Below are 57,186 nucleotides of genomic sequence, written 5' to 3'. Positions count from 1 at the left end.
CACCGAATACGCCCTCCAGGTTCAGCGTTGCGGTCAGCAGGTTTGCCAGCACCGCCGCCGGGATAGCCAGCGCCATCACCCGCGTCACCCAGATCGCCAGCGCGCGGGTTTCAGACGCCATCGCACCGCCCAACGCGTCGATCACGGGTGGCGCGATGAACCAGATCACCGCGAACAGCGCCACGCCCACGGCCAGCGCCCGCCCCCCCTGCATCGCCAGCCCGCGCCGCCGCGTGCCCGCGGCGAAAAGCCCCGCCGCCATTGCCGGAATAAAGATCATCAGCATTGCCCGGTGCATCAGCTCGGTCAGTCCGGTGATCAGCCTGCGCGCCATGATAAAGGCGTCCGACTCAAAGGTGGCGCCCAGGCGATAGGTGATCAGCAGGGTGATACCGACAGCCAGCACGAGCCCCAGCATGTTGCTGGAGAAAAGTTTCGCGACGTTGAATATGGTCGTGACTCCGTTCCGCTCGGGCGCTGGCGGCAAACCTATGCCAATTCCGGCAACCGTCCAATACGTCAATTGCGATCAAGCATTGCCACGGTTCAGCCCGGCTGCTGCGGCTCCTGCCAGTGTGACAGGTCGCGTCCGGTCACCCGCTGCAACAGCGCGATGTCTTCGGCGAATGCTGCGCGCAGTTCCGCCTCGAACCCCGGGGGCAACGGTTTACGCGCCACCTTACGGCGGTTGATCTGTCTCAGCCTGCGCAGGAATCCCTTGCCGGTTCGCAGGCCCAGGCCGCGTTGAATTATTCCACCCAGCCCGATCAACGCCGAAATTGCACGCGACTTCGGCGCATGGGCCGTGTTCACCGCCTCCAGCAAAACATCGCCGGGGTTCTCGGACAGCCCCAGAAAGCGCAGCACCGCGCGATAGCTGCCTTGCGGATCGCCGGCCATATCCTCGGTGAAGACGAAATGCACGCGTTCGCGCGGCACGCGTTGCAACAGGCGCTGACACATCCACCCCAGGGAACAGGCGTTCTTGTATTGCAGGTGCACGGGCGCCTTGATGCCCGCCGGCAGGTCATCGCCTTTGGCGCGTGCCTCCTGCATTGCCCAGGCCCGGCGGATATCCTGTTCGGTTTCGGTGCCGCTGAACAGCAACTGTCGGTGTAGTGCGGGCATCATGGTGACGGGATCGCGCAGGCAGACGATATATCGTGCCGTTTGGCCGGTATATTCCTCGATATTCGGCACGGCGGTGTCCGAGAGCAGGTACCAGGTCGACGCCTCGCCCGCCGCCATGTGTTCGGGGCCCGCGCCGGCGAACAGCTCCTCATAGGCCGGACGAGCTCGGAATTGCCGGAATTCGCTGTCGTCGTTGAAAAAATGCGGCTCCTTGATCCTGCTGAACCAGACCTGCGGATGCTGGGACAGCCACCATGCCAGGGAACTGGTTCCGCATTTCGGCGCGCCGATGATAAAGAAATCTGGGCTCTTCATGTATATGCCGCTCGCACCGTTTCTTCCTTCTTAGCGGTCTGGCCGATGACGTCCAGTCCCGACCTCAGGATAGTTGCCATTCTGCCCACTTCGGTTAGTTTGCGCGGTGGCGTGGTCGGTCTCTTTCCGGTCCGGGCGCAGGGAAATCAGCATGGCTGTCTGGAAACAGTTTCTTCTGCTCTGTCTTCTGGGGGCGCTGGCCTATGGCGGGCAGGCGCTCTATTCCGAATATGGCCCCGCACCGCAGGTCACGGCAACCGCGCCGCAGGCCCGCCCCGCCGCGGTCGAACTGGAGCCGGCAACGACCCGCACGCTCTCGCGCACGGTCGAGGCGGTGGGCACCACCCGCGCGCGCCTGTCCGTCGACATCGTGCCTCAGGCTGACGGGCGGCTGGTCGAGATCGCCATCACCCCCGGCGCGCAGGTGGAAAAGGGCCAGGTCCTGGCCCGGCTCGACGACGTTATTGAGCGCGCCGACCTGGCCGAGGCCGAAGCCCGCGAAAACGAAACCGCGCGCGCGCTGGAACGGGCGCGCCAGTTGCTGGGGTCGAACGCCATCTCGCAGGCCACGCTGGAGGATTCCATCGCCCGCCTGGCCGAGGCGCGCGCCCAGCTTGACCGCGCCCGTCAGCGGCTGCAGGATCGGACCATAACCGCGCCTTTCGCCGGCGTCGTCGGCCTGGCCGAAATCGACCCCGGCGCGCGGGTCAGCGCCGGCGATGTCCTGGCCCGGCTGGACGATCTGGACGACGTGATCGTCGAATTCGCCCTGCCCGAGACACTGTTCGCCGAGGCCCGCGTCGGGCTGCGCATCAGCGCCGCCAGCGCCGCCTTTCCGGGCCGCAGCTTTGACGGCCACATCGCGGCGGTCGATACCCATATCGACCAGGTCAGCCGCGCCTTTCGCGCCCGCGCTGTCATTCCCAACCCCGACCGGGCGCTGCCGGCGGGGATGTTCATGTCGTTGACGCTGACCCTGTCAGAGGCGGAAAAGCTGGTCGTGCCCGAGGCGGCGATCCTGTTCCAGGCGGCCGAAACCTATGTCTTCACGGTCGAGGACGGTATCGCCCGACGCATGCCGGTGACAACCGGCCTGCGCAAAAACGGCGTCGTCGCCATCGAGTCGGGGATCGAACCCGGCACACCGGTCATCGTGCGCGGGCTGCAACGGGTGCGCGACGGCCAGCCGGTCACCGTGCTGGGCGACAGCGCACTGACCGAGGGCGACTCGTGACCCTGCCCGGCATCGCCGTGCGCCGCCCGGTGCTGGCGGCGGTGGCCAGCCTGCTGTTGCTGGTTTTCGGCCTGGCGGCGCTGCGCGACATTCCCGTGCGCGAATTGCCGGACGTGGACAACGCCGTCATCTCGATCGACACCGACTATCCCGGCGCCGCACCCTCGGTCATGGATACCGACGTTACCGAACCGATCGAGGGCGCGGTCGCCGCCATCGCGGGTCTGCGCACGATCAGTTCCGAAAGCCGCCAGGGCCGCAGCCGGATCACGCTGGAATTCGAGATCGGCCGCAGCATCGAAGAGGCCGCCAACGACGTGCGCGACGCGGTTGGCCGCATCAGTGGGCAATTGCCAGACGACGCCGAGACCCCTGTTATCGTCAAAAGCGATTCAGACGCTGACCCGGTGATGCGGCTGGCTGTCACCTCGACCCGGATGACCACGCCCGAGATCACCGACTATATCGACCGCTACATCGCCGACCGGCTGGCCACCATCGACGGGGTGGCGCAGTTGCAGATCCGTGGCCATCGTCCCTTTGCGGTGCGCATCTGGCTGGACCGCCGGGCCCTGGCGGCGCGGCAGCTGACCGTGGCCGATGTCGAGGCCGCGCTTGTGCGCAACAATGTCGAGCGCCCCGCCGGCGAGGTGATTTCCGACACCCGCCAGTTGTCGGTGCGGCTCAACAGCCGGTTGACCAGCATCGAGGATTTCCGCGACGTGGTGCTGGGGCGCGTGGCCGGTTACCCGGTGCGGCTGGGTGATGTGGCCCGGGTCGAGCCCGGCGTGGCCGATGACAGCACCATCGCGCGCAGCGACGGCGCCGACGCGGTCAGTATTTCGGTCCTGCGGCAAAGCCAGTCGAACACGCTGGTAATATCAAAAGCCGTGCGCAAGGAAATCGAGGCGCTGCGCCCCACCCTGCCCGAAGGGATGGAGGTCAGCATCGGTTCCGACGATGCGCTCTTTGTCGGCGCCTCGATCCGCGAGGTGCTGATCGCGCTGTCGATCTCGCTGGTGTTGGTGGTGCTGGTGATCCTGGCCTTTCTGCGCTCGCCGCGCGCGACACTAGTGCCGGTCGTCGCCATCCCGGTGTCGCTGATCGGGTCGTTCATCCTGATCGGGGCGTGGGGTTTTTCGCTCAACACGCTGACGCTATTGGCGATGCTGCTGGCCATCGGGCTGGTGGTCGATGACGCCATCGTGGTGCTGGAAAACATCCAGCGCCGGGTCGAGGCCGGCGAAAGCCCGCTGGTGGCCAGCCTGCGCGGGGCCGAGCAGGTGACATTCGCGGTGATCGCCACCTCGCTGACGCTGATCGCCGTGTTCGTGCCGCTGTCGTTCATGCCCGGCCAGGTCGGGCGGTTGTTCGTCGAATTCGGCTGGGTCATGGCCGGGACGGTGGCGATATCGACCTATGTGGCACTGACGGCCTGCCCGGCGCTGGCTTCGCGGGTGCTGCGCGCCCACAAGGGGCGTGCCCGGACCGTTTCGGAAACCGAGGGCGGCACCGAGGCGGCCATCGCCCGGCTGACCGGCATCCAGCGCGCCTATCGCCGGCTGTTGTCGGGCGCGCTGCAAATGCCGCTGGTGGTGCTGGTGCTGGCGGGCATCGCGACCGGGGGTGCTGCGCTGTTCTATGACGGGCTGCCGCACGAACTGGCCCCGAGCGAGGACCGCGGCGTCGGCTTCGTGCCGCTGACCGCGCCGCAGGGCAGCACCGTTGAGAACACCGACCGCGCCGCGCGTCAGGTCGAGGACATCCTCGCCCCCCTGCGCGACGAAGGCATCATCGACACCGTTTCCACCTTTACCGGCTGGGGCGGACGCGCGTTCCGGTCCTTCGTCGTCTTCAGGCTGGTCCCGTGGGAAGAACGCAGCGCGACCGTCTTTGACGTGGTGCGCCGGATTGCCCCCCTGATGAATGACGTGACCATCGCCCGCGGCGTTCCCATCGCGCCCGCCGGGCTGGGGTTGCGCGGCAATTCATCGCCCCTGCGTGTAATCGTGGGCGGGCCCGATTTCGACAGTGTCAAGGAATGGGCCAACACCCTGCTGGCGCGCGCCGAAACCATGCCCGGCATCGTCAACGCCGAAATCAACTATGAGGAAAACCTGCCCCAGCTCGACGTTCATATCGACCGCAACCGTGCCGACGACCTGGGGATTTCCGCTGAAGCCATTGCCGCCACGCTGCAAACGATGCTGGCCTCGCGCGAGGTGACAACATTCGTCAGCCGTGGCCGGGAATACCCGGTGATCATGCAGGCCGAGGCGAGCGACCGCGAAAGCCCTGCCGACATCTCGAACCTGTTCATCCGCGCCGCCGACGGGCAGACGCTGGTGCCGCTGGGCGCGCTCGTCCGGCTGGAGGAAAATGCCGCTGCGCCGTCGCTCAGGCGGTTCGACCGGCTGCCGTCGATCCGGCTGTCGGGCACGGTTGCGCCGGGCCATAACCTGGGCGGCGTCCTGACCGAGATCGAGGCGGCGGCGGCCGAGCTGCTGCCGGCCGAGGCAAACCTGGGCTACGAAGGGCAGTCGCGCACCTTCAAGGACACCGAACAGGGCATGGGGCTGGTGCTGGGGCTGGCGCTGCTGATCGTTTTCCTGGTGCTGGCGGCGCAGTTCGAAAGCTTTGTTCACCCGCTCACCATCATGCTGACGGTTCCCGCGGGGCTGGCTGGCGCAATCTACGCAATGGCGCTGGGGGGGCTGTCGATCAACGTCTATTCGCAGATCGGGATCATCCTGCTGGTCGGGCTGGTGGCCAAGAACGGTATTCTGATCGTCGAGTTCGCCAACCAATTGCGCGACGAGGGCCTCAAGCGGCGCGAGGCGGTGTTGCTGGCCTCTGCCCTGCGGCTGCGTCCCATCGTGATGACCGTTGTTTCGACCATCCTGGGCGCGGTGCCGCTGGTGCTGGCCTCCGGCGCGGGATCAGAGGCGCGCGCCGCCATCGGCACGGTGATCATCGCCGGGCTGGCGATGGCCAGCGTGCTGATGCTGGTGGTCACGCCGGTACTGTATGACCTGCTGGCGCGGTTTACCAAGCCGCGTGGCGTGTTCGAACGCCTGATCGGGCGCGAGCTGGGGCGCCGCCCGGGCAAGGCGGTCTGATGGTTCGCCGGAGTTGCGGTTGATCCATGTCAAGGTGCCCGCGCGCAGGATTTCTAGTGTGCCCGGGCATCCGCAAACACAGCCACAACGGAATCCGGAACGCCCGCGACCATGTCCTTCGATCTGCCTGTCACCCGATCCTGCATCGACTGTCAGTATGGAAAGCATACTCCGTGGCATGGCGTTCCGGCCCGACGGATACAGGCGCTCGACCGTCTGCGCCGCCGCCGCGGCCTGAACGAAGGTAACACGCTTTTCCGTCAGGACGCCCCCAACGAGGGGCTGCATTGCATCAGCCAGGGCGTGTTCAGCCTGTCCATCACCCATGAGAACGGCACCGACGTGCTGCTTCGTCTGGCCTATCCCGGCGATACGCTGGGCGTGCGGGCCTTTCTGCGCGGCACACCGCACCAGACCACGGCCGTGGCGCTGACCGAGGCGGCGGTTTGTACCATCGCGCGGCGTGACGCGCTCAAGCTCACGCAGGATGCGCCGGGGGTGTACAAGGAACTGGTCGACCGTTGCCTGGCAGAGATGGACCGCGCCGAGACCAGCATCGTCGAACAGGCCTGCCTGTCGAACCGGGCGCGGCTGTGCCGGTTGCTGAGCGACCTGCTGGAGCGGCACGGAAAACCTGTCGGCACGCGGCTGGTCGCGCGCCTGCCGATCAGCCGCGGCACCATGGCCGGAATGCTGGGCATCCAGCCCGAAAGCCTGTCACGGCTGTTTTCACGGCTAAAGGCAGACAGGCTGATCGCGCTTTCGGGGCGCAATGTCTCGACCGGGTCTTTGGCCGCGCTGAGAGCGGAAGCCACGCGCGCCGCCGACGGTTGAGGCCGGGTGCGGCCCCGATTGGGGGCCGCGCGGATCGCATCAGACGGTGGCCTGCTCGAACTGCGGGAAAAGCACTTCGTTTTCCAGGCGGATATGCTCGGTCAGGTCAGCGATGAACTCTTCGACCCCGGCATAAAGACGGGTCCATGACCGGCAGGCTCCCTCTGGCAGGGTCGGACCACCGGTGATTGCGCGAATGCGTTCGACATCCGTTTCGTGGTTGTCGTGATCGGCCCGCATCGCCGTGATGGGATGCTCCAGCCCCGGATGGCCGCCGGCGCGAATCGCGGGAAACAGGATCAGCTCCTCTTTCTTCATGTGCACCTCCATCTCGCCAATCAGGCGCGACAGGACTTCCGCCAGCCCTGCGGGCACCCCCTCGGCGCCGGCATGCACCATCTCGACCTTGGCCGAAAGCTCGGCCAGTTCGGGCAGTTGTTCGCGGTGGCGGGCGTGATAACGGGTCTCGATATACCGGGTCAGTTCCGCGGCGTCGTGAATCGGGGCGTCCTCGGCCATTTCTGCTGTCCTTTTTTTCTGCGCGAATTCGCCGCACCCGGCCCGAGACATTCCGTGAATTGGTGACCGGTATGGGCCGGGCGCGGCTGTGACAAGACCCGATTTTAGCCTTCGTAATAGGTATTGTAAATGCGCATTTCGGCAATCCAGCCGGTGCCAGACGGCCCTGCCCGGCCCTTCTGAAGGGTCTTGTATTCGCGCGTGAACGAAGAAGCGACCGATCGTATTTGACTTATATCAAATAGGTATTCGTTCTGCCGATATATCGTGATGATAGGAAGAGTTCGCCGCGGGCACCCTGCTCGCCCCCAGCCGACTGGGCGCGACATGGGCCGGCCAGACCGTCCGGCGGGGCGCCCGCGAACTTTTCCGAACGAGGTGTGTGGCACGCCTGACGTTCTTTCCGCGGTCTGAGCGGAAAGAGCGGAGGGCAGTTACGCACAGGACAAGATAATCGGCAAAAGCCGGAGCGCGCGAAGGCAAGACTTCAGGACCACCAGCACGATCCGACGGCTTCGCACCTCTTGCGGCGCTGTGAATCAGAGGATCAAGCGCCCGCTACGGACAGGCCATCGGACGGTGAGGGAGAAAGCCACATGACCGACCAAGAGACTGACACAAAGCGCGAAAGCGCAGCACCACCGGAACGCATCCCGGCGATGCAGCAGATACTCGACAACCCGTTTCTGCTGCTCTTCCTGGGCGTCACGATTCCCACAGTTCTCTACATCGTCTGGGGCGTGATGGAGATCGCCTCGATTCCGGTCGCGAACTGACCGGACACAGCAGGAGAGACCGACATGGCCATCACACCGCCGTCAAACCGTCTTTGGTGGAAGGAACCGATCCACGGCATCGAACTGAGCTGGATCATCATCGCCTTTCTCTGGGGGCTTTTCATGTTCTTCTTCATGATTGCCTGGCACTTCATCGGCAATCAGAACCTTTCGACCGAAACCTACAAGGTCAAACCCGAGCGATACGTCGAGAGGGTCGAAGCCTTCGCCGAGGAATACCAGGCCGTCGATGATAACGGCGACCCGATCGAGGAAGACGGCGTTCCCGTCGTGCGCCCGCCGGTCGGAGGGGATGCCTATATCCTGGCCCGCCTGTGGGAATTCTGGCCGATCCTCGAGCTGAAAAAAGGGGAAAGCTATCGCATTCACCTGTCTTCGGCAGACTGGCAGCACGGCTTTTCACTGCAGCCGACCAACATCAACATCTCGGTGCACCCCGAATATGAACACGTTCTGACACTGACGCCTACAGAGGCGGGTGTTTTCGGGATCGTCTGCAACGAGTTCTGCGGGATCGGCCATCACACGATGACCGGCCGTATCCACGTCGTGGAATAAGGGAGGGACACCCATGACCACCATTGATCACGGCGCAGTCGCCGGTCCGGCCATAGCGGCCAATTACCGGACGTGCCGTTTCTCGGGCCTCAAGATCGAGGCCAACGCCGAAACCCTAATCAAGGTCAACGCCGTCGCGGCCGTCATCTTTCTGCTGCTCGGCGGGTTGATGGGGCTTGGCGTCGCATTGACGCGCTGGCCAGCGGTTCAGCTGTTGCCAGCGGAATGGTTCTATCTCGTGCTCACCGGGCACGGGGCCAACGTTCTGCTGTTCTGGATCATCTTTTTCGAGATTGCGGTGCTCTACTTCGCCTCGGCGGTGATCCTGGGCGCGCGGCTGGCGACGCCACGCTTTGCCTGGCTGGCCTTCGTGCTGATGATCGTCGGCGCAGTGATGGCCAACTATGCCGTCCTGAGCGGCGACAGCTCGGTGATGTTCACCTCGTACCCGCCGATGCAGGCGTCGCAGTGGTTCTACCTGTCGCTGATCATCTTTGCGGTGGGGGCGCTGATTGGGGTGTTCGTGTTCTTCGGCACGCTGGTCGTCGCCAAGGCCGAGAACACCTATGACGGTTCGGTACCACTGGTCACCTTCGGGGCGATCACGGCGGGGATCATCGCTGTTTTCACCCTGGCTGCGGGCGCGATCATCCTGATCCCGACCTGGTTTTGGTCGCTCGGCCTGATCTCGAACATCGACTCGCTGATGTACAAGGTGATCTGGTGGGGCATGGGCCATTCCACCCAGCAGATCAACGTCGCTGCGCATGTGTCGATCTGGTACGCCATCGGCGCGATGGTCGTGGGTGCCAAGCCGCTGTCTGAAAAGGTCAGCCGCATGGCGTTCTTCATGTACATTCTCTTCCTTCAGCTCGCTTCGGCCCACCACATTCTGGCCGAACCGGGGATGAGCGCGACGTGGAAGATCGTGAACACCTCGTACATGATGTATCTGGCCGTGATGGGCTCGATGATCCACGGGCTGACCGTGCCTGGCGCCATCGAGGCGGCGCAGCGGCGCAACGGCTATACCCGCGGCGCATTCGAATGGCTGCGCAAGGCGCCCTGGGGCAATCCGGCGTTTTCGGGCCTTTTCCTCAGCCTGGTGATGTTCGGCTTTATCGGCGGGATCACCGGCGTCATCCTGGGCACCGAACAGCTGAACGTGCTGATGCACAACACGCTGTATGTGCCGGGTCACTTCCACGGGACCGTGGTTGCGGGGACGACACTGGCGTTCATGGCGATGACCTATCTGGTGGTGCCGCTGATCTTTCAGCGCGACATCATCATGCCGGGCTTGGCCAAGCTGCAGCCGTTCCTGTTCGGCATCGGCGCCGGCGGCATCTCGATGTTCATGATGGGCGCGGGCACGCTGGGTGTTCCCCGGCGTCACTGGGACATGTCCCTGACCGACGCCGCGCACGGCCACGAATTCCCGGCTGCGGCCTATCTGATGATGGGTCTGAACGGGCTTTCGGCAATCTTGGCGGCGTTGGGCGGTTTCCTGTTCATCATCATCGTCGTGGGCTCGATCCTTGCCGGACCGAAACTGACCGTGCCCGGCGCCAAGATGCGGTTCCCGCTGCATGACAAGAGCCGAGAAGCGGTGTCGGAATACGGCAGCGAAGGCACGTTGAAACTGCCCGGAACGATAATCCTGGTGGGAATCTTCTTTGCCTGCTTCGTGCTCTATTACTTCGTCAACTGGAAGTATCTGTCCGAACTGTGGCTGTTCAACTGACCGGACGAAGTTAGGAGACCTCGCATGCACGCCGTCCTCTCTACCACGGCCTCGATCCTCAAGCTTCGGATCGGCCTCTTCATCGCCCTTGCGGCCCTCGTCGGCATTCTGACCGGCGACGGCGGCATGGGCTGGGGGGCGGCGGCGGCCTTTACCCTCGCCGTGCTCGGTGCCTCAGGCGCGGCGGGGGCCTTCAACCAGTATTTCGAGCGCGACCTCGACCGCCTGATGGCGCGCACCCATACCCGCCCCTTTGCCAGCGGCCGGCTGAAGGAGGGCCCGATCTGGCCCGCGACCTTTACCGCGCTGCTGATGGTTTCGCTGCTGCTGGGCTGGGCCACCGGCGGCACCCTGGCGGCGGTGCTGGTCTTTGCCGGCGCGGCCACCTACGGGCTGCTCTATACGCTCGTGCTCAAGCAGCGCACGGTCTGGAACGTGGTGATCGGCGGCGCGGCGGGCAGCTTTGCACTGCTGGCGGGCGCCGTGGCCGCGCGGCCCGAATTCGGGCCGGTGATCGGCCCGGTGCCGATCTTGCTGTCGGTGGTGCTGTTCTTGTGGACGCCGCCGCATTTCTGGGCGCTCGCGGCGGTACGCGGCGAGGATTATCGCCGCGCCGGCATCCCGATGCTGCCCGTCACCCACGGGTCCGAGGTCTGGGCGCCGGTGATCTTTGCCCATGTCGTGGCGCTGTCGGCGCTGTCGATGGGGCCGCTTTTCTATGGCTACGGCGTGATCTACGGCCTCTTTGCCGGGGTCAGCGGCGCGGTGTTCCTGGTCGCGTCCTGGCGGCTGATGCGCGCCCCGTCGCGCGGGCACGCCAAGACGACATTCCACGCCTCGCTGCTGCATTTCGCGCTGTTGTCGCTGGGGGTCATCCTCGACCGGGGAGCGGCGGCATGGCTCGGCTGATGCGGACACTTGTGGCCCTGCTCTGCATGGTCCTGCCCTCGTTCGCGGCGGCGCAGAAGCTCGACGTGGAAATCGCATTCGACGAAAGCCAGGGCGCCATCGGCGGACTGACCGGCGATCACATCCTGACCGACCAGACCGGCGCACCGCTGGCGCTGGCCGATCTGCGCGGCCGGCCGCTGGTGGTGTCGCTGGTCTTTACCTCCTGCGCCACGGTCTGCCCGCTGACCACGGAAAACCTGCGCAAACAGATCCTGCGCGCGCGCCAAACCCTGGGCGACGATGCGTTCGCGGTGCTGACCTTCGGTTTCGACGCCAGCGGCGACACGCCCGAGCAACTGGCGGGGTTTGCCGGCACCCACAAGCTGAAGGGTGTGCCGGACTGGTACGTTGCCAGTGCCGACGCCGACACCACCGCCACGTTCCTGAACGATCTCGGCTTTTCCTTCCGCGCCGCGGCGGGCGGGTTCGATCACGTCACCCAGACCACCGTGCTGGACGCCGAGGGTCGCGTCTATCGCCAGATCTATGGCGAGAACTTTCCACTGCCGGTCCTTGTGCAACCGCTGAAAGAGCTGGTCCTGGGGACAGAGACCATGTCGATCGGCGCCAAGGATCTGTGGAACCGCATCAGTTTTCTCTGCACTGTATATAACCCGCTCACCGGAGCATATCGTTTTGATTACGGAATATTTTTCGGGATCTTCTTTGGCGGCCTGTCGCTGATCATCACCGGGACGATCATTCTGCGGCTCTGGCTACAGCGTCGCCGGGCGATCCGCAACCAGACACGCCACCCAAGAGCCAGCGAGGCAACATGAAGACCACAGGACTGCGCGCCACGATCCGGCGCGGCTTTGACCGGGCGGAACGCGGGCTCGACCGGCTGTTCGGCGCCGACTGGAACCCAATGGGACAGCTTGGCCCGCTGGGATGGCTGCTGTTCTGGGTGGTCGCCGTCAGCGGCATCTACCTGTTCATCTTTTTCGATACCGGGGTGACGGCGGCCTATTCCTCGATCGAATGGCTGACCAACGATCACTGGTGGCATGCGGGGCTGGCACGCAGCCTGCACCGCTATGCGTCGGACCTGATGGTGCTGGTGATGTTCGTCCACCTGATCCGGGAATGGTCCTTTGACCGCTATCGCGGGCGGCGCTGGTTTTCCTGGATCACCGGCATTCCGGTGATCTGGTTCGTCTATCTGTCGGGGATCACCGGCTATTGGCTGGTCTGGGACAAGCTGGCGCAATACGTCGCCACCGTATCGACCGAGCTGCTGGACACGCTGGGCATCTTCGGCGAACCGATTGCGCGCAACTTTCTCGCGCCCGAACTGCTGTCGTCGCGCTTCTTCACCTTGATGGTGTTCCTGCACATCGCCATCCCGCTGTTGCTGCTGCTGTTGATGTGGATTCATATTCAGCGCATCACCGATGCCCGCACCAACCCGCCGCGGGGCCTGACCGTGATCACGCTGGGCGCGCTGGTGGTTGGCTCCTACGCCATTCCAGCCACGTCGCAGGGACCGGCCGACCTGGCCACGGTGCCGCAATCGCTGGGCATGGACTGGTTCCTGCTGTCGCTCTATCCGGTGATCGAAAGCGTTCCCTCGGGCGTGATCTGGGCCGGGGTGGTGATCTTTACCGTGGTTCTTGTCGGCATGCCCTGGATGCCGCCCCGGCGCGAGGGCGGCGCGGCAGAGGTGTTCCTGGATCACTGCAACGGCTGTTCGCGCTGTGTCGCTGACTGCCCCTATGCCGCCATCACCCTGGTGCCGCGCACCGACGGGCTGCCATTTTCCCACCAGGTCGAGGTCAACCCCGCCCGCTGCGTGGCCTGCGGTATCTGCATGGGCGCCTGCCCGTCCTCGTCGCCGTTCCGCCGCTCCGGCGACCTGGTTACCGGCATCGACCTGCCCGACCGCCCGCTGGCCGATCTGCGCGCCGAGGTGATCGAGGCCGCCCAACAGCTGACGGGCAAGGGCCGCGTGCTGACGCTGGCCTGTGGCCACGGCGCCGCCGCCGCGCCGGAAAAGGGCCGCGTGGTCATGCCCTGCGTGGCGATGGCGCCGCCGTCGCTGATCGACTTCATCATCAGCCGCGGGCTGGCTGACGGGGTCGCCGTCGCCGGCTGTGCTGAGCGCGATTGCTTCAACCGCTATGGGCATGAGTGGACCGAGGCGCGCTTTGCCCGCGAACGCGACCCGTTCCTGCGCCAGCGCGTCCCGCGCGAGCGGGTACGCACGATCTGGGCCGGCATGAGCGAGCGAAAGCGCCTGGCGACCGAGATGAGTGCCTTTTCCGAGGAACTGGCGCAGTTGCCGGAATTCGAGAATGTCCGCCCGCTTGAAGAAGAGGAAAAGGCCGAGATGAGCGCCTCTGCCGAAATCCGGAGGGCCAGCGCATGAACAATGCTAACGACTGGCTGAAACGCCCCCGGCACCTGATCACCGGCGGGGTGCTGACGCTGGCACTGGTCCTGGGCACCGCTGTGCTGTCAGCCCGACCGGAATGGCAAAGCGTGCCCGATGATCACGGCGCCCTGCGGCTGAGCTTTGCCCATTCGGGGGTGCGCAACTGCCGCGACCGCACCGAAGAGGAACTCGCCGCCCTGCCCCGCAACATGCGCAACGCCCAGCTTTGCGACCGCCGCCGCGCGCCGGTGCGCATCGAGATGGATATCGACGGCGACACCGTCTATGCCACCGACGTGTTCCCGACAGGGCTGGCCGGCAGCGGCCCGTCGCGGGTTTATGAACGTTTTGAACTGCCCGCGGGCGACCGCAGGCTGGCGCTGCGCCTGCAGGACGACCCCGCCAATTCCGGTTTTGCCTTCGAGGCGGAATTTGACATATCGTTGAGTGCCGGCGAAAGCATTGCGGTAGATTTCGATGCTTCGAGCGGCGGCTTCTACATTCACTGAAGGACGGACCGATGGCACCGATCTCCTGGAAACCAGAATTTAGCGTCGGCGACGAAGCGGTCGACCACGAACACCGCGAACTGATCGACCTGGTGAACACCGCCGCCGCCGCCATCCTTGATGGGCACGCCGGCGCCGACGTCGACAAGTGTCTGGGCGATCTCTACCAGTCGATCTCGGCGCATTTCGCGCATGAGGAACGGCAGATGAAAAGGGCCGATTACGATCAGTTCAAGGCTCACAAGGGCAGCCATGAATATCTGCTGGACGAGCTGCGCGACATCATGGACGGTGCCATGCCAAGCGAGGATCAGACAGCCGAGCGCCTGACCCAGGTGCTGGAGGCATGGTTCACCGACCATTTCCGTGATCACGACGCGCGGTTGCATAACCGTCTTGGTCCACACCACCACTAGGCCGGGCCGCGTCGCGCCGGCCGGGACCGGAGCCGGCAGGCACGGTCGGGCGGCAACCCCGGGGGATACCGCCCATGAAGACAGCCAGATTATTGCGGATCGTGCCACCGGTCGCCATCGGCATCGCGCTGTCGGTGTGGCTGGTGTGGCAGGCGGAACCGCCCGCGCGCGTCGAACAGGCCGAACGCAGCGTCGCCGCCCGCACCCTGATCGCCGAGGCCGTGCCGGTACGCCCGGTGGTGCGCGGCTATGGCACCGTCAGCGCCGCGCAAAGCTGGCAGGCAGTGGCAGAGGTCGCGGGCGCGGTGACCTATCGCCACCCCGAGCTGGAGACCGGCAACCTGATCGTCGCCGGCACCAGGGTGCTGGAAATCGACCGCAGCCGCTATGAGACCGCTCTGCACCAGGTTCAGGCCGATCTTGCGGCCCTGCACGCCGAGGGCAGGCAGATCGACGTCGAGGCCGAGAACACCGCCCGCCTGCTGGAGATCGAGAAAAGCCGCCGGACCCTGGCCGAGAGCGATCTTGCCCGCGTGCGCGAACTGGTGGCGCAGGGCGCCGCGCCGCAGGCACGGCTGGATGAACAGGAGCGCGCCACGCTGCAGATCCGCCGCGGCGTGCAAGAACTGGAAAATACCCTGGCGCTGGTGCCGGTGCGCAAGGCGCGGCTGGCCGCCCAGGCCGCGCGCGCCGAGGCCGCGCTGGCCAGCGCCCGGCGCGACCTTGCCATGACGCGGATCGAAACGCCGTTCGACCTGCGCGTGGGCGAGGTGCATGTCGAACGCCACCAGTTCGTGACCGCCGGGCAAAGGCTGGTCACCGCCGATGGCGTCGCGCGCGCCGAGATCACCGTGCACCTGCCGGTCGAGGGGTTTCCGCGCCTGATGGGGGCCGCGGTTTCCGACAGCGGGGTGAGCTTTGAAACCGGCATCCGCGAAACCGTGCTCGACCGGATCGAGGCGGAACTGCGGCTGGTTTCCGGGACCGGGCAGGTCTGGCAGGGCCGGGTGATCCGCGTCGGCAACGCGCTTGACCCGCAGGCGCGCTCGGTGCCGGTGGTGATCGCCGTCGACAACCCGTATGCGGGCATCGCCCCGCCACTGCGCCTGCCACTGGTGCCCAACATGTATGTCGAGGCGGTGCTGACCGGGCCCGAACTGGCGCCGCGCATCACCCTGCCCGCCAGCGCCGTGCATCAGGGCGACACCGTCTATCTGCGCGACGCCGATGGCCGGCTGGCGCTGCGCGAGGTATCGCTTGGCTGGCGGCAGGGGGACATCTCGGTGATCGAGGCCGGCATCGAGCCTGGCGAAGAGGTCATCATCGACGACATCGTGCCGGCCTTACCGGGCACTATCGTGACCCCGGCGGAGAGCGGCGAATGATCGCCTGGTTCGCGCGCCATCCCACGGCGGCCAACCTGTTGCTGGTGCTGATCGCCGCGGCCGGGATCTTTGCCGCGCCGATGCTCAAGCGTGAAACATTCCCCGATTTCCGCCCCACCGAGGCCGAGATTTCGGTGGTCTATCGCGGCGCCACCGCGGCCGAGGTCGAGGATGCGATCTGCCGTCGCATCTGGGACGCGGTCGAGCCGGTCGAAAACCTGGACGAACTGACCTGCACCGCCCAGGAAAACGCCGCCCGCGCGGTGGCGACGCTGACGCCGGGGGGCGATGTGGGGCGTTTCGTCAACGATCTGCGTACCGAGGTGACAGCGATCGACGATTTCCCCGATGATGCCGATCCCGCGCTGGTGCGTCAGTTGAACCGAACCGACATGGTCGCCTCGGTCGCGGTTGCGGGCGACATGCCCGCGCCGCAGCTTGAACGCTATGGCGACGCACTAAAGGACCGGCTGTCGGCCCTGCCCGGCGTGGCAAAGGTCACGCTGACCGGTTTTGGCACTCGGCAGTTCCTGATCACCGTGTCGCGCGCGGTCCTGCTGGAACACGGGCTCAGCGCCGCCGCCCTGGCCGCGACCATCGGCGCGCAAAGCATCGACAGCCCGCTGGGCCGCCTGGAAACGCCGCAGCAGGACATCGCCCTGCGTTTCGCCGACGAGCGCCGCAGCGCCGAGGCGCTGGCGCGGCTGGTGGTGCTGTCCAAGCCCGACGGTGCAAAGCTGACCCTGGGCCAGATCGCGCAGATCGAGCAAAGCTACAGCCCGCCCGAAAACCGCGCCTTTCTGGATGGCACGCGCGCGGTCTACCTGCAGGTTGACAAGGCACTGGGCGCGGATGCGCTGCGCGTCTTCGACGCCGTCAGCGACCTGATCGAAACCGAGCGCGCGCAGGTGCCGCCCTCGCTGCGCCTCGAGGTGGTGCAGGACATGACCACCATCGTGCGCGACCGCCTGCAAATGCTGGTTTCGAACGGCGTTCTGGGGCTGGTGCTGGTAGTGGCGGTGATGAGCCTCTTTTTCAGGCCCCGCTACGCCATCTGGGCGGCGCTGGGGCTGCCGGTGGCGTTTCTGGGCGCCTTCGTGGCGATGGCGCTGACGGGGCTGTCGCTGAACATGATCACGCTGGTGGCGCTGTTGATGGCGATCGGCATCGTGATGGACGATTCCATCGTCATATCCGACGCCATCGCCGAAGAGGCCGCGCGCGGGGCCTCGCGCCTCGATGCCGTGATCACCGGCACCAGGCAGGTGCTGCCCGGGGTGGTTTCGTCCTTCGTCACCACGGTGGCGATCTTTGCGCCGCTGTCGTTTCTCTCGGGCGAGCTGGGCGCGGTGCTGGAGGTGCTGCCGATCGTGCTGATCGCCGCGCTTGCCGCCAGCCTGATGGAGGCCTTTCTGGTCCTGCCGCATCACCTGTCGCACGGGCTCAAGGCGGCCGAGGCGCCCGCCTCGCGCCTGCGCGCCGGGTTCGAGCGCGGCTTTGCCTGGACCCGCGACAGGGCGCTGGGGCGGCTGGTCGATGGCGCGATATCCTGGCGCTACATGGTGACCGGGCTGATCATTGCCGTGCTGATCGTCACCGTGGCGCTGATGCGGGCAGGCTATGTCAAGCGCGACGCCCTGCCCGAGATCGACGGCGACGTGCTTGAGGCCCGCATCCTGATGCCGCAGGGCACCCCGCTGGCCCCGACCGAAGCCGTTGCCGAACATGTGCGCGCGGCGCTGCTGGCGGTCGATGCGCGGTTTTCACCCGACCAGCCCGGCGGCGCGGCGCTGGTCCGGACGGTGCAGACCCATTTCAACCGCAACCTCAGCGCCGGCGAAACCGGCCCCCATGTCGCCACCGTCACAGCCGACCTGCTGGGCGCCGAGACCCGCACCACCTCGCTGGACGACCTGATCGCTGCTTGGCGCAAAGAGATCGGCGCCGTGCCCGGCGCCATCGCCATAACCCTGACCGAGCCGGGAATAGGCCCCCAGGGCCGGGCGGTGGAAATTCGCCTGTCCGGCCCCGATCTCGATGTGCTTGACACCGCCGCTGCGCGGCTGCTGGCAGAACTGGAAACCTATGTCGGCATCTACAACGCCATGTCCGACCTGCGCCCCGGCCGGCCCGAGCTGCGCCTGACGCTGGCCGAGGGCGCAACCGGGCTGGGGCTGACCGCATCGGACGTGGCGGCGCAGCTTGGCAGCGCGTTCCTGGGCCGGATCGTGACCACCGTGCAAGAGGGCGACATCAGCCACGAGATCGAGATCGAACAGACCGGGGCCGACCGCGACGCGCATGACGACCTGGCGGCCTTTGAGGTGGTTCTGCCCGGCGGCACGCGCATCCCGCTCAGTACCGTCGTCCGCATCGAAGAGGCCCGCGGCTGGGGCACCGTCACCCATATCAACGGCGCCCGCAGCGTCACCGTGGCGGCGGATGTCGACGGCCGCATCGGCAATGCCGACGCCATCGTCAGCCAGGTCGCGGCCGGGTTCCTGCCCGATCTGGTGCGCGATTATCCCGGCATGAGCTATGCGGTCGAGGGGCAGAACGCCAACTCCGCCGAAACCATGGGCTCTATCCTGCGCGGCTTTCTGGTGGGGCTGGTGGGCATCTATGTTGTGCTGTCGTTCCAGTTCCGCAGCTATGTGGAACCACTGATCGTGATGCTGACGATTCCGCTGGCGCTGGTGGGCGTGGTGCTGGGACACATGGCGATGGGCTATAACATCTCGATGCCGTCGATCATGGGGGCGGCGTCGCTGGCGGGTATCGTTGTCAACAACGCCATCCTGCTGGTGCAGGTGATCAAGCGCCACAGCGCCGAGGGCGTCCCCCGCGCGGTCGCCGCCGGCCGCGCCAGCCGCGAACGGTTCCGCCCCATCGTGGTGTCGGTCTCGACCACGATGATGGGGCTGGCGCCGCTTTTGGCCGAGACCAGCACCCAGGCGCAGACGGTCAAGCCGCTGGTGATCTCGGTCGTCTTCGGCCTGTTGTCGGCGACAGTGCTGGTGCTGGTGGTGCTGCCGGCGCTTTATGCCATTCTCGGCGATCTCGGGGCGGGCGAACGCAAGGGCGACGAAACCGCCACCGGCCCCGCCGCCTGAGCACCCGCTCAGCCGCGCTCCGCCTGCGGCTTCCTGACGCCGGGCCGTCCGGCAACCCTTGCCAGTGCCGCCCAAGATCGGCAAAAGGCGGGGCGAAAGCCATTTCCCGAACCAGGGGACGACCGAGCGGCATGAAGAAATCGGAAAGCCTGGCCGTGGCGCGGCAGTCCTTGTTGCTGCGCAGCCTGCCCGAACCGGTGGTCGAGGACCTGCTGGCCACCTCTGTCTGCCGGGCTTGCGCGCGCGGCGAGACGGTGTTCCTGCAGGGTCAGGACGCGCAGACGATCTATGTGGTGATCAGCGGATGGGTCAAACTGTACCGTGTCGCGCCCAACGGCAGCGAGGCCGTGGTGCAGGTCTTTACCCGCGGCCACAGTTTCGGCGAGGCGGTGGCGCTGCGCGGCCATTCCTACCCGGTCTCGGCCGAGGCGGTGACCGATTGCACGCTGCTGGCGATACCGGCGCGCAGCCTGCTGTCGATGCTGCGCCGCGAGCCGGAGCTGTCGGCGGCGATCATCGCCGCCACCTTTCAGCATCTGCACGAACTGGTCACCCAGGTCGAGCAGATGAAGTCGCAAACCGGGGCGCAGCGGGTGGCGGATTTCCTGTGCCGGCTCTGTTCATGCGACAGCGGCAGCTGCGTCGTCACCCTGCCCTATGACAAGGTCCTGATCGCCGGGCGGCTGGGGATGAAACCCGAAAGCCTGTCGCGCGCCTTTGCCAAGCTCAAGCAGGTGGGCGTGCATGTCTCGCGCCACCATGCCCGTATCGACGACATCGCGGCGCTACAGGATTATGCCGAAAGCGACCCCGCCGAAGCATGGAGCAAAGCACTATGACCCCTCTTGAACAGGCCCTTGCCGCGATCGACGCGGCCAACGCCCACGACCCCGACCGCAGCGAAGACGCGCCGGCGGCGCAGCTTTACGGGCAGCGCATGAGCGCCGAACTGGCCCGCCTCTTTCCCGACGCGTCGGAGCCGCTGCAGATCGCCGCGCGCGGCCAGCACATCGAACGCTGGATCCTGCCGCGCAAGGATTTCCCCGAGGGGCGCGCGGGCTATCTGGACTGGCGCAGCGCGCTGGCGCGCCATCACGCCGCGCGGGTGGCCGAAATCATGATCGCGGCGGGGTATGACGCCGACGATGCCGCGCGCGCCGGCAAGATGATCCGCAAGGAAGGCATCAAGCGCGACGCAGAGGTGCAGGCGCTCGAAGACGTGATCTGTTTCGTGTTCCTGAAATGGTATTTTGCGCCGTTCTCGGGCACGCAGGACCCCGAAAAGCTGCAAAAGATCGTGGTCCGCACCGCACGCAAGATGTCCACCGAGGGCCGCGCGCGGGTGCTGAGGGAATTCGACCTGCCCGACGATCTGGCAGCGGGCTTTCGCAGCTGACCCGTAGGCCGGGCTTCAGCCCGGCGCCTTGATGCACACATCCGTTGCCACGTCTGCCGATATGTCGGTACGCCGGGCTGAAGCCCGGCCTACGGCACGCGTGAATGCTCAGGCCGGTTTTTGACGTTGGCGCCGCTTCAGCACCGGGCAGGTATCGGCGTCGTTCATCACCACCTGGCAGCGCAGGCACATCACGCATTCATTGGGGTTGATCCGCCCCAGCTGGTCGATCGCGCCGACGGTGCACTTGGTTTCGCACAACCGGCATTCGCGGCCGCATTGCGGACGCCGGTGCAGCCAGTCGAAGACCTTGTTCTTGGCCGGCAGCGCCAGCGCCGCGCCCAGCGGGCACAGGTAGCGGCAGTAAAAGCGTTCGATGAACAGCCCCGCCAGCAGCAGCACCACCACGAAGGCGACAAAGGGCCATGCCCGCAACATGCGCATGGAAATCGCGGTTTTGAACGGTTCCGCCTCGGCCAGGATCAGCGCGTAACGCATCGAATAGAAGCTGAGCGCGAGGATGGCGACAAAGAGCGTGTACTTGATGATCCACAGCCGCTCGTGCAGCACCGGCGGCACCGCCACCTGTGGCACGCCCAGCCGCTGCGCGAGCTGGTTCAGCAGCTCCTGCAGGGCACCGAACGGGCACAGCCAGCCGCAATAGACCCCGCGCCCCCAGAACAGCATCCCCAGCGCCACCCCGGACCACAGCGTAAAGATGATCGGCTCTATCAGGAAGGTCTCCCACCGGAACCCCGACAGCAGCGACTGGACAAAGGCCACCACCTGCACCACCGAAAGCTGGCCGTTCAGGATCCAGCCCAGCCAGACCAGCGTCACCGACAGGTATCCCAGCCGCAACCCCAGCCACAGCCGCTTGCGGCGCACGATGACCTGTTGAAAGAGCAGCATCAGCGTCAGCAGCCCCATCATCGCCATGACGCTGGCGACCTGATAGCGTTTCGCCAGCCAGCGCGATTGCCACAGCGGCTCGGCCCCGGCGGGCGGTTCGGTGATATAGGCCCCCGGCAGGTTGTAGGCCAGTTCGGTGACAAAACTCACCTCGCCGTCCTCGGTCGGGCGAGAGGCTGTCAGCTCCAGCGTAAACGGGCGGGCCGGGTCGAACCCCTCGCCCGGCAGGTGAAAGACCGAGCGTTCCTTGAATTGCGGCGCGCCCGAGATCGCCAACCCGTCGATCCGGGCATAGCCGGTGGCCGTCAGCGCGATGCGTCTGTCGTCCTGCAACACCGTCAACCGGTCAAAGACGCCGGTGCGCCGCCAGTCGGTGCCGCGATGGGAATAAAGCCCGCGCGACGCCACGAACAGCGCCGTCTCGCCCGGCCCCAGGCCGCCCACCGCCCCGGTATAAAGCTGCTGACCCAGGATGTTGCGCCCGATGGTCGGCGGGTCGACCAGCGCGGCGTAAAACTCGATGAAGGGCGCCTCGCCCTCGGGCACCGGCACCTTGGCCCCGGCCAATTTGCCTGCGGCCTCGCTCAGCGTCACGCGGCGCCCGGCAATGGCGCCCTCGGCCACCAGCGCCGCCCAGTCGCGGGGCTGAAAGCTGACCCGATCAATGCTGCCGCCGGGCAGAACGCCCCGGGCGATGGCCAGCGTGCGCGCGGTGCGCAGGATCGAATCCCGAATCACCCCGGTCGAAACGGTTGCACGCGAGATGATGTCGGGTATCTCCGGCCCGCTGCGGGCGCCGCCGGGGCGGGTCAGGTCGACCCCGGCGAAACCGTTTACAAAGCCGCCGATATCGGCGTCGCTCAGCCCCAGCGTCAGGATCGGTTCGGCGTGGTGGATCAGCCGCGCGCCGGTGATGCGGGCCTGGGTGTCGATCGCCACCAGCACGTCAAGCGGGCGGCCCGAATAGCCGACCGAGCGGGCCACCTCCCATGTCGAGGCGATATAGCCCTGCACGCCGTCGCGGTTGCTCACGCTCCAACCCGAGACGCCGGATTCCTCGCGCTGAACGATGACCGGGCCGTCAAGCCCCAGCAGTTGGGCCGCTTCCTCGGGCGTCGGGACGGCGTGTTGGCGGCTCTGCTCGAAATCCGAAATCGCAAATCCCTGCGCGGCGGCGCCCTCCGGCAGCAAGCCAGGCAGACACGAGACCAGCAAGAGGAACAGAGTTCGCAGCATGGCGTCTTTCATGCACTCGTTTGTGGCAGGATTGCGTTGACATAAGTCAAGGCGGTGACGCCCCATGCAGGTCAGTCTGACCCCGCTTCACCAGCGGAATGGAGAGACTTGATGACTCAACGAACAACCAAATGGCGTGCCTCGCTTATATCGAGCGCCGCCATTGCCTTGGCCCTGGCAGCCCCCGGCGCCATGGCCGAGGAAAAGCCGGCGGGACATGGCGACAGCCCTGCCGCCGCCTATGAGCCCAGCATGACCACCCTGGGCCAGATCCGGGTCGAAATCCCGGGGCGCAAACCAGGCGACCCGATCATGACGCCCAGCGAATACCAGAAGGCCAATACCATCTATTTCGAACGCTGCGCCGGCTGCCACGGCGTGCTGCGAAAGGGTGCGACCGGCAAGGCGCTGACCCCCGACATCACCCGCGAAAACGGGTTCGAGTACCTGCGCGACTTCATCACCTACGGCTCGCCCGCGGGCATGCCGAACTGGGGCACCTCGGGCGACCTGTCAGAGGAAGAAGTCGACATGATGGCGCGCTATATCCTGCTGGATCCGGCCGCGCCGCCCGAATTCGGCATGCCCGAAATGCAGGAAAGCTGGAAGGTGTATGTCGCGCCCGAGGACCGGCCGACCGAAAAGATGAACGACTGGGACATCGACAACCTGTTCTCGGTCACGCTGCGCGATTCGGGCCAGATCGCCCTGATCGACGGCTCGACCTATGAGATCAAGTCGATCCTCGACACCGGCTATGCCGTGCATATCAGCCGGATTTCGGCCTCGGGCCGGTATCTGTACGTGATCGGGCGCGACGCCAAGGTCAACATGATCGACCTCTGGATGGAGTCTCCCGACACTGTCGCCGAGATCAAGATCGGCTCGGAGGCACGCTCGGTCGAGACCTCCAAGATGGAGGGATGGGAAGACAAATACGCCATCGCCGGGGCCTACTGGCCGCCGCAATACGTGATCATGGACGGTGACACGCTGGAACCGCTGCGGATCAAATCGACCCGTGGCATGATCTATGACGATCAGACCTATCACCCCGAACCCCGGGTCGCCGCGATCCTGGGCTCGCACTACAACCCCGAGTTCATCGTCAACATCAAGGAAACCGGCAAGATCCACCTTGTGGACTATTCCGACATCAACAGCCTCAAGATCACCGAGGTCGATGCCGAACGGTTCCTGCATGACGGCGGGCTCGACAGCTCCAAGCGCTACTTCCTGACCGCGGCCAACGCCCGTAACCGGATTGTCGTTCTCGACACCAAGGAAGGCGACGTCGAAGCCGTGATCGACACTGACGGCCTGACGCCGCACCCCGGCCGGGGCGCCAACGTCGAACACCCGGTTTACGGGCCGGTCTGGGCGACCTCGCACCTGGGTGACGAAACCGTGGCCCTGATCGGGACCGACCCCGAAGGACACCCCGACAACGCCTGGAAGGTGGTTCAGCAGCTCTATGCGCTGGGTGGCGGGTCGCTCTTCGTCAAGTCCCACCCCAACTCCGGGCACCTCTATGTCGACGCGACACTGAACCCCGACGCCGAAGTTTCCGGCTCGGTCGCGGTCTTCAACGTGGCCGATCTTGGGCAGGAAGAGCCCCAGTTCACGGTGCTGCCTATCGTTGAATGGGCCGGTATCGCCGAGGGTCAGCCCCGCGTCGTGCAGGGCGAGTTCAACAAGGACGGCGACGAGATCTGGTTCTCGGTCTGGAACGCCAAGGACCTGGAAAGCGCCATTGTCGTGGTTGATGACAAGACGCTTGAACTCAAGCAAGTGATCAAGGATCCGCGCCTGATCACGCCGACTGGCAAGTTCAACGTCTACAACACGCGCGCCGACGTCTACTGACGCGCACCGCCGGGGGCCCTGCCCGGGCCCCCGGCACCCCGACTGCCCGTATTCGCATCCATAGCCCGCTTCAGGAGAGCCAGCGACATGACAGCGACAGGCAAGGTTAATCTGATCGGGGCCGGGCCAGGTGCGGCGGATCTGATGACGCTGCGCGCGGCCAGGATGCTGCAAGCCGCCGACGCGGTGGTTTATGACCGGCTGGTCAGCGACGAAATTCTCGAACTGGCGCCGCAAGCGGCGCGCATGATCCCCGTGGGCAAGGCCCCCGGCCACCACACGGTGCCGCAGGAGCGGATCAACGAAATTCTCTATGAACTGGCCTGCGAGGGCCTGACCGTTGCCCGCCTCAAGGGGGGCGACCCGCTGATTTTCGGCCGCGGCTCGGAAGAGGCGGCCTATCTGGCGGAACGCGGCGTGGCCATCGAATACGCCCCCGGCATCACCGCCGCGCAGGGCATGGCCGCCGCCACCGGCGTGCCGCTGACCCATCGCGGGCTGGCAACCGGTGTGCGGTACGTCACCGGCCATCGCGCCGCCGATGCCCGGCTGGACCTCGACTGGAAAAGCCTGGCCAGCGAGGACACCACCCTGGTGATCTACATGGGCGCCGCCAACATCGCCGAGATTGCGCTGAACCTGATGCGCGAGGGGCTGCCGGGCAGCCTGCCGGTGCTGGCCATCGCCAACGCCACCACCCCGCGTGAGGCGCGGCTCTTGTCGCGGCTCGACCGGGTCGGGCTGGACATGGCCGAAACGCCCCTGCCCGCGCCGGTGCTGTTCGTGGTCGGTCACGTGGTTTCGCTCTACCGGGCCGGTGCCCCTGCCGAGGCGGTGGCGGACATGCCCGAAACGATACGATTTGCCGGTGAATAGGCTGGCCGCGATAGCCCTCCTGGCGGCGCTCGTCACCCCCGCCGCGGCAGAGCCCGACACAAAGGCGCTGGAACGACTGGTGCGGCAGGATTGCGGCTCGTGCCACGGGCTGACGCTCAAGGGCGGGCTGGGGCCCGACATCCGCCCACAGGCGCTGAACCACCATGACCGCGACAGCCTGACAACGCTTATTCTTGATGGCGTTCCGGGCACGGCAATGCCACCCTGGCGCCCGCTTCTGAGCGATGAGGAAGCCATTTGGATCGCCGACTATTTATTGAACGGAGCCGAAGAATGATACTTGGTTTCAATTTGTTGCACTGCATATTTAAAATAGCAAGAGGCGCGCTGATCCCGGCGTTGGCCATGCTGGCGGTGACCGCCCCGCAGGCCCGCGCCCAGGCTACGGGCGATTTGGGCCTGGTGGTCGAACGCGCCACCGGCTCGTTGCTGGTGGTCGACCAGTCCGAGCGTGCGGCATTGGGCCGGATCGAGGGGCTGGGCGATCTCAGCCATGCCTCGCTGGTCTATTCGCCCGATGAACGTTTCGCCTATGTCTTTGGCCGCGACGGCGGGCTGACCAAGGTCGACATCCTGGCGCGCGAGATCGTCGGCCGGGTGATGCAGGCCGGCAATTCCATCGGCGGCGCGATTTCCGACGATGGCCGCTATGTGGCGGTGTCCAACTACGAACCCGGCGGTGTGCGCGTCTTTGACGCCGACACCCTGGACATGGTGGCCGATATCCCGACAGGGTCGAAAACCATCGGGCTGGTCGATATCCCCGGCACGCGGTTCGTCTTTTCGCTGTGGGACACGGGTGAAACCTGGATCGCCGATCTGTCCGGGCAGACGCCCGAAATCACCCGCATTCCGGGGATCGGCACCAACCCCTATGACGCGCTGGTCACCGCCGACGGACGCACCTATATCGCCGGGCTTTTCGGCGACGATCACCTGACCGCGCTCGACCTGTGGCAAGACACGCCCACGCCCCGCGCCATCCTGCCCGGCTATGCCGCCGGGCGCGAGGGGCTGCCGGTCTACAAGATGCCCCACCTCGAAGGCTGGGCTCTGGCCGGGCAGGAATTCGTGCTGCCCGCCGTGGGCCAGCACGAGGTTCTGTGGGTCGATGCCCGCAGCCTGGACGAAACCGGGCGCACCCCCACCCACGGCCAGCCGGTCTTTGCCATGGCGCGGCCCGACGGGCGGCATGTCTGGGTCAACTTCGCCCACCCGCTGAACGACACCATCCAGGTCATCGACACGCTGACCAAGCAGGTCATCCGCCAGTTCAGCCCCGGCCCCGGCGTGCTGCACATGGAATTCACCCCCCGCGGGCACGAGGTATGGGTCTCGGTGCGCGACGCCGGCAAGGTGATCATCTACGATACCGAAACCTTTGAACCGCTGGCCGAGATCGCGGCCGACAGCCCCTCGGGCATCTTCTTTACCGCGCGCGCACACCGGATGGGGCTTTAGCGATGGAGGGGTTCAGCGATCCGCTCGACCGGGCGCTGCTGGATGACTGGCAGCGCGGCTTTCCGGTCACCGCGCGCCCCTATACGGCGCTGGCACAGGCGCTTGGCACCACCGAACAGGGCGTGATCCGCCGCCTGCAGGCCAAGCTGGACGCCGGCCAGATCACCCGCGTGGGCGCCACCGTGGCGCCCAACACCATCTCGGCCAGCACGCTGGCGGCGGTGGCCGCGCCCGAAAGCCGCATCGAAGAGGTGGCGGCGATCATCGGCGAAGAGCCGGGCGTCAACCATTCCTACCTGCGCGAGAACGAATGGAACCTGTGGTTCGTGGCCACCGGCCCCGACCGGGCGCATGTGGATGCCGCGCTGGCGCGGATCGGTCGGCGCAGCGGGCTGAGGGTACTTGATCTGCCGCTGGTGCGGCCCTTTAACCTCGATCTGGGCTTCAGCCTGAGGGGCGAGGCAACGTCGCGCCCTGTCACCCCCCCGCCCGATACATCCGTACTGCAAGAGGGCGACCGCGACATCGTGCAGGCGCTCACCACCGGGCTGCCGCTGACCTCGCGCCCCTATGCCGAGATTGGTGATCGTCTCGGTCGTGACATGGACGACGTTCTGGCCCGCATCCGGGTGCTGATTGATGCACGCATCATCGCCCGGCTGGGCGTGATCGTGCGCCACCGCGCGCTTGGCTGGCGCGCCAACGCGATGGTAGTCTGGGATCTGCCCGCCGACGCCATCGACCGCGCCGGGCCAAGGCTGGCCGCGCAGCCCGGTATTACGCTATGCTATGAACGCCAGCCGGTGCCCGGGGTCTGGCCCTATCGACTGTATTGCATGATCCACGCCCGCAGCCGGGCCGAGGCACTGGACCGGCTGCAATCGGTGTCGGCCCTGCCGGAACTGGCCGACGCACCGCACCTGGCGCTTTTCTCTAGCCAGTGCTTCAAACAGACCGGCGCCATGGTGGCCGCATCTGGCGGAAAAAGGGAACGTGCATGAGCATCGACGCAACCGACAGGGCGATCCTGAACCGCCTGCAAGAGGGGTTCCCGATTTCGCCCGCTCCCTTTGCAGCTGTCGCCGGTGAACTGGGCATTGCCGAAGATGACCTGATCGCGCGGCTGGAACGCATGCGAGAGGCCCGCATCATCACCCGTTTCGGCCCCTTCTTCGATGCCGAGGCCATGGGCGGCGCCTTTTGCCTGTGCGCGATGGCGGTGCCGCCAGAAAAATTCGACGCGGTCATGACCCAGGTCAATGCACGCCCCGAGGTAGCGCATAACTATGAGCGCAGTCATCATCTCAACATGTGGTTCGTGCTGGCAACCGAAAGCAAGGACGAGATCACGGCGGTGGCGGATGACATCGAACGCGCGACGGGCATAAGGGTGCTGTGTTTTCCCAAGCTGCGCGAATTCTTTATCGGCTTCAGGGTGGCTGCATGAGCATCGACACCATCGACCGGACGATCATCGCCGCAACCCAGGGCGGGCTGCCGCTGGTGCCCGAGCCCTATGCCGCCGTGGCCGCCGATCTGGGGCTGGACGAGGGCGAGCTGTGCTGCCGTCTGGAACGGATGCAGCGCGACGGTGTCATCCGCCGTATCGCCGTGGCGCCCAACCATTATGCCCTGGGCATGACCGCCAACGGCATGTCGGTCTGGGATGTCGCGGACGACCGCATTGCCGATCTGGGGCCGCAGGTCGGCGCGCTGGATTTCGTCAGCCATTGCTATGAACGCCCGCGCGCCCTGCCCGACTGGCCCTATAACCTGTTTGCCATGATCCACGGCGAAAGCCGCGACGAGGTCGAGCAAAAGCGCGCGCAGGTCGCGGCGCTGCTGGGCCCGGCCTGCCGTGGCGGCGATATCCTTTACTCGACGCGCATTTTGAAAAAGACGGGGCTGCGGCTCCGGCAAAAGGAGGGCTGAGATGTTCCGCCTCACCGAATACATGCACCAGCTTGTCACCCCCACCCCGGTCAAGGCCCGGCGTGGCACCGGCGCGGTCAAGCCGGTGGTGATCTGGAACCTCACCCGCCGCTGCAACTTGAAATGCCGACATTGCTATACCGTCTCGGCCGATGTCGATTTCCCCGGCGAGTTGAGCCACGAACAGGCGATGGGTGTGCTGGACGACCTGGGCGACTTCGGCGTGCCGGCGCTGATCCTGTCGGGGGGCGAGCCTATGGGCCGGTTCGATTTCTTCGAGCTGGCCGAGGCGGCGCGCGACAAGGTCCGTTTCCTGGCGCTTTCCACCAACGGCACCAAGATCCACGGCGAGACCGCCGACCGCGTGGCCGAGATCGGGTTTCACTATGTCGGCATCTCGATCGACGGGATCGGCGCGACCAATGACTGGTTTCGCGGCGTCGACGGGGCCTTTGCCGACGCGCTGCGGGGCGTGCGCGAATGCAAGAGCCGTGGCATCAAGGTGGGCCTGCGGTTCACCCTGACGCGCGACAATGCCGCGCAACTGCCCGACCTGCTGAAACTGTGCGACGACGAAGGCGTGGACAAGTTCTATCTCAGCCATCTGGTCTATGCCGGGCGGGGCGACAAGAACCGGGGCGAGGACGCGGTGCACGACCACACGCGCGCCGCGCTGGACCTGCTGATCGACCGGGCCTGGGCGGCGGCGGCGACGGATGCACCGCTGGATATCGTCACCGGCAACAACGACGCCGACGCGGTTTACATGCTGCGGTGGGCAGAACGGCACTTCGAGGCCGACAAGGTGGCGCATCTGCGCGAGCATCTGGAGGCATGGGGCGGCAATTCGTCGGGTCTGGGCGTGGCCAATATCGACACGATGGGCCGCGTGCACCCCGACACCTACTGGTCGGATTACACCGTCGGCAACGTCAAGACGGCAAAGTTTTCCGAGCTGTGGACCGGCGATGACCCGATTCTGGCGCAGCTGCGCCGCCGTCCGCGCCCGCTCAAGGGCCGTTGCGGGGCCTGCGCGTTCAAGGCCGTGTGCGGCGGCAACACCCGCATCCGCGCACTGCAACTGACCGGCGATCCCTGGGCCGAAGACCCCGCCTGCTATCTCGACGACGCCGAGATCGGCATTGAGCCGGGCCTTGAGCGCCTGACCGTCACCCCGTTCCGAGGCAAGCGCCATGATCCGGCCCATCGTTTTCACTAAGGCTTTCGGCCAAAAATCCGCGACTCCCTTGTCCTCCGTGCCGCCCGGCGGCACCGCCGGGCAGCCCCCGACCGCCCCCCAGGGCGGGGGCTTTACCCCCACCCGCGGCCGGGGTCACCCCTTTTCAAGAATGGTTGAGGTGTGCAGGGTAAGCACCCTGTTTGCCGTCATTTTCACACTTTCTGGAATTGCGGCCACCGCCGAGCCCGATGTGCACGCGCTCTATGAGCGCGAATGCGCCGTCTGCCATGGCGACACCCGCCTGGGCGGCACCGGGCCGGCGCTGATCCCCGAAACCCTGGGGCGGATGCGGGGGCCGAAGCTGACCCAAGTGATTGCCGAAGGCCGCGCCGCAACCCAGATGCCGGCATTTGCCGATATCCTGGCCCAAGAGGAAATAGAGACGCTTGCCGCCTACCTGAACACCCCGCTCGCCGAGGTGCCCGAATGGGGCGAGGCCCAGATCAACGCCACCCGCGAGATGACGCCGGGCTATACCCCCGCCGACGCGCCGGTGTTCACGGCCGATCCGCTGAACATCACGCTGGTGGTGGAAACCGGCGATCATCATGTCAGCGTGCTGGATGGCGACAGCTTTGATGTGCTCGACCGCTTCGCCACCCCCTTTGCCGTGCATGGCGGCCCCAAGTTCAGCCCCGACGGGCGCTTTGTCTTCATCATGTCGCGCGACGGCTGGGTGCAGAAATACGATATCTGGTCACTGGCAGAGGTCGGGCGCGTGCGCGCCGGGCTCAACAGCCGCAATATCGCCATCAGCCATGACGGCAAGTGGCTGGCGGTTGCGAACTACTTGCCGATGACGCTGACGATCCTGTCCGCTGACGACCTGAGCGTCGCCAAAGTGATGCCGGTCTTCAGCATTTCGGGGATCAAGAGCCGCGTTTCAGCCGTCTACCAGGCGCCGCAACGGCAGAGTTTCATCCTCGCGCTCAAGGACGTGCCTGAGGTTTGGGAGGTCGCAACCGACCCCGACGCCGAACCCGTCTATGAGGGTTTCGTGCATTCGCGCGAAAAGGGCATGATAGAGGCGTTGCCATCTTCCGAGGGCCTCTTCGCCCGCCGCCGGATCGAGCTGTCGGAACCAATCGACGATTTCTTTTTCTCCGACGACTACCGTAACCTGATCGGCGCCACCCGCGACACCGAGCGCGGCGTCGTCGTCAACCTCAATGTCGGGCGCGAGATCGCCGAGCTGCCCCTGCCCGGCATGCCGCATCTGGGGTCGGGGATTTCCTGGGACCGCGACGGACGGCGGGTCATGGCCACCCCGCACCTGAAGGAAGGCAAGCTGTCGGTCATCGACACCGAGGACTGGCAGGTGATCAGCACCATCGAAACCGACGGCCCCGGCTTTTTTCTTCGCAGTCATGAGAATTCGCCCTATTTCTGGGCTGATGTTTTCTTTGGCCCCAACCGTGACGTGATGCATGTGATCGACAAGCAGAGCCTCAAGATCGTGCGCACCCTGCGCCCGGTGCCGGGGGCGACGGTGGCGCATGTGGAATTCACCCGCGACGGGTCGCGCGCGCTGGTCTCGGTGTGGGAAGACGAAGGCGCCGTCATCGTCTATGATGCCCGCACGCTGGAGGAAATCACCCGCCTGCCAATGCGCAAACCATCCGGAAAATACAATGTCTTCAACAAGATCACATTTTCCGAGGGGACCAGTCATTAAGACGCCGCGCCTTGAATCCGGTTTGATCATCGACGACCAGAGGGCATGCGACCGCCCGGGTAGGCGCGAATGCGCCCGCCATGGGGCGGGCGGGCGCATGCCCGGCCCGCAAGCGGTCCGGGCGGGGTAGTTCAGTTGAGCGCATCAATGCCCCCCTCCGTCATCATCGTCAGCCACGGCCAGCCCTCCGCCCCCGATCCGGCCGAGGCGGTGCTGTCCGACTTTGCCTCCCGGGTGGCGCGCGACCTGCCCGGCTGGCATGTCGGTGCGGCGACGCTGGCCAAGCCCGGCGCGCTGGATGCCGCGCTGGTCGATGCCGGGCCCGGTGCGCTGATCTATCCGATGTTCATGACCGAGGGCTGGTTCACCCGCGAGGCGCTGCGCCAGCGGCTGGACACCCACAAGGCCCACGTTCTGCCCCCCTTCGGGCGCGACCCGAGCCTGCCCGCGATGGCCGCCGAGCTGATTGCCGGGGTGCTGCGCCACGAGGGCTGGCAGGCTGATGATGTGCGGGTGTTCATCGCCGCGCACGGGTCGGGCCGCAGCCCCAATTCGGCCCGCAACACCCACGCCTTTCGGGATGCGCTGGCCGAGATAACCAATCTCGCCGAAATCCGCGTCGGTTTCGTCGAGGAACCACCCTATCTGGCCGATGAGGCCTTCGACCTTGGGCCGAAATCCATCTGCCTGCCCTTCTTTGCCGCCAAGGGCGGCCATGTGACCGACGACATCCCCGAGGCGCTGGAACTGGCGCAGTTCGAGGGCATGTTGCTGGATCCGCTGGGCTGCGCCCCCGGTGCGCCCGGGGTCGTGGCGGCGGCGCTGCGCGGGGCGGCGGCGTAAACCGCCGGCTCAGGCCGGCTCCATCGCCTCGATCCGGGCACCGGGAAAGGCGGCCACTGCACGCGCGCCGGCCTCGGCATCCATCAGGCACAGCGCCGTTGCCAGCCCGTCGGCCACCGCCGCGCTGGGGGCCGAGACCGCCACCAGCGCCTGTTGCGGCATCAGCCCGGCGGCGGACAGGATGTGCCCCTGCCCCGGCGAGATTGCCGTGCCCATCGGCGCAGAGGTGGCCAGCGCCCGGTCCCTGAGCCCCACGCGCCCGACCACCCGACCATCGGGCGCCACGATGCGCGCCTGCCATTCCTCGCCATCGGCGGCGTGGCCAAACCCGGCGATTTCGCCCATGTCCACCAGGATATCGCCGAACCCGCGATCCCGCAGAAACGCCGCGATCCGGTCGGTAACAAAGCCCTGCGCAATACCGTTCAGCGTCAGCCCCATGCCGGGGCGGGCAAGGCGCACCTCGTCCGCAGAGAACACCACCCCGCCCCACCCGACCAGCGCGCGCGCGGCCGCAACATCGCCGCTCGTAACCAGTGCCTGCCACAGCGGCTGCACGGTCGGGTCGAACGCCCCGCCGGTGGCGGTGTTCAGCGTGTCGGACAGCGCCAGCATCTCGACCAGTTCGGGCGGCGGCGCGGGCAAGACCCCGGCCGCGTTCAGCCGGCTCAGCGCGCCGTGGGGGGCGAACAGGCTGAAGATGCGTTCAAGGCGCGCGATCTCGACCTCGGCGGCAGCAAAGACCGGGCGTGCGTCGATCGCGTCGGTCCCGGCGATGGTGATCGACGCCTCGGCCCCCATCGCCCCCCCCTGCCAGCGCGCCTGAACACCGGCCCTTGCGGCGCCGGGCATCACCAGGGCAGCGGCGGAACATGCCAGTAAATGGCGGCGGGTGCAGGGCATGGCGGCCTTCCTTTGGGCGTTACGGCCGGACGATCATCAACCCTCGCGCGGGGGCTGTCCACCGGGCATCGCGTCGCCCTCGCCCTGCTTGGCTTCGCTGTCCAGCATATGACCCGAGGCCGGCCCGCGCAGCGGCTGCAACAGCATCCGGTCGAGCCACAGCTCTCGCCGGTCCCTGAAGCGTTCCAGCCCGATGGTCATGCCCAGATGCCCCTTGACGGGTTGCGCCCGGTAGGTGCCCAGCAACCGGTCCCACCACGGCAGGTTGAAGCCGAAATTGCTGTTGGTCTCGGCCGGGATCACCGAATGATGCACCCGGTGCATGTCGGGCGTCACCATCACCAGCCGCAGCACCCGGTCCACCCGGCGCGGCAGGTTGATGTTGGCGTGGTTGAAGAGCGCCGTCGCATTCAGCAGCACCTCGAAGATCAACACCGCCACCGGCGGCGCCCCCAGCGCGGCCACCACCGCCAGCTTGATCGCCATCGACAGCAATATCTCGACCGGGTGAAAGCGCAGCCCGGTGGTGGCGTCGATCTCGGTGTCGGCATGGTGCATCCGGTGCAGCCGCCACAGCGCCGGCACCGCGTGAAACATGACGTGCTGCAGATAGATCGCCAGGTCGAGGACCAGCACCGACAGCACGACCGTCACCCAGCCCGGCCAGTCCGGCACGTTAAAAAGGCCCCAGCCGCCGGCCTGCGCCATCACCGCCAGCCCCACCGCCAGCATCGGAAAGACCAACCGCAGGATCGCCGTATCCACAATGACAAGGGCGAGGTTGTTGCTCCACCGCAAAACACGGGGCATCTCCTGCCGACGGCGCGGGGCGGCGATTTCCCACATCATCATCGCCACCAGCACGCCCAGAAAGACGGCTAGGCGGATCGTCGGTTCAGCGTCGAGCAATCTGTCGGGCATCTGCTATTCCGGTTGTACCACGCAGGGGCGCTGGCCCCCGGATTATGCTGCACCCACCGCCACGCGCAAGCGGCGGGGCGGGATTTGCCCGCCCGCATCGGTCACGAAGGCGTGCGCGCCTACCCCGGACACCCGCCCGAAACGTTCTGTTTCCCGAATTCTCCGGCATTTCTAACCGACGTTATTTTTTTGCGCCGGGTTTCGGAGGATTGTCCGCCCATGTCCCGGCGGGCCCGTTTCGTGCGCCGCGGGGGCCGCCCGCCGGTTGGCGGGCCGGATCGATTCCATGGAAGGGAAACAAGGCTCGTGTCACACGCAACACCACGCTCTGGCGGTTTCGGCGGCATCGCCCGGCTGCTGATCAACAAGAAATTCTGGGGCATGCATTTCTTTGTTGTCATCCTCGTCTGCGCAGTGGGGCTGGCCTATATGGGCCGGGCCACCTATGTCAGCGCGCCGCCGGTGGCCGGTTTCCACGGACCCGACGGGGCGCAGGTGATCTCGGCCGACCAGATCAACCGCGGCAAGGAGGTGTTCCACCTGCGCGGGTTGATGAGCTATGGCTCTTTCTGGGGCGACGGGGCCGAACGCGGCCCCGATTTCACCGCCGACGCGCTGCACCGCACCTATGACGGCATGATCGCCCATTACGAGGCCGAGGCCCGCGCCGAGGCGCCGGGGGCCGAGCTGTCGATCCGTACGCGCGACGCCATTTCCGCGCAGGTGCGCCGCGAGTTGCGCCAAAACGACTGGGACGAGGCCACCGGCACCATCTCGATCAGCGCCGGACAGGCCGCCGCGTTTGAGGACGTGGCGCAGCACTATCACCGCATGTTCAACGACCCCGATTACGAGGAACTGTTCCAGACCGGCTATCTGACCGATGCGGGCGAGATCCGCGACCTGGCGGCGTTCTTTTACTGGGGCGGCTGGGCGTCTGCCGCCAGCAGGCCCGGCCAGGATTATAGCTATACCCACAACTGGCCCTACGACCCCGACGTCGGCAACACGCCCACGGCCGACAACTATATCTGGAGCATCGCGTCTGTCCTGGCGCTGTTCATCGGCATCGGGATCGTCCTTTATGTCTATGGCCAGATGAAGACGCTGCAATACGACCCGTTCGAGGGCAGCCAGGAACGGTCGCTGACCACCTATGACCTGGAAAACGGACATGTGCGCAAGACGCAGCGCGCGACCTACAAGTTCTTTGCCCTGACGATGGTGGTCTTTGGCCTGCAGGTGCTGGCGGGGATCGGGGCGGCGACGGATTTCGTACGCCCGTTCGGCCTGTTCCTGGGCGATCTGATCCCGTTCACGGTGCTGCGCAGCTATCACACGCTGTTTCAGATCTTCTGGTTCTTCATGTGCTGGGTGGGCTATACCATCTTTTTCCTGCCCCGGCTGGCGCCGGTGCCGCGCGGGCAAAAGGCGCTGATCGACCTGCTGTTCGTGCTGTGCGTGATCGTCGGCGCCGGGTCCTTGCTGGGCATCTATTCGGGGCAGACCGGCATCCTGACCGGGGCGGCGGCCTATTGGCTGGGCAGCCAGGGGTGGGAGTTCATGGAGATGGGGCGCGCCTTTCAGATCCTGCTGCTGGTGGCGTTTTCTCTGTGGATCGCGATCATCTGGCGCGGCATCCGCCCCTGGCTAACGCGGCGCAACCTGTGGTCGGTGCCGGCGTGGCTGTTTTATGGCAGCGGAGTGATGGTGTTCTTTCTGTTCTTCGGGCTTTTCATTTCGCCGCAGTCGAACTTTGCCATCGCCGATTTCTGGCGCTGGATGGTGGTGCATATGTGGGTCGAGGTGACGTTCGAGGTCTTCACCACCGTCATCGTGACCTACATGCTGGTGCAGATGGGGCTGATCAACCGGGTGATGGCCGAAAGGGTGATCTTTCTGGCGGTCTATCTGTTCATGGCCACGGCGACGCTGGGGGTTGCGCACAACTTCTACTGGATCGCCAAGCCAACCGGCGTGATCGCCTTTGGCAGCGTCTTTTCCACGCTGCAGGTGCTGCCGCTGCTGCTCTTGACGCTGGATGCCTGGCGGATGCGCCAGGAAAAGGCGCGCGCGGCCCGCTTTCACGCTGCCGGGCGGCAGACCTTCGTCATGAACGAGGTGTGGCTTTTCGTACTGGCGGTCAATTTCTGGAACGTGTTCGGCGCCGGTGTCCTGGGCTCGATGATCAACCTGCCGATCATCAACTATTTCGAGCACGCCACCTATCTGACCGGCAACCACGCCCATGCCGCCATGTTCGGGGTCAAGGGCAACATTGCGCTGGCGGGCATGCTGTTCTGTTGCCAGCACTTGTTCAAGGTCGAGGCCTGGAACCCCAGGCTGGTGCGGGTGGCGTTCTGGTCGCTCAACATCGGGGTGGCGATGATGATGTTCCTCGATCTGCTGCCGGTGGGGCTGTACCAGCTCGTCACCGTCCTGCGCGAGGGGCTGTGGTTTGCCCGCAGCCAGGAGATCATCCAGGGCCCGGTGTTCGGCACGCTGACCTATATGCGCAGCTTCGGCGGCGCGGTCTTTGCCATCGGCGGGGTGGTGCCAGTCATCTGGTTTGTTCTCAGCCGGATGGGCCGCCTGCGCCGCGAGGAACGTGACGACGCCGGCGAATGGTCGCCCGATGCCGATGGCTGGGCCAACACCTCGGACGCGCCCGGCAAGGTCTGAGGGGGCTGACCGATCCCTGCCCCGCACCTCAGTGTGCGGGGCAGGCCCTTTCGCAAAACACCTGCCATCCGATTTCCCGGTTAATGCGCAAATTCCGCCGCATTCGTCGTGCAGGATATGCCGGATGCCTGCCGCACCCACACCCCCTGCCCGCCACGCGCGGCTGTTCGAACTGATCCGTCAGGGAAACCTGATCACTCGCGCGCAGGAAAAGCGGCTGACCGCACCACCGCCCAAGGTGGACATGGCCGCAATGGCCCGCAAGGCCGCACGCAGCCTGTCACGCTAAGCGTTTCAACCGCCCCGGAACCCTGTCGCCACCACGAACTTTTCCGAACTGTCGGCGCGCGAGGCCGGTGGCTTGACGTTGGCGACCTTGGTGAAACGCTTCTTGAGCAGGGCCTGCAACCCGCCCTCGGCGCCGCCCGCCAGCACCTTGGCGACGAATGTACCGCCCTCTTCGAGCACGTCAAAGGCCAGTTGCGCCGCCGCCTCGCACAGCGCCACGATGCGCAGGTGGTCGGTCTGCTTGTGCCCCGACGACGCCGCCGCCATGTCCGACATTACCACGTCGGCCTTGCCGCCAAGCCAGGCCTTGACCTTGTCGTCGGCGTCGTCCTCGAGAAAATCGAGCTGGTGTATCTCGGCGCCCGCGATCGGTTCCACCTCCTGCAGGTCGATGCCCAGCACCCGGCCCACGGGTTTGCCCGCGTCTTCGCCCAGTGCGTTGGTTCGCGCCACCGCTACCTGGCACCAGCCGCCCGGCGCGCAGCCCAGGTCAACCACCCGCGCCCCCGGCACGAGAAAGCCATACTTGTCGTCCAGTTCCAGTATCTTGAACGCCGCGCGCCCGCGATAGCCCTCGGCCCTGGCGCGTTTTACATACGGGTCGTTGAGCTGCCGTTGCAGCCAGCGCGTCGATGACAGCTTGCGCCCCCGCGCCGTCTTGACCTTGACCTTCAGATCGCGCTCTCCGCGCCCCGAAGTGTTCTTTCCATCCGGTTTCTTCGCCATGTTCCGCCCTGTCCCCGGTTCATCTGTCCCGATTGGCCCCGCCGCCGTCATTCCTGGCCGCTCAGCACGCCGTCGGCCGACATCAGGGCGTAAAGTATGCCCTCACGCAACCCGCGATCGGCCACCGACAGCCGGTCGGTGGGCCAGCACCGCAAGAGCGCCTGCAGGATCGCCGCGCCCGACATGATCAGCGCCTGCCGGTCGGTGCCGATGCGCGGGTCGCGCCGCCGCCCGGCGGGACCAAGGGCCAGGTAGCCGCTGATCACGCGGTCTATCTCTTCGCTGGTCATGCGCAAGCCGTCCACCTTGTTGCGGTCATACCGCCTCAGCCCCAGGTGGCTGGCCGCCACGGTGGTGACGGTGCCGCTGGTGCCGACGATCTGGAACCCCTCGCGCGGGGGATCGTCCTTGTAGGGGGCAAATTCGGCCAGGTTTTCCTCGAAAAACCAGCTCATCAGCGCGAACCGCGCGGCGTCGTCCTCGACATCGCGGAACTGGTCGCGCAGCGTCGCCACCCCCAGCGGCACGCTGATCCAGTCGACCACCTTGGCCTTGGGGCCGCCATTGCCGGGGGCGTCGAAACCGCCATGCATCCGCATCATCGCGCGCACCCGGTCGTGCGAAGGCACCCCGGCAAGGTCGATCCAGACCAACTCGGTCGATCCGCCGCCGATATCGACGACCAGCAACTGTTCGGTCGTGGGACAGACCAGCGGCGCGCAGGACACGACGGCAAGCTGGGCCTCTTGCTGGGGGGCGATGATTTCCAGCGACAGGCCGGTTTCGCGGTGCACTGTCTCCATGAACTCTTCCGAATTGATGGCACGACGGCAGGCCTCGGTCGCAACCAGCCGCATCCGGCGCACACGGTTGCGCCTGAGCTTTTGCTGACACACCCTGAGCGCCTGCACCGTCCGCTGGATCGACCCGCGCGACAACCTGCCGGACCGTTCCAGCCCGGCGCCCAGCTGCACCGATTTTGAAAAGCTGTCCACGACTTTGAACTGATCGCCCTCGGGGCGTGCGATCAGCATGCGACAACTGTTGGTTCCCAGATCCAGCGCGGCATAAAGCTGCGGAGCATCCGGGGTGGTCAGTGCGGGGCTCTCGACCGCTTCGGGAAATGCGCCCGCACCAAGGGGACGCTTGGGCGCCATAAAACACGCCCTCCATTTCGAGTTGGTTCCAAACTATGTGCACTGCGGCGCGCGTGCAAGCATTAGCCGTGGCACAACATCAAGATGAAGGTTTTTCCGATTGGCCGCGATAGCCGCCTTTCGCATTGAATGCTAGGTATCGGGCGTCGCTGGATGCGCGCGTTCTGTCGAAATCCGACCCCGGCGGCGGGGCGGTGTCGATTAGAGAGAGTCACTGAAACAGGGAATCAGTCATGAACGACGTCACCATTGTCTATTGGCGGGACATTCCGGCGCAGGTCATCATCGGCAAGGGCCGGCGTGGCACCAAGCGGCCGCTGCCCGAACGGTTTGAGCAGGCCATCGACCGCGCCGCAATGAAGGTGGGCGCGGCCGAAACTGACGCCTACCTGGCCGAATGGCGCAAGGTCGTAACCGGCCAGGCCGAAGGCGACCCCGCCGATGTGGCCGATGCCGAAGTCGCCCGAATCGACGCCGAATACGACAAGGACCGGCTGAAGGCCCTGATCGCCAACGATGGCCGTGAATGAGGCCGGTATCAGCATTATGGGAGGCCGCGATGGCTCTGCTGAACTTCAAGAAGCGTGAAAAACCCGCCGCCGCGCCGGGCGAGGCAAACCAGGAACTGGAAGCGTTCCTGAACGGCTATTCGATAGAGGTGATGCCGCGCACCGCCGAAAAGGTCGACGATTTCCGCGACCTGCTGCCCGCGGGCACCCGCGTCTATATCGCCCATATCGAAGGCACCCCCATCGAGGACATGGTCGCCACCGCCCGCCGGCTGGCCGGCGAGGGCTACAAGGTGATGCCGCATTTCCCCGCCCGCATCATCAAGGACCAGGCCACGCTGGATGACTGGATCGCGCGCTACCAGGGCGAGGCCGGCGTTGACCAGGCGTTGCTGCTGGCCGGTGGCGTGGCCAAGCCGCATGGAGATTTCACCGATTCGATGCAGCTGTTGGAATCGGGCGCATTCGACCGCGCCGGGTTCACCCGCCTGCATGTGGCCGGCCACCCAGAGGGCAACCGCGACATCGACACCGACGGCGGCAGCAGCACTGTCGATGCGGCGCTGCAATGGAAACAGGAGTTTTCCGAGCGCACGGATGCCACGATGGCGATCGCCACCCAGTTCGCATTCGACGCCGGGCCGATCATCGCCTGGGCCGACCACCTGCGCGCCGAGGGCATCGACCTGCCCATCCATATCGGCATCGCCGGTCCGGCCAAGCTGCAGACGCTCATCAAGTTCGCCATCGCCTGCGGCGTCGGCCCGTCGCTGAAGGTGCTGCAAAAGCGCGCGATGGATGTGTCCAAGCTGATGATGCCCTATCAGCCGACCGAGGTGCTGACCCAACTGGCCGCCCACAAGGCCGCGCATCCCGATTTCAACATCGAGTCCGTGCACTTCTTTCCGCTGGGCGGTATCAAGGCAAACGCCAACTGGGCGATCGAAAACGGTGGCCCCGCCGCCAAACCCGCAAACGCGACCTGAAGGAACCCCCATGACGCGCACCATTGTCGAGAGCAAGACCAAGACAGCCATTATCGGCTTCGATCAGCCGTTCTGCGTGATCGGAGAGCGGATCAACCCCACCGGGCGCAAGAAACTGGCGGCCGAGCTTGAGGCGGGCGATTTCTCGACCATCGAAGCCGACGCAATCGCCCAGGTCGAGGCCGGCGCAAACGTGCTCGATATCAACGCGGGCGTCGTCTATAATTCCAACCCCGATCCCAACCAGACCGAACCGCCGCTGATGACCAAGATCATCGAGCTGGTGCAGGGGCTGGTCGATGTGCCGCTGTGCATCGACAGCTCGGTGCCTGCCGCGCTCGAGGCCGGGCTGGCCGCGGCGCAAGGCCGGCCGCTGCTCAACTCGGTCACGGGCGAGGAAGATCGGCTGGAACTGGTACTGCCTCTGGTCAAGAAATACAACGTGCCCGTCGTCGCCATCTCGAACGACGACACCGGCATTTCCGAAGATCCCGACGTGCGTTTCGCCGTCGCCAAGAAGATCGTCGAGCGCGCGGCCGATTTCGGCATTCCCGCCCACGACATCGTGGTCGACCCGCTGGTGATGCCCGTCGGCGCCATGGCAACGGCCGGTCTGCAGGTCTTTGCCCTGGTGCGGCGCCTGCGCGAGGAACTGGGCGTCAACACCACCTGCGGCGCGTCGAATGTCAGCTTTGGACTGCCCAACCGCCACGGCATCAACAACGCCTTTCTGCCGATGGCGATGGGCGCGGGCATGACCAGCGCGATCATGAACCCCGTGGCGCTGCCGGTGAAGGCGTCCGAGATCGCCGCCAAGCGGGCCGAGGTCGCCGAGGCCGGCATCGTGCTGCCCGGGGACATGGACGACGAAACCTTTTGTCAGCTCTTCGGTCTCGGTTCGACCAAACCGCGCCCGGGCAAGGAGATGGAGGCAATCCGCGCCGCCAACTTCCTGACCAACAACGACCCGCATGGCGGCGACTGGATCAAGTTCAACAAGGTGCCGCTGAAACCGGGCGAAACCCGCGCCGGCGGGCGCGGCCCCTCTCGCCGCCGCCGCCGCGCCGGGTAAACGACCCGACACGAGGCGCGAAAAGACGAACGGCAGGGGAACGCATCCCCTGCCGTTTCTTTTTGGTTGAAAATACCCCCGCCGGAGGCAGACGCCGCCACTGGCGGCGTTCTCAGGCGCGCTTGCCTTTCAGCGATGCGACGCCCAGGACTTCCAGCACCCTGGCCTCGATATCGGGGGCGTTCAGGCGCGCGGTGGCGTACATGTCCGCCGGGTCGGACTGGTCGATGAACACATCCGGCAGCACCATCGAGCGGAACTTGAACCCACCGTCGAACACGCCGTTTTCCGCCAACAGCTGGGCGACATGGCTGCCGAAACCACCGACAGAGCCCTCTTCGATGGTGATCAGCGCCTCATGACGGGCGGCAAGATCAAGCACCAGGTCAGCATCCAGCGGCTTGGCAAAGCGCGCGTCGGCGATGGTGGGCGTGATCCCCTTTTGCGCCAGTGCCTCGGCGGCGCGGCGCACCTCGCCCAGCCGCGTGCCCAGCGACAGGATCGCCACGCGCGCGCCTTGGGCGATGATGCGGCCCTTGCCGATTTCCAGCACCTCGCCGCGCTCGGGCATCTCGACGCCCTCGCCCTCGCCGCGCGGATAGCGGAACGCGATGGGCCCGGCGTCATGGGCGACAGCGGTGGCGACCATGTGTTTCAGCTCTGCCTCGTCCGCCGCGGCCATCACCGTCATGCCCGGCAGGCAGGCCAGATAGGCGATGTCGAAACTGCCGGCATGGGTCGGCCCGTCGGCCCCCACCAGCCCGGCGCGGTCGATAGCAAAACGCACCGGCAGCCCCTGCAGGGCAACGTCATGCACCACCTGATCATAGCCACGTTGCAGGAAGGTGGAATAGAGCGCGCAAAAGGGTTTCATCCCCCCCGCCGCCAGCCCGCCGGCAAAGGTGACGGCGTGTTGTTCGGCGATGCCCACGTCTAAACAGCGCGAGGGATAGCGCGACTCGAACAGATCCAGCCCCGTGCCCCCCGGCATCGCGGCGGTAATGGCGCAGATGCGGTCGTCACGCGCGGCCTCTTCCACCAGCGCCTCGGCAAAGACGCGGGTATAGCTGGGCGCGTTCGAGGGCTTCTTTCTCTGCTCGCCGGTGACAACATCGAACTTGGCCGTCGCATGGCCGCCGTCGCGGGCGCGTTCGGCCGGGGCATAGCCCTTGCCCTTTTTCGTCAGCACATGGATCAGCGTCGGCCCCGTCGCCCGCGCCCTGACTGTGCGCAGAACCGGCAGGAGCTGGCCCAGGTCGTGCCCGTCGATGGGGCCGACATAGGAAAAGCCCAGTTCCTCGAACAGGGTGCCGCCTACGGCAAGACCCTTGAGCATTTCCTTGGCGCGGCGCGCGCCCATTTGAAAGGGTTCGGGCAAAAGCGACACCGCGCCCTTGGCTGCGGCCTTGAATTCCTGATAGGGCGCGCCGGCGTAAAGGCGCGACAGATAGGCCGACATCGCACCAACTGGTGGCGCGATCGACATTTCGTTGTCGTTGAGGATGACGAAAAGCCGCTTTTTCAGCGCGCCGGCGTTGTTCATCGCCTCGAAGGCCATGCCGCCGCTCATCGCGCCGTCGCCGATCACCGCGATGGCGTCGCCGTGGCCGGTCTCGCACACCCCGCCCAGATCGCGCGCCACCGCAAACCCCAGCGCGGCGCTGATCGAGGTCGACGAATGCGCCGCCCCGAACGGGTCATAGGGGCTTTCGGCGCGCTTGGTGAACCCCGACAGCCCGCCCTTTTGGCGCAGGGTGCGGATGCGGTCGCGCCGCCCGGTCAGGATCTTGTGAGGATAGGTCTGGTGACTGACATCCCAGATCAGCTTGTCGCGCGGGGTGTCGAACACCGCGTGCAGCGCCACGGTCAGTTCGATCACGCCCAGCCCGGCGCCCAGGTGGCCACCGGTTTCCGACACGGCCGAGATGGTTTCGGCGCGCACCTCCTGCGCAAGCTGGCTCAGCTCTGCCTCGCTCATACGGCGCAGATCGGCGGGGCCCTGCACGGTATCCAGCAGGGGTGTCTTGGGGCGGTCTGGCGTTGGCTGGTCGGGCACGCGGGGTGCTCCCCTCTCTGCGGTGGCGTTCAGCTTTGGCGGGAGATAACGAAGCGCGCCAGCTGCCGCAAGGTTTCCGCCGCCTCGCCATAGCAGGATATGGCGTCGCACGCCTCTTCGGCAAGCCCAGCGGCACGCGCACGCGCGGCATCGAGCCCCAGCAGCGACACGAAGGTCGCCTTTCCGGCGGCGGCATCCTTGCCCACGGCCTTGCCGGCGGTGCCCTCGTCGCCGGTGGCGTCGATCACGTCATCCTGGATCTGAAAGGCCAGCCCCAGCGCACGGGCGTAGCCGCCCAGCGGCGCGGGGTCAGCCCCGGCCATGCGCGCCCCGGCGGTGGCGGCCCAGCCGATCAGCGCCCCGGTCTTGGCCCGCTGTAAGGCGGTGATCTGATCTAGCGAAAGCGGCGCGTGTGCGGTTTCGGCGGCGATGTCCAGCGCCTGGCCCAGCACCATCCCCTGCCCGCCCGCGGCACGCGCCAGGCTCAGGGCCAGCCCGGCGCGGTGCTCGGCGCCCTCGGCGCCATCGGGGTGCGCCGCCAGCTCGAATGCCAGCGCCTGCAATGCGTCGCCCGCCAGCACCGCCGTCGCCTCATCCCACTGAACATGTAGCGTCGGGCGGCCCCGGCGCATGGCGTCGTCATCCATGCAGGGCAGGTCGTCATGCACCAGGCTGTAGGCATGCATCGCCTCGATTGCGCAGGCGGGCCAGATCGCACGTTCGCTTGGCTGGCCGAACAGGCGCGCGCCCTCGATCACCAGGCAGGCGCGGATGCGTTTGCCGCCCTCCAGCGCATAGCGCATGGCCTGCGCCACGTCATCGTCGCCAAAGCTGCCTAGTACATCGGCGAAATGGGCCCCGACCGCGTCGCTTGTGGCGGCCAGCGCCGCCGCCAGTTCCTGCTTCACAGGTCGCCGGCCGGAACCGTGCCGGTGGGGTTGCCGTCGGGGTCTAGCGTGATCGTGGCAACCTTTTCCTCGGCCGCCTTCAGCTTGTCCTCGCAGCGTTTTTTCAGTTCGGCGCCGCGTTCGTAAAGGCGGATCGAATCCTCCAGCGCGACATCGCCCCGCTCCAGCTTGGTCACGACCTCCTCAAGCTCTTTCATCGCCTGTTCAAAGGTCATCTCGGAAACGGGAATGTCGGACATCGGCGGCTCTTTCCTGGTGTGGCAGCTTTGGGGAACAGCATAGACGCGTGCGGCGCGGGGTTCAATTCGGTTGACCGCAGTTGCGGGCTTGGGCAATCGTGGTGGTCATGCCGAAACGTGCCAACCCCACGCCGCTGGAACAGATGGACGCGCTGAGCGATCTGATGACCGCGTTCGAAACCCGCGCCGCGGACGAGGCGGCGCTGACCGACGCCGTGCTGGACGAGATGATCCGCCTTGTGCCCGGCAAACGCGCGATCATCGCCGGGCATGTGGGCGAACGCCCGGCGATCTTTCGCTTTCATCTGTCCAAACAGGTCGAAAGCGCCGCCCGCGACTGGGCCGAGCTGACCCGCGCACACACATACATGAACACGGGCGATCTGCGCGTCAGCACGCCCATCTGTCACCTGCCTGATCTGGGGCTGGTGGTCAGCGAACGCGCGCCGGGCATGCCGTTGATGGTGCGGATATGGCAGACGCCGCCGGCGGGGCGCCCTGCCCTGCTGCCCGCGGCGGCGGCGTGGCTGCGCAAATACACCGCCCCGACAGAGGCACCGACGCCGGTGCGGCTGGACGGCTGGTTCGGTCGCGCCGACAAGGCGCTGGCACGGCTGCGCTATGCCGAGCTGCGCGAGTTGAAGACCGCGATCGTGGCGGAACTGACCCGCATTTCGACACCGCATGAGGCGGGCACCTGGCGCATGGCGATCTGCCACGGCGATTTTCACCCCAACAACCTGCTGAGCGAGGGCACCCGCCTTACGGGCATCGACACTGGCGGGTCTGCCCGGCTGCCGGTGGTCAAGGATATCGCGCGTTTCCTGACGCATATGGGGCGGCGGGGTTTGCTGCCCTCGGGCACTGCGCGCTACGGCGTCGATGCTGAGGGGATCGCGGTCTTTGCCGACGCGCTGGAGTTGACGGAGGTCGAACGCGATATCTGGCTGCCCTTCATGATCGGGATCGAGGCGCTGGTGCGGGTCGAATCCAGCGCGCTATCGCGGTCGCGCATCCGCCGCTCGACCGCATTCTGCGAGGCTCTGCTGACAGACTTGCGGGCGCTGCGGGTCTGAATTGAACCGCCCGCCCCGGGCCAGACCCGGGGCCACTTGAGATACAAGGCCCCGGCTCGGAGGCTGGGGCGGGTAACGTACCCCCTCAGCGCCCCTTGAAAAGCCCGCCAAGGATACCGCGCACGATGCGCCGGCCGGTGGTGCCCTTGATCTCTTTCAGCACGGCATCGGTCACGGCAGCGCCGAACCGTTCGCCGAGGCCCTTGTTGGCCCGGCTGCTGGAGCGCGCAACCCGGCCACCGCTATAGCGCCGCGCGGCGTTGAATTCGCGCAGCGCCGCCGGGGCATCCTCGGCCTCTGCCTCGGCGACCTCTGCCGCCTTGGCCGCCTCTGCCGCCCGCGCTGCCAACATCTCGTAGGCCGACTGCCTGTCCTGCGTGGTGTCGTATTTCCCGGCCATGGGCGAGGCCGCCATCACCGCCGCGCGTTCCGCCGGGCTGACCGGCCCCAGCTTGGACGATGGTGGACGGATGAGTGTGCGCTCGACGATGCCCGGCGCGCCCTTGGCCTCGAGCATGGATGTCACGGCCTCGCCCACGCCCATGTCGCGGATCGCGTCGGCCGTGTCGAAACGCGGATTGGGGCGATAGGTCTCGGCCGCGCGTTTGAGCGCCTTGCGGTCGCGCGCGGTAAAGGCGCGCAACGCGTGCTGGATGCGGTTGCCGAGCTGGCCAAGAATATCCTCTGGGATGTCGTCGGGGTTCTGGGTGACGAAATAGACCCCCACCCCCTTGGACCGAATGAGCCGCGCCACCTGTTCAACCTTGTCGACCAGCGCCTTGGGCGCGTCGTCGAACAGCAGGTGCGCCTCGTCGAAGAAAAAGACCAGCCTGGGTTTGTCGGGGTCGCCCACCTCTGGCAGCGTCTCAAAGAGCTCCGACAGGAGCCACAGCAGGAAGGTGGCATAAAGCCGGGGCGAGCCCATCAGCTTGTCGGCGGCAAGGATGTTGATGCGCCCGCGCCCGTCTGCATCGGTGCGCATCAGGTCTGCCAGCTCCAGCGCCGGTTCGCCAAAGAACCCCGCCCCGCCCTGGTTTTCCAGCACCATCAGCGCGCGCTGAATCGCGCCCACCGATTGCGGCGACACGTTGCCATAGCGCAGCGACAGCGCGTCGCGGTTCTCGCCCGTCCAGACCAGCAGCGCCTGCAGGTCCTTGAGGTCCAAGAGCGGCATCCCCTCTTCGTCGGCGACGCGAAAGACGATGTTCATCACCCCTTCCTGCGCCTCGGTCAGCTGCATCAGCCGCGACAGCAGCAGCGGCCCCATCTCGGCCACGGTGGTGCGGACCGGGTGGCCCTGCTGGCCGAAGATGTCCCAGAAGGTGACGGGAAACGCCTCGTACCGGTAATCATCGAACCCGATGGTCGCGGCGCGGCTGGTGAATGCGTCGTGCAGCTTGAATTTGGCACTCCCGGCGGCAGCGAGGCCCGACAGGTCACCCTTTACGTCGGCGGCAAAGACCGGCACGCCGGCAGCCGAAAACCCCTCGGCCAGGATCTGCAGCGTCACCGTCTTGCCGGTGCCGGTGGCCCCGGCGATCAGCCCGTGGCGGTTGGCGTATCCCAGTGCCAGATGCTGCGGGACGGCGTAATCCTTGCCGCCGCCGCCTATGAATATGCCGTTTTCCAAGGCATTCACCCCTGTCGTGCTGTTTCCTCGATCCGACCATACAAAGTTAACCATTCTGCGCCACCCTGATTCCCGCCCCGGACTCCGGGGTGACTTCCTCCCTGTCAGACTGGCCGCGCCACGTTGGCGCGGTTTTTTCTGGGGTCGCAAAGCGGCCCCGGAATGGGTCCGAAATTTCTCGATCAAGCCTGTTGACGGATAGCGGTAACTGTCATAGCGTTCGCCCAATCACTAAGTCGGCCAGTCCGGCGGGGAGAAGACGGGAAAGAGGCCGAGAGGCCTCTTTTTCTTTGTGGGTTTCTTTGTGGGTCTCCGGGATTTCCATTCGGGACCCGCTGCCCGCGGCGGAAAGCCTTGCAACTCGGGGGCGGGTGCGGTTTTATCTGCGCCAGCACGATCCGGCCTCCGGCGCCGGCGTCTGCCGACCACCACGACGCCGACCGCAAGAACCCTGATCGCCAACACATAAAACGGGGATTTCATGTCCAGATTACTGACCATCCTGCCGCTTGTCGCGCTGCTGGCCGCCGGCGGCGCCGCCTTTGCGCAGGACACCGACACGCCCGCCGGCGACACCGCCGCCGAAGCCGAGCCCGCCACCGAGGAAGGCACGGCTGCCGAACCCGGTCTCGACATGGGCCAGGAGGTGCGCGAAGACCCCTCCTATATCAAGGAAACCTACGGCGACTGGCAGTTGCAGTGCTTCCGCAGCGAGGCCGACGAGGACCCCTGCCAGATGTACCAGCTTTTGCGCGAGGAAGCCGGCAACCCGGTGGCCGAGTTCAGCCTGTTCAAGCTGCCCGACGACAGCGAGGCCGTGGCCGGCGCAACCATCGTGGTGCCGCTGGGCACGCTGCTGCCCCAGGGGCTGCGCATCACCGTGGATGAAGGCGCGGCCAAGGCCTATAACTTTTCGTTCTGCTCGATGGTGGGCTGCTTTGCCCGCATCGGCTTTACGCAAGAGGACATCGACGGGTTCAAGTCCGGGGGCGAGGCGTTCCTGACCATCGTGCCCGCCCAGGCCCCCGACCAGCGGGTGGTGATCAAGGCGTCGCTGGACGGCTTTACCAAGGCGTATGAAAACGTCTCGGTCGCGCCGAACTGACGCACGGCAGGGATTGAGAATGAAAAGCGCCGCCCACTGGGCGGCGTTTTTTGTTGGGGGGATGAGGTGGGAAGGGCGGGGGGCGGACTATCTCTGCTTCTGCGAACCAAGAGTGCATCATCCACGGGAGCCGACATTCGAACTTGCGCTGATCCGAGTTTGTTTCCGCAGTGCGGAAGGCGGCACCGAGCCTTGAGTGACGATTGCATCAGCGATAACGAACGGCGGCTTTGATGAGGTTGACAAGCGAGGCCTAATCTTCTAACTAACGCCATGAGGCGCAAACTCGTGTTGCCCTCATTCCGAGGCCCGCGCGCAAGCGCGGGCTTTCGTGTTTCTGAGGTTTGCTTTGACTTACATTGCCTATTTGGATGAGTTTGGGCACATTGGCCCCTACATCGCGCGCAATCACTTCCAGCACAACGATAGCCCAGTCTTCGGCCTTGCCGGGCTTGTGCTTCCCATTGAGGAAGTCCGCAATTTTGGAACGTGGTTCTATCAGCGGAAATGTGAGCTACTGAAGTTCGAGATCGACCGCTCTTCCATGCATCCTTCCGTTTGGGAGAAGAAGGGCTCGGCTCTCTACACGGTTCGGAACGTTGAGACCTATCGGGAGTTGCGCAACTTTACCAATCGTCTTTTCAACAAGATAAGAGCGCTCGGCGGCTTTGCCTTCTATGTCGGGCAGGGTAAACACGCTACGCCAGAACACCACGATGCAAACGCCCTCTATCGACATATCCTACGTGAGGCGATCAAGCGCATAGACCAGCACTGTGAAGAGGACTGCAATCCCTGTGAAAAGTTTCTCCTCGCCCTCGATGAGCATGATCAACGGTCGACCCTTGTCACACAGGCGTCGATCGCGATGTATGGAGCCGATCAACGACGCCACCTGGTCGAGCCACCTTTCCAGTTGGAAAGCCACCGCTACCAAACCATGCAGGCTGCCGATTGGATCGCAGGCCTCACGGGGCGCCTCGGTGCCTACTGGAAGGCTCCTGATGAATATTCTGAAAATGAGATCTTCGCGACCTACTTCGCAGCGCGACTGCACCGATGCGCGACTAGAAGCGGAATCAGGGATTGAACTTCAGCATATCTCGATTGGTGCAAACAGTTATATTTGTTCGAAGCAGACATTCGTTCGAGTTGGCCGCGGCAAAAGTTCGCTGCGTCCCGCACAATGGTCATTGAACCCGTGAAAATGCTGCGCCGTGCGTGAACGACTGGTTTGAGGAAGCTGCATCGCAGAACCATTAAGGGTCACCAACGTCCGCAACGGGCCGGAAAGGGCCACCCCCTCCCCCCCTACTCGAACCGCCTCAGCGCCAGCACCGCATTCAGCCCGCCGAAGGAAAAGGCGTTTGACAGGGCGACCTTGACGTCGGCCTCGCGCGCCACATTCGGGACCACGTCCAGCGCGCATTCGGGGTCGGGTTCCTCGTAGCCGATGGTGGGGGCCACGACGCCGTCGCGCACCGCCATGATGCAGGCCAGCAGTTCGACCGCGCCGGTGCCGCCGATCAGATGGCCGTGCATCGACTTGGTCGAGGAAATCATCAGCTTGTCGGCATGGGCGCCGAACACGTCCGCCACCGCCGCGCATTCGGTCTTGTCGTTGGCCGCGGTGCCGGTGCCGTGGGCGTTGATATAGCCCACCTCGGCCGCGTCGATGCGCGCATCCCTCATCGCCCCGCACATCGTGCGCGCCGCGCCCTGTTTCGACGGCATGACGATGTCGGAGGCGTCCGAGGACATGGCGAAACCCGCGACCTCGGCCAGTATCTCGGCCCCGCGCTTTTGCGCGTGTTCCAGCTCTTCAAAGACGAAGACGCCCGCGCCCTCGCCCTGTACCATGCCGTTGCGGTTGGCAGAGAACGGGCGGCAGGCGTCGCGGGACATGACCCTCAGCCCCTCCCACGCCTTGACGCCGCCAAAGCACAGCATCGATTCCGACCCGCCGGTAACCATCACCGGGGTCGCCCCGCCATGCACCAGCTGGAACGCCTGCGCCATCGCGTGGTTGGAACTGGAACAGGCGGTCGAAACGGTAAAGCTGGGGCCCTTGAGGTTGAACTCCATCGAGACATGGCTGGCGGCGGCATTGTTCATCAGCTTGGGCACAACAAAGGGATGCACCCGGTTCTTGCCCGCCTCGTAGACCGAGCGATAGTTTTCATCCAGCGTGGTCATGCCGCCGCCGGAATTGCCCAGCACGACCCCGGCCCGCGTCGCCAGCTCGCCGGAAAATTCCAGCCCCGCCTGCGCGATCGCCTCGCGCGCGGCGATCAGGGTGAACTGGGCAAAGCGGTCATAGAGCGCCAGTTGCTGGCGGTTGAAGCGCTCCTCGGGCTCGTACCCCTTGACCTGCCCGCCGATGCGGATCGACAGCCGCTCGACATCGTGGAACTCCAGCTCGCCGATGCCGCAGCGGCCCTCGCGCATCGCCTCCAGCGTATCGGCCACGTTGCGGCCCAGTGCATTGATCGTGCCCGCCCCGGTAATGACAACCCGCTTCACGATTGCTCCGCCACCAGCTTGTTGATGCCCTGAATGATCGAGGCAACCGAAGATATGTCGAAATCGCTTTCGTTGGGCGCGTTGGCGTTGAACGGCACCGAGATGTCGAACTCTTCCTCGATCGCGAAAATGCTTTCGACCAGGCCGAGGCTGTCAATGCCAAGATCCTCGAGCGTGCTTTCCATCGTAACGTCCGAAGGATCGAGCACCGCCTGCTCGGCGATGATCCTGATGACACGATCCTTGATGTCCATCGCTGCGGCCCTTTTTTCTGCAACGCGCCCGATTTAGTCGTTCGTCGGCAAGTTGGAAACTGTTTTCTTGAGTTCGGCAACATCCCCGAACAGGCGCTTGAGCCGGCGAAAGCCCTTGAACAGGTCCATCGTGGCCTCCATCTTCATTGCCGGATAGCCCAGCATGACACGCCCGGCGGGGATATTGGCCAGCACGATGGTGCCGCCGCCGGTGATGACATTGTCGCCGATAAAAATGTTGTCGCTGACCCCGGTCTTGCCGCCCAGAACCACGTTGTTGCCAACCCGGGTCGAGCCGGCGATGCCGACATGCCCGCACAGCAGGCAGTCGCGGCCGATCTCGACGTTGTGGCCAATCATCACCAGGTTGTCGAGCTTGGTACCGCTGCCGATCCGGGTCGGGCGGATGGTGCCGCTGTCGATGGTGGTGTTGGCGCCAACCTCGACATCGTCGCCGATCTCGACCGCGCCCAGGCTGTGGATGCGCACCCAGCCCTGCGCCTCGGTCTCGCCGCGGTCGCCCAGTGTCTCGCGCACCTTTTCGACGCCCGACACCTCTGGCGTGACAAAGGAAAAGCCGTCCCCGCCGATGGCTGCGCCCGGCTGGGCGATGAACCGCGCGCCGATCCTCACCCGCGCGCCGATCCTGACCCCTTCGCGCAACAGGCCGCCAGGCCCGATCTCGGCATCGTGACCTATGTGGCATTGCGGGCCGATCACGGTTCCCTCGCCGATACGCGCGCCGCTGGCCACCAGGCTGAGCGGGCCGATGCTGACCCCCTTGCCCAGCTGAGCGCCCTCTTCGACGATGGCGCTGGGGTGGATGCCCTCGGCCCAGCCCTGTCCGGGGTCGAACATGGCGGTCAGCAACGACATGGCAAAACGCGGGCGCGGGGCAAAGATCGCCGCCTCCAGCCCGTATTCCCGCCAGTCAGCGCCAGACCACAGCAACGCGGCGCGGGCTGCGCCGGCGGACAGCCGTGCGGCATAGTCCGGTTTGCTGGCCAGCGCCAGCTGTCGCGCGGTGGCGTCGCCCGGTTCGGCCAGCCCATCTATTTCAATCGAGGTGTCGCCCATGGCCTCGCCGCCCAACGCCTCGGCAATCTGCTTGATCGTGTAGCCCATGCAATCCCCTTTGTCGTGAGGCAGACTTAACCGCGATACCGCCGCAACGAAAGCCCCCGGGCGCAAACCCGGGGGATGATTTCGCCGCAGCCCGGCCTTTCGACCGGCATGCAGGAGGCTTAACGGTCGTTACCGAGGCGCCGCAGCCTTCTGTCGATGGTGGCCGTGCCGCCGCCGGACGCCGCCCTGGTGCGCACACGGGCCGGGGCCTGAGCCTGCGGCTGAACCGCCCGCACCGGCGTGACTGCCGCGGCACGCGCCGGCGCCGCCGCCCGTGGTGTCGGAAAGTACTGCGCCTCGGGGATCTGCAGGCTGGCCAGTTGCAGCGCGGGCGACTGGATGCCGGTCTGCTTCAGCGCCGCCCAGATGCGCGCGTCGCGGCCATAGACGTCGGGGCGGTAATGCATCTCGCCCCGCGCGTCCGAAAACGCGGTGCGATAGATGATGTGCACCGGGATATTTTCCTCCAGATCGACCTTCGTTTCCTGTCCGCTGTCCAGGACACTGTGAAAAAACGCCTTGGGGTCTTCTTCCTGACGCGACAGAATCTCGTAGGCGAAATCGAACGGCTTCGCCAGGCGGATGCAGCCATGGCTGTAGGCACGCCGCGCCCGGGCAAAGAGGTGCTTGCTGGGGGTGTCGTGCAGATAGATATTGTATTGGTTGGGGAACATGAACTTCACCAGTCCCAGCGCGTTGCCGCGCGACGGCGGCTGCTTGAGGTCGAAGGGAAAGGTATTACCGGTATAGGCGGCAAAGTTGATTGCCGCCCGGCTGACCGGACGCCCCGAGCCGTCGATGATTTGCAGATGCGCCGCCGCGCCCGGGTTCGCCCTGAGCTGCGGCAGGTATTCGTTGATCGTGATCGAGCGCGGCACATACCACGACGGGTTGATCACCAGGTGCTCCATCTCGTCCGAAAACTCGGGGCTGCGGCGGTCATGAGCATTGGCCCCGATAACGGCGCGCGTTTCAAAGGTGATGCGGTCGTTGTCGATGATCCGGGCCGAGAAATCGGTCAGGTTGACCAGGATATGCCGGGCACCGCGTTCCTTGTTCAGCCATCGCTCGCGTTCCATCGCCACCAGCACAAGGGCCAGCCGCGTCGCCGGCGACTTGTTCAGCTCGGCCAGCGTGCCCGGACCAACCTTGCCATCGGGTTCCAGTCCCAGAGCCATCTGAAAGCGCCGCACCGCGTCCTCGATATTGGCGTCGTAGACCATGGTCGAGGTCCGCTTGAGATAGCCCATTGCCATCAACCGGTCGCGCAGGGCGACAACCGCCGGACCACTTTGGCCGGGTTCGAGCTTGCCACCGGGAACCTGAGGCCCCCAGCCGCCGTTTTCGATCAGCCGCTCCAGGCGGATCTTTTCGCGCAGCAGGCGGGTGTATTCGCGGGTCTGAGGAAGGAGCGAGCGGAAATAAGACCGCGGATGATCGCTTTCGACCAGCCCTGAAAGATAAGTGGTGGCGTCCTTGTAGGTGCCCTTGCGCTTGATCTCGTCATCGACGCTGGCAGGGTCCAGCACGCCCGACTGCATGTCGCGGGCGATACGAATAAAGGCGCGCGACATCGCCACCTCGGCAAGGCCGCGGTGGCGGGGTGTGCGCACATCCTCCAGCAGCCGCATCAGCCGCGCGGTGTCATAGCGTCCCGAGGGCAGACCATGCATGCCAGCCGCCTCCATCGCAGACAACAGCGCGCTGCGGCGCTTGCGTTGCTCGTCACCGGCACCGGTCCAGACAGCGGAAAATCCGTTCTCTCGGTAAAAGGCGGCGATATCGCGATCCTCCGACGCGGCCTCGGCCACTGTCTGCTTGAAGGCGGTGATCCCGGCCGCTGCCGGCGCCGCAACCGCCGCCCCGGCCACCACGGCAAGAACCAGTCCCGAACGGCGCAGCCCTGCTGCCAATGCCTCAAACCCCATTTTTCTTCCCCTCAAAATCACGGTCCCCAAGTGTTCAATATGCCCCATCATCGCAAATCGGCATTTCCTGTCCAATCAATTATTATCTATCTCGCACCCCTGTTTCACCGGATCGCCCGCATGTGGCGCCCCGGCCCCGCGACAGATGGGGATTAGTCACATTGAAACGATTTTGCGCGAAATCTTGCCGAAATCAGTTGACCAATGCCGGTTTGTCGAAAATGCCCTTTTTCCCCGATTCCAAATGTGTCATTAATCCTCCAAGTCTGGGGATGGATTTGACGAGCCGCACCGAAAGCGGACATTTGGCAAGCACGGGACAGGCGTATTCGATGACTGAGCGAAACCATGCGGGCGTCTCACGACGCGCGATTTTAAGAGCCTTCGCCGCAACGGCGATCACTGCAGCACCAACGTTTGGCAAGGCGGCAGGGTTCCTTAGGGGCGCAGGTGACATTCGCCGCATCCACATGACGTCCCCGCGCAGCGGCGAAAGCATCGACACCATCTACTGGATCGAAGGCGAATATATCCGCGACGCCGTCAAGGAAATCACCTACTTCATGCGCGACTGGCGCACCGACCAGACCCACAACATCGACACCCGCACCATCGACATTATGACCGCGGCCCATAACCTGCTGGACGTAAGCGAACCCTACATGCTGCTTTCCGGCTACCGCAGCCCGGAAACCAACGCCATGCTGCGCCGCCGCTCGCGCGGGGTGGCCAAGAAATCACGCCACATCCAGGGGCAGGCCGCCGATCTGCGGCTGGGCTCGCGCTCGGTCAACCAGGTCTACCGTGCCGCGCTCGCCTGCCATGGCGGCGGCGTCGGGCGCTATTCGCGCAGCGATTTCGTGCACATGGATTGTGGCCCGGTGCGCAGCTGGGGCAGCTGAGCAGACACATCCAGCTTCTTTCTGGTTAAAAATACCCGGCCGGCGGTTTTCGCCGGCCTTGTCTTTGGAACGAGGCGCCTCAGGCGCCCAGCTTTTCCTGCCGCGCCGCGCGCAGCCGCTCGAAATCCTCGCCCGCATGATAGGACGACCGCGTCAGCGGTGTCGCCGACACCATCAGGAACCCCTTGCCATAGGCCGCCTTTTCATAGCCCGCGAATTCGTCGGGCGGCACGAAACGGTCGATGGCGTGGTGCTTGGGCGTCGGTTGCAGGTATTGGCCGATGGTCAGGAAATCCACATCCGCCGCGCGCATGTCATCCATCACCTGCAGCACCTGCAGGCGCGTCTCGCCCAATCCCACCATGATGCCAGACTTGGTGAATATCCCCGGGTCCAGTTCCTTGACCCGCTGCAACAGCCGCAGCGAATGGAAATAGCGCGCGCCCGGGCGCACATCGGGGTATAGCCCCGGCACGGTTTCCAGGTTGTGGTTAAATACATCGGGCCGCGCTTCGACCACCACTTCCAACACCTTTGGATCGCAATGCAGGAAATCGGGCGTCAGGATCTCGATGGTGGTGCCGGGGCTGCGATGACGGATCGCGCGGATGGTCTGGGCGAAATGCGCCGCACCCCCATCGTCGATATCGTCGCGGTCGACCGAGGTGATCACCACATGGTTGAGCCCCAGCTTGGACACCGCATCGGCGACGCGGCCGGGCTCGAACGCGTCCAGCCCCTCGGCCGGCTTGCCGGTGGCGATGTTGCAGAAACTGCAGGCGCGGGTGCAGACATCGCCCATGATCATCATGGTGGCGTGCCCCCTGCCCCAGCATTCGCCGGCATTGGGACAGCTCGCCTCCTGACAGACGGTGACGAGGCGGTTTTCATTCATGATCCGCCGGGTTTTTTCATAACCCTCGCCGCCCGGCGCGCGCACCTTGATCCAGTGCGGTTTCTTCGGCTGGGCGTTGTCGGGGCGATGCGCCTTTTCGGGGTGGCGCAGCCTGGGCATATCCGAATCCGTCACGTCACGATCTCCTGCCTGCTTTTCGGCAACTCGATGCCTGCATATTGCATCGCGGGGGAATGTGCCAGTTCCGCGCGGGCAGTTTCCGGCGCAGCCCTTTGTCCGGTTGCGCCCCGCCCCACGCGGCCTATGCTTTGCGTGACGAGATACCCGACAGGCAGGGCGGATACGGCGATGGACTGGCAGACACACCGGCGCGAGGCGCACGCCCTCAGCCACACGCAGGAATACCTCAAGCAGATCGTCTATGGCGGAAATGACGGCATCGTCACGACCTTTGCCATCGTCGCGGGGTTTGCCGGCGCGCAGGCCGATGGCGTCGCCCAGATCGGCGGGCTGGCGGTGCTGGTGTTCGGGCTGGCCAACCTCTTTGCCGACGCGGTCAGCATGGGTCTGGGCGAGTTCCTGTCGTTGCGCTCGCAACACGATCTCTACCGCGCGCGGCGCAGCGAAGAGCTGCGCGAAAGCCTGCGCAACCCCGATCAGGAACGCGCCGAGCTGTTCGAGATCCTACGCCAGCGCGGCCTGCCCCCGGGCGAGGCCGACACCGCCGCCACGCTGCTGTCACGCCACCGCCTGCTGATGGCGGACCTTATGATGACCTACGAATTCGGCATGACCGACCCCGAGGGCGAGAACCCGGCGGTGAGCGGGCTGTTCACCTTCTTTTCCTTCGTGATCTTCGGGGCGGTGCCGCTGTCGCCCTATT

Annotated in this window: 53 protein-coding genes (2 of these 53 running past the window's edge); 35 read left to right on the top strand and 18 right to left on the bottom strand. The window is 65.7% G+C overall.

What is annotated here, in order from left to right; all coding sequences use genetic code 11:
* Nucleotides 1-418, bottom strand: partial view of a lipid II flippase MurJ gene (locus DL899_RS04640; protein WP_111732811.1) — the beginning only. 1,046 nt of this gene lie to the left of the window's left edge; 418 of the gene's 1,464 nt are visible here — the first part of the coding sequence; it begins with the start codon at nt 416-418; the stop codon falls past the left edge of the window.
* 128 nt (nt 419-546) lie between these two features.
* Entirely contained in the window at nt 547-1,446 is a 900-nt protein-coding gene (locus DL899_RS04635; protein WP_111732810.1) for a sulfotransferase family protein, read from the bottom strand.
* A gap of 151 nt (nt 1,447-1,597) precedes the next feature.
* Here DL899_RS04635 and DL899_RS04630 point away from each other — a divergent pair, with 151 nt between their 5' ends.
* From DL899_RS04630 to DL899_RS04620, 3 genes are all read left to right on the top strand, one after another.
* Complete coding sequence (locus tag DL899_RS04630; RefSeq protein ID WP_111732809.1) at nt 1,598-2,680, top strand: efflux RND transporter periplasmic adaptor subunit; 1,083 nt, start codon at nt 1,598-1,600, stop codon at nt 2,678-2,680.
* Complete coding sequence (locus DL899_RS04625; protein ID WP_111732808.1) at nt 2,677-5,799, top strand: efflux RND transporter permease subunit; 3,123 nt, start codon at nt 2,677-2,679, stop codon at nt 5,797-5,799. The genes DL899_RS04630 and DL899_RS04625 overlap by 4 nt, the downstream gene beginning before the upstream one ends.
* Nucleotides 5,800-5,910: 111 nt before the next feature.
* On the top strand, nt 5,911-6,633 hold the full coding sequence (locus DL899_RS04620; protein ID WP_111732807.1) for a Crp/Fnr family transcriptional regulator: 723 nt from the start codon (nt 5,911-5,913) through the stop codon (nt 6,631-6,633).
* A 39-nt stretch (nt 6,634-6,672) separates the two neighbouring features.
* Here the strand turns inward: DL899_RS04620 and DL899_RS04615 are convergent, their stop codons facing one another.
* Complete coding sequence (locus tag DL899_RS04615) at nt 6,673-7,152, bottom strand: hemerythrin domain-containing protein (protein WP_111732806.1); 480 nt, start codon at nt 7,150-7,152, stop codon at nt 6,673-6,675.
* Between the two features lie 596 nt (nt 7,153-7,748).
* Here DL899_RS04615 and DL899_RS04610 point away from each other — a divergent pair.
* The 12 genes from DL899_RS04610 (at nt 7,749) to DL899_RS04555 (ending at nt 20,395) form a co-directional block, all read left to right on the top strand.
* The gene (locus DL899_RS04610; RefSeq protein ID WP_111732805.1) at nt 7,749-7,928 is read left to right on the top strand and encodes a hypothetical protein; all 180 of its coding nucleotides are present in this window, start codon (nt 7,749-7,751) and stop codon (nt 7,926-7,928) included.
* 24 nt (nt 7,929-7,952) lie between these two features.
* Nucleotides 7,953-8,507 carry a cupredoxin domain-containing protein gene (locus DL899_RS04605; RefSeq protein WP_111732804.1) on the top strand — a complete coding sequence of 185 codons (555 nt, stop codon included), beginning with the start codon at nt 7,953-7,955 and terminating at the stop codon, nt 8,505-8,507.
* A 13-nt stretch (nt 8,508-8,520) separates the two neighbouring features.
* Nucleotides 8,521-10,251: a cbb3-type cytochrome c oxidase subunit I gene (locus tag DL899_RS04600; RefSeq protein ID WP_111732803.1), complete on the top strand. Its 1,731-nt coding sequence runs from the start codon at nt 8,521-8,523 to the stop codon at nt 10,249-10,251.
* A gap of 24 nt (nt 10,252-10,275) precedes the next feature.
* Entirely contained in the window at nt 10,276-11,160 is an 885-nt protein-coding gene (gene cyoE / locus DL899_RS04595; RefSeq protein ID WP_111732802.1) for a heme o synthase, read from the top strand.
* Nucleotides 11,148-11,981, top strand: coding sequence for an SCO family protein (locus DL899_RS04590; RefSeq protein WP_111732801.1), 834 nt, complete (start codon nt 11,148-11,150; stop codon nt 11,979-11,981). Before cyoE ends, DL899_RS04590 begins: the two co-directional genes overlap by 13 nt.
* Nucleotides 11,978-13,570 carry a cytochrome b N-terminal domain-containing protein gene (locus tag DL899_RS04585; protein WP_204355248.1) on the top strand — a complete coding sequence of 531 codons (1,593 nt, stop codon included), beginning with the start codon at nt 11,978-11,980 and terminating at the stop codon, nt 13,568-13,570. Before DL899_RS04590 ends, DL899_RS04585 begins: the two co-directional genes overlap by 4 nt.
* A complete protein-coding gene (locus tag DL899_RS04580; protein WP_111732799.1) occupies nt 13,567-14,085 on the top strand; it encodes a hypothetical protein in 519 nt (172 codons plus the stop codon). The genes DL899_RS04585 and DL899_RS04580 overlap by 4 nt, the downstream gene beginning before the upstream one ends.
* An 11-nt stretch (nt 14,086-14,096) precedes the next feature.
* Nucleotides 14,097-14,501: a bacteriohemerythrin gene (locus tag DL899_RS04575; protein ID WP_111732798.1), complete on the top strand. Its 405-nt coding sequence runs from the start codon at nt 14,097-14,099 to the stop codon at nt 14,499-14,501.
* A gap of 74 nt (nt 14,502-14,575) precedes the next feature.
* Nucleotides 14,576-15,886 (top strand): efflux RND transporter periplasmic adaptor subunit, encoded by a 1,311-nt coding sequence (locus tag DL899_RS04570; RefSeq protein WP_162685502.1) that lies wholly within the window; start codon nt 14,576-14,578, stop codon nt 15,884-15,886.
* Complete coding sequence (locus DL899_RS04565) at nt 15,883-18,999, top strand: efflux RND transporter permease subunit (protein ID WP_111732796.1); 3,117 nt, start codon at nt 15,883-15,885, stop codon at nt 18,997-18,999. Before DL899_RS04570 ends, DL899_RS04565 begins: the two co-directional genes overlap by 4 nt.
* A gap of 131 nt (nt 19,000-19,130) precedes the next feature.
* The gene (locus DL899_RS04560) at nt 19,131-19,838 is read left to right on the top strand and encodes a Crp/Fnr family transcriptional regulator (RefSeq protein WP_111732795.1); all 708 of its coding nucleotides are present in this window, start codon (nt 19,131-19,133) and stop codon (nt 19,836-19,838) included.
* On the top strand, nt 19,835-20,395 hold the full coding sequence (locus DL899_RS04555) for a DUF4202 domain-containing protein (RefSeq protein ID WP_111732794.1): 561 nt from the start codon (nt 19,835-19,837) through the stop codon (nt 20,393-20,395). Before DL899_RS04560 ends, DL899_RS04555 begins: the two co-directional genes overlap by 4 nt.
* A 108-nt stretch (nt 20,396-20,503) precedes the next feature.
* On the opposite strand, the gene DL899_RS04550 is transcribed toward DL899_RS04555, so the two are convergent.
* On the bottom strand, nt 20,504-22,543 hold the full coding sequence (locus DL899_RS04550) for a NosR/NirI family protein (RefSeq protein ID WP_111732922.1): 2,040 nt from the start codon (nt 22,541-22,543) through the stop codon (nt 20,504-20,506).
* A 111-nt stretch (nt 22,544-22,654) separates the two neighbouring features.
* Here DL899_RS04550 and DL899_RS04545 point away from each other — a divergent pair, with 111 nt between their 5' ends.
* The 10 genes from DL899_RS04545 to DL899_RS04500 all read left to right on the top strand — a co-directional run bounded on the left by DL899_RS04545 (nt 22,655) and on the right by DL899_RS04500 (nt 32,457).
* The gene (locus DL899_RS04545; protein WP_111732793.1) at nt 22,655-24,409 is read left to right on the top strand and encodes a nitrite reductase; all 1,755 of its coding nucleotides are present in this window, start codon (nt 22,655-22,657) and stop codon (nt 24,407-24,409) included.
* Between the two features lie 87 nt (nt 24,410-24,496).
* Nucleotides 24,497-25,285 (top strand): uroporphyrinogen-III C-methyltransferase, encoded by a 789-nt coding sequence (cobA, locus tag DL899_RS04540; RefSeq protein WP_111732792.1) that lies wholly within the window; start codon nt 24,497-24,499, stop codon nt 25,283-25,285.
* Nucleotide 25,286: 1 nt separating this feature from the next.
* A complete protein-coding gene (locus tag DL899_RS04535; protein ID WP_111732921.1) occupies nt 25,287-25,583 on the top strand; it encodes a c-type cytochrome in 297 nt (98 codons plus the stop codon).
* A gap of 68 nt (nt 25,584-25,651) precedes the next feature.
* Complete coding sequence (locus tag DL899_RS04530; RefSeq protein ID WP_204355247.1) at nt 25,652-26,767, top strand: cytochrome D1 domain-containing protein; 1,116 nt, start codon at nt 25,652-25,654, stop codon at nt 26,765-26,767.
* A 2-nt stretch (nt 26,768-26,769) separates the two neighbouring features.
* A complete protein-coding gene (gene ahbB, locus DL899_RS04525; RefSeq protein ID WP_111732790.1) occupies nt 26,770-27,768 on the top strand; it encodes a siroheme decarboxylase subunit beta in 999 nt (332 codons plus the stop codon).
* Nucleotides 27,765-28,214, top strand: a complete 450-nt coding sequence (locus tag DL899_RS04520) for an Lrp/AsnC family transcriptional regulator (protein ID WP_111732789.1) — start codon at nt 27,765-27,767, stop codon at nt 28,212-28,214. The genes ahbB (DL899_RS04525) and DL899_RS04520 overlap by 4 nt, the downstream gene beginning before the upstream one ends.
* The gene (gene ahbB, locus DL899_RS04515) at nt 28,211-28,699 is read left to right on the top strand and encodes a siroheme decarboxylase subunit beta (protein WP_111732788.1); all 489 of its coding nucleotides are present in this window, start codon (nt 28,211-28,213) and stop codon (nt 28,697-28,699) included. The genes DL899_RS04520 and ahbB (DL899_RS04515) overlap by 4 nt, the downstream gene beginning before the upstream one ends.
* A 1-nt stretch (nt 28,700) precedes the next feature.
* Nucleotides 28,701-29,918: a heme d1 biosynthesis radical SAM protein NirJ gene (gene nirJ, locus DL899_RS04510; RefSeq protein WP_111732787.1), complete on the top strand. Its 1,218-nt coding sequence runs from the start codon at nt 28,701-28,703 to the stop codon at nt 29,916-29,918.
* Nucleotides 29,919-30,048: 130 nt separating this feature from the next.
* On the top strand, nt 30,049-31,614 hold the full coding sequence (locus DL899_RS04505) for a cytochrome D1 domain-containing protein (protein ID WP_111732786.1): 1,566 nt from the start codon (nt 30,049-30,051) through the stop codon (nt 31,612-31,614).
* A gap of 147 nt (nt 31,615-31,761) precedes the next feature.
* A complete protein-coding gene (locus DL899_RS04500) occupies nt 31,762-32,457 on the top strand; it encodes a CbiX/SirB N-terminal domain-containing protein (protein ID WP_111732785.1) in 696 nt (231 codons plus the stop codon).
* Between the two features lie 9 nt (nt 32,458-32,466).
* Here the strand turns inward: DL899_RS04500 and DL899_RS04495 are convergent, their stop codons facing one another.
* Entirely contained in the window at nt 32,467-33,360 is an 894-nt protein-coding gene (locus DL899_RS04495; RefSeq protein ID WP_111732784.1) for an FAD:protein FMN transferase, read from the bottom strand.
* 36 nt (nt 33,361-33,396) lie between these two features.
* On the bottom strand, nt 33,397-34,281 hold the full coding sequence (locus DL899_RS04490; protein ID WP_111732783.1) for a sterol desaturase family protein: 885 nt from the start codon (nt 34,279-34,281) through the stop codon (nt 33,397-33,399).
* 306 nt (nt 34,282-34,587) lie between these two features.
* On the opposite strand from DL899_RS04490, the gene DL899_RS04485 reads away from it, so the two are divergent.
* Together DL899_RS04485 and DL899_RS19330 are read left to right on the top strand one after the other, a co-directional pair.
* Nucleotides 34,588-36,963 carry a nitric-oxide reductase large subunit gene (locus tag DL899_RS04485; protein WP_204355246.1) on the top strand — a complete coding sequence of 792 codons (2,376 nt, stop codon included), beginning with the start codon at nt 34,588-34,590 and terminating at the stop codon, nt 36,961-36,963.
* A 124-nt stretch (nt 36,964-37,087) separates the two neighbouring features.
* Nucleotides 37,088-37,252 carry a hypothetical protein gene (locus DL899_RS19330; RefSeq protein WP_162685501.1) on the top strand — a complete coding sequence of 55 codons (165 nt, stop codon included), beginning with the start codon at nt 37,088-37,090 and terminating at the stop codon, nt 37,250-37,252.
* A gap of 5 nt (nt 37,253-37,257) precedes the next feature.
* On the opposite strand, the gene DL899_RS04480 is transcribed toward DL899_RS19330, so the two are convergent.
* Nucleotides 37,258-37,977 (bottom strand): RlmE family RNA methyltransferase, encoded by a 720-nt coding sequence (locus tag DL899_RS04480; protein WP_111732920.1) that lies wholly within the window; start codon nt 37,975-37,977, stop codon nt 37,258-37,260.
* A gap of 47 nt (nt 37,978-38,024) precedes the next feature.
* Nucleotides 38,025-39,134 carry a Ppx/GppA phosphatase family protein gene (locus DL899_RS04475; protein WP_111732781.1) on the bottom strand — a complete coding sequence of 370 codons (1,110 nt, stop codon included), beginning with the start codon at nt 39,132-39,134 and terminating at the stop codon, nt 38,025-38,027.
* Between the two features lie 233 nt (nt 39,135-39,367).
* Between DL899_RS04475 and DL899_RS04470 the strand changes: the two genes are divergently transcribed.
* Genes DL899_RS04470 through DL899_RS04460 form a run of 3 tightly spaced genes read left to right on the top strand, consistent with a single transcriptional unit; the run spans nt 39,368 to nt 41,701 of the window.
* A complete protein-coding gene (locus DL899_RS04470) occupies nt 39,368-39,664 on the top strand; it encodes a virulence factor (protein ID WP_111732780.1) in 297 nt (98 codons plus the stop codon).
* Nucleotides 39,665-39,693: 29 nt separating this feature from the next.
* A complete protein-coding gene (locus DL899_RS04465) occupies nt 39,694-40,629 on the top strand; it encodes a methylenetetrahydrofolate reductase (RefSeq protein ID WP_111732779.1) in 936 nt (311 codons plus the stop codon).
* Between the two features lie 10 nt (nt 40,630-40,639).
* A complete protein-coding gene (locus DL899_RS04460; protein ID WP_111732778.1) occupies nt 40,640-41,701 on the top strand; it encodes a methyltetrahydrofolate cobalamin methyltransferase in 1,062 nt (353 codons plus the stop codon).
* Nucleotides 41,702-41,813: 112 nt separating this feature from the next.
* Here the strand turns inward: DL899_RS04460 and dxs are convergent, their stop codons facing one another.
* From dxs to DL899_RS04445, 3 genes are read right to left on the bottom strand one after another with little or no spacing between them, the layout of a single operon-like run.
* Nucleotides 41,814-43,757 (bottom strand): 1-deoxy-D-xylulose-5-phosphate synthase, encoded by a 1,944-nt coding sequence (gene dxs, locus DL899_RS04455; RefSeq protein WP_111732777.1) that lies wholly within the window; start codon nt 43,755-43,757, stop codon nt 41,814-41,816.
* Between the two features lie 29 nt (nt 43,758-43,786).
* Nucleotides 43,787-44,653 carry a polyprenyl synthetase family protein gene (locus DL899_RS04450; RefSeq protein ID WP_111732919.1) on the bottom strand — a complete coding sequence of 289 codons (867 nt, stop codon included), beginning with the start codon at nt 44,651-44,653 and terminating at the stop codon, nt 43,787-43,789.
* Between the two features lie 8 nt (nt 44,654-44,661).
* Nucleotides 44,662-44,904, bottom strand: coding sequence for an exodeoxyribonuclease VII small subunit (locus DL899_RS04445; RefSeq protein ID WP_111732776.1), 243 nt, complete (start codon nt 44,902-44,904; stop codon nt 44,662-44,664).
* 107 nt (nt 44,905-45,011) lie between these two features.
* On the opposite strand from DL899_RS04445, the gene DL899_RS04440 reads away from it, so the two are divergent.
* Entirely contained in the window at nt 45,012-45,980 is a 969-nt protein-coding gene (locus DL899_RS04440) for a phosphotransferase (RefSeq protein ID WP_162685500.1), read from the top strand.
* 85 nt (nt 45,981-46,065) lie between these two features.
* Here the strand turns inward: DL899_RS04440 and DL899_RS04435 are convergent, their stop codons facing one another.
* The gene (locus DL899_RS04435; RefSeq protein WP_111732774.1) at nt 46,066-47,610 is read right to left on the bottom strand and encodes a helicase HerA-like domain-containing protein; all 1,545 of its coding nucleotides are present in this window, start codon (nt 47,608-47,610) and stop codon (nt 46,066-46,068) included.
* Between the two features lie 481 nt (nt 47,611-48,091).
* Between DL899_RS04435 and DL899_RS04430 the strand changes: the two genes are divergently transcribed.
* On the top strand, nt 48,092-48,715 hold the full coding sequence (locus tag DL899_RS04430) for an invasion associated locus B family protein (RefSeq protein ID WP_111732773.1): 624 nt from the start codon (nt 48,092-48,094) through the stop codon (nt 48,713-48,715).
* A 349-nt stretch (nt 48,716-49,064) separates the two neighbouring features.
* Nucleotides 49,065-49,805, top strand: a complete 741-nt coding sequence (locus DL899_RS04425; RefSeq protein ID WP_239494599.1) for a DUF3800 domain-containing protein — start codon at nt 49,065-49,067, stop codon at nt 49,803-49,805.
* A 221-nt stretch (nt 49,806-50,026) separates the two neighbouring features.
* Here DL899_RS04425 and DL899_RS04420 read toward each other — a convergent pair whose 3' ends face one another.
* The 5 genes from DL899_RS04420 to DL899_RS19325 all read right to left on the bottom strand — a co-directional run bounded on the left by DL899_RS04420 (nt 50,027) and on the right by DL899_RS19325 (nt 54,969).
* Complete coding sequence (locus tag DL899_RS04420; protein ID WP_111732771.1) at nt 50,027-51,238, bottom strand: beta-ketoacyl-[acyl-carrier-protein] synthase family protein; 1,212 nt, start codon at nt 51,236-51,238, stop codon at nt 50,027-50,029.
* The gene (locus tag DL899_RS04415) at nt 51,235-51,492 is read right to left on the bottom strand and encodes an acyl carrier protein (protein WP_111732770.1); all 258 of its coding nucleotides are present in this window, start codon (nt 51,490-51,492) and stop codon (nt 51,235-51,237) included. The genes DL899_RS04420 and DL899_RS04415 overlap by 4 nt, the downstream gene beginning before the upstream one ends.
* 33 nt (nt 51,493-51,525) lie before the next feature.
* On the bottom strand, nt 51,526-52,617 hold the full coding sequence (gene lpxD, locus DL899_RS04410; RefSeq protein WP_111732769.1) for a UDP-3-O-(3-hydroxymyristoyl)glucosamine N-acyltransferase: 1,092 nt from the start codon (nt 52,615-52,617) through the stop codon (nt 51,526-51,528).
* A 119-nt stretch (nt 52,618-52,736) separates the two neighbouring features.
* Entirely contained in the window at nt 52,737-54,545 is a 1,809-nt protein-coding gene (locus tag DL899_RS04405) for a L,D-transpeptidase family protein (protein ID WP_111732768.1), read from the bottom strand.
* Between the two features lie 193 nt (nt 54,546-54,738).
* Nucleotides 54,739-54,969, bottom strand: coding sequence for a hypothetical protein (locus DL899_RS19325; RefSeq protein WP_162685495.1), 231 nt, complete (start codon nt 54,967-54,969; stop codon nt 54,739-54,741).
* On the opposite strand from DL899_RS19325, the gene mepK reads away from it, so the two are divergent.
* The gene (gene mepK / locus DL899_RS04400; RefSeq protein WP_111732918.1) at nt 54,878-55,447 is read left to right on the top strand and encodes a peptidoglycan L,D-endopeptidase MepK; all 570 of its coding nucleotides are present in this window, start codon (nt 54,878-54,880) and stop codon (nt 55,445-55,447) included. The two genes, DL899_RS19325 and mepK, sit on opposite strands and share 92 nt — an antisense overlap.
* Before the next feature lie 79 nt (nt 55,448-55,526).
* On the opposite strand, the gene lipA is transcribed toward mepK, so the two are convergent.
* The gene (gene lipA, locus DL899_RS04395; protein ID WP_420820950.1) at nt 55,527-56,462 is read right to left on the bottom strand and encodes a lipoyl synthase; all 936 of its coding nucleotides are present in this window, start codon (nt 56,460-56,462) and stop codon (nt 55,527-55,529) included.
* 189 nt (nt 56,463-56,651) lie between these two features.
* On the opposite strand from lipA, the gene DL899_RS04390 reads away from it, so the two are divergent.
* Nucleotides 56,652-57,186, top strand: partial view of a VIT1/CCC1 transporter family protein gene (locus DL899_RS04390; protein ID WP_111732766.1) — the 5' portion only. It continues 191 nt past the right edge of the window; only the first 535 of its 726 coding nucleotides appear in the window; it begins with the start codon at nt 56,652-56,654; its stop codon lies off the right edge, out of view.

It is taken from the genome of Roseovarius amoyensis (assembly GCF_003260265.1).
Classification (GTDB): domain Bacteria; phylum Pseudomonadota; class Alphaproteobacteria; order Rhodobacterales; family Rhodobacteraceae; genus Roseovarius; species Roseovarius amoyensis.
The sequence above is the reverse complement of the archived record's forward strand: the minus strand, read 5'-3'. Positions and strand labels throughout refer to the sequence as shown.

Bases quoted from the DNA above. Each gene is read 5' to 3' on its own strand.
- DL899_RS19330 (WP_162685501.1), top strand. From the start codon at position 37,088: ATGCCTGCCGCACCCACACCCCCTGCCCGCCACGCGCGGCTGTTCGAA.
- DL899_RS04470 (WP_111732780.1), top strand. From the start codon at position 39,368: ATGAACGACGTCACCATTGTCTATTGGCGGGACATTCCGGCGCAGGTC.
- DL899_RS04480 (WP_111732920.1), bottom strand. From the start codon at position 37,977: ATGGCGAAGAAACCGGATGGAAAGAACACTTCGGGGCGCGGAGAGCGC.
- DL899_RS04490 (WP_111732783.1), bottom strand. From the start codon at position 34,281: ATGCCCGACAGATTGCTCGACGCTGAACCGACGATCCGCCTAGCCGTC.
- DL899_RS04530 (WP_204355247.1), top strand. From the start codon at position 25,652: ATGCTGGCGGTGACCGCCCCGCAGGCCCGCGCCCAGGCTACGGGCGAT.
- DL899_RS04405 (WP_111732768.1), bottom strand. From the start codon at position 54,545: ATGGGGTTTGAGGCATTGGCAGCAGGGCTGCGCCGTTCGGGACTGGTT.
- DL899_RS04605 (WP_111732804.1), top strand. From the start codon at position 7,953: ATGGCCATCACACCGCCGTCAAACCGTCTTTGGTGGAAGGAACCGATC.
- DL899_RS04505 (WP_111732786.1), top strand. From the start codon at position 30,049: ATGGTTGAGGTGTGCAGGGTAAGCACCCTGTTTGCCGTCATTTTCACA.
- DL899_RS04520 (WP_111732789.1), top strand. From the start codon at position 27,765: ATGAGCATCGACGCAACCGACAGGGCGATCCTGAACCGCCTGCAAGAG.
- cobA (WP_111732792.1), top strand. From the start codon at position 24,497: ATGACAGCGACAGGCAAGGTTAATCTGATCGGGGCCGGGCCAGGTGCG.
- DL899_RS04565 (WP_111732796.1), top strand. From the start codon at position 15,883: ATGATCGCCTGGTTCGCGCGCCATCCCACGGCGGCCAACCTGTTGCTG.
- cyoE (WP_111732802.1), top strand. From the start codon at position 10,276: ATGCACGCCGTCCTCTCTACCACGGCCTCGATCCTCAAGCTTCGGATC.
- DL899_RS04635 (WP_111732810.1), bottom strand. From the start codon at position 1,446: ATGAAGAGCCCAGATTTCTTTATCATCGGCGCGCCGAAATGCGGAACC.
- DL899_RS04555 (WP_111732794.1), top strand. From the start codon at position 19,835: ATGACCCCTCTTGAACAGGCCCTTGCCGCGATCGACGCGGCCAACGCC.
- DL899_RS04545 (WP_111732793.1), top strand. From the start codon at position 22,655: ATGACTCAACGAACAACCAAATGGCGTGCCTCGCTTATATCGAGCGCC.
- ahbB (WP_111732788.1), top strand. From the start codon at position 28,211: ATGAGCATCGACACCATCGACCGGACGATCATCGCCGCAACCCAGGGC.
- DL899_RS04615 (WP_111732806.1), bottom strand. From the start codon at position 7,152: ATGGCCGAGGACGCCCCGATTCACGACGCCGCGGAACTGACCCGGTAT.
- mepK (WP_111732918.1), top strand. From the start codon at position 54,878: ATGACTGAGCGAAACCATGCGGGCGTCTCACGACGCGCGATTTTAAGA.
- DL899_RS04415 (WP_111732770.1), bottom strand. From the start codon at position 51,492: ATGGACATCAAGGATCGTGTCATCAGGATCATCGCCGAGCAGGCGGTG.
- DL899_RS04430 (WP_111732773.1), top strand. From the start codon at position 48,092: ATGTCCAGATTACTGACCATCCTGCCGCTTGTCGCGCTGCTGGCCGCC.
- lpxD (WP_111732769.1), bottom strand. From the start codon at position 52,617: ATGGGCTACACGATCAAGCAGATTGCCGAGGCGTTGGGCGGCGAGGCC.
- ahbB (WP_111732790.1), top strand. From the start codon at position 26,770: ATGGAGGGGTTCAGCGATCCGCTCGACCGGGCGCTGCTGGATGACTGG.
- DL899_RS04445 (WP_111732776.1), bottom strand. From the start codon at position 44,904: ATGTCCGACATTCCCGTTTCCGAGATGACCTTTGAACAGGCGATGAAA.
- DL899_RS04620 (WP_111732807.1), top strand. From the start codon at position 5,911: ATGTCCTTCGATCTGCCTGTCACCCGATCCTGCATCGACTGTCAGTAT.
- lipA (WP_420820950.1), bottom strand. From the start codon at position 56,462: ATGCCCAGGCTGCGCCACCCCGAAAAGGCGCATCGCCCCGACAACGCC.
- DL899_RS04630 (WP_111732809.1), top strand. From the start codon at position 1,598: ATGGCTGTCTGGAAACAGTTTCTTCTGCTCTGTCTTCTGGGGGCGCTG.
- DL899_RS04460 (WP_111732778.1), top strand. From the start codon at position 40,640: ATGACGCGCACCATTGTCGAGAGCAAGACCAAGACAGCCATTATCGGC.
- DL899_RS04580 (WP_111732799.1), top strand. From the start codon at position 13,567: ATGAACAATGCTAACGACTGGCTGAAACGCCCCCGGCACCTGATCACC.
- DL899_RS04610 (WP_111732805.1), top strand. From the start codon at position 7,749: ATGACCGACCAAGAGACTGACACAAAGCGCGAAAGCGCAGCACCACCG.
- DL899_RS04590 (WP_111732801.1), top strand. From the start codon at position 11,148: ATGGCTCGGCTGATGCGGACACTTGTGGCCCTGCTCTGCATGGTCCTG.
- DL899_RS04500 (WP_111732785.1), top strand. From the start codon at position 31,762: ATGCCCCCCTCCGTCATCATCGTCAGCCACGGCCAGCCCTCCGCCCCC.
- DL899_RS04475 (WP_111732781.1), bottom strand. From the start codon at position 39,134: ATGGCGCCCAAGCGTCCCCTTGGTGCGGGCGCATTTCCCGAAGCGGTC.
- DL899_RS04550 (WP_111732922.1), bottom strand. From the start codon at position 22,543: ATGCTGCGAACTCTGTTCCTCTTGCTGGTCTCGTGTCTGCCTGGCTTG.
- DL899_RS04560 (WP_111732795.1), top strand. From the start codon at position 19,131: ATGAAGAAATCGGAAAGCCTGGCCGTGGCGCGGCAGTCCTTGTTGCTG.
- DL899_RS04585 (WP_204355248.1), top strand. From the start codon at position 11,978: ATGAAGACCACAGGACTGCGCGCCACGATCCGGCGCGGCTTTGACCGG.
- nirJ (WP_111732787.1), top strand. From the start codon at position 28,701: ATGTTCCGCCTCACCGAATACATGCACCAGCTTGTCACCCCCACCCCG.
- DL899_RS04575 (WP_111732798.1), top strand. From the start codon at position 14,097: ATGGCACCGATCTCCTGGAAACCAGAATTTAGCGTCGGCGACGAAGCG.
- DL899_RS04440 (WP_162685500.1), top strand. From the start codon at position 45,012: ATGCCGAAACGTGCCAACCCCACGCCGCTGGAACAGATGGACGCGCTG.
- DL899_RS04600 (WP_111732803.1), top strand. From the start codon at position 8,521: ATGACCACCATTGATCACGGCGCAGTCGCCGGTCCGGCCATAGCGGCC.
- DL899_RS04570 (WP_162685502.1), top strand. From the start codon at position 14,576: ATGAAGACAGCCAGATTATTGCGGATCGTGCCACCGGTCGCCATCGGC.
- DL899_RS04465 (WP_111732779.1), top strand. From the start codon at position 39,694: ATGGCTCTGCTGAACTTCAAGAAGCGTGAAAAACCCGCCGCCGCGCCG.
- DL899_RS04495 (WP_111732784.1), bottom strand. From the start codon at position 33,360: ATGCCCTGCACCCGCCGCCATTTACTGGCATGTTCCGCCGCTGCCCTG.